The organism is Stenotrophomonas sp. GD04024 (assembly GCF_029837545.1).
In the GTDB taxonomy this organism is placed as follows: domain Bacteria; phylum Pseudomonadota; class Gammaproteobacteria; order Xanthomonadales; family Xanthomonadaceae; genus Stenotrophomonas; species Stenotrophomonas forensis.
The window spans coordinates 1-56,257 of the sequence record NZ_JAOEDV010000023.1; the positions used below are offsets into that span (position 1 = coordinate 1).

The window sequence follows — 56,257 nt, forward strand, 5'->3', positions numbered from 1 at the left end:
CGCAACCGGACCCACCCCGCCTTCGACAGATTTCCGCGATCTGTCGATAGGTCCACGCCATGTATGGATGAGCGAAAGAGTGTTCGGAATGATCTTCTGTAGAGCCGAGCCATGCTCGGCTCAGAGCGAAGCGACCCGCTTTTGCTTTTGATCTTTTGATTCTCTTCCGTGGCTGGCACGCGCAGGAAACTGTCAGGGGCCGGGCGGATAGGTGGCGCGGGGGTGTCCGCGGCATGGATGCCGCGGCCAAGCCCCCATGGATGGGTTTACGGCGTCCCCCGCGCCACCTATCCGCCCGGCCCAGCCGAGGAAAGCGCTGTTCGTGCCCCAGCCACGAGGGGCCCCCGCCGTTGGCTGGAACCCATCATTCCATGACGGAATTGGCGCGCCGGCCCCGCTGGGCCTACCATCGGCGGTCCCCACCCCCACCGCCCCTTCCATGTCCGCTCCCGCTTCCGCCGCACCGCGTCGCTGGTTCGTTGCCGGGGACTTCAACGGCTTCTTCGGCCTGGTCGTCGACAACCTCTCCATCCTAGGCTTCATTGCCATGGCCCTGGTCGGCATCTTCCAGTTCCCCGCCGACGTGGTGTTCGGCCGCATGTTCCCCGGTACCGCCTTCGGCGTGCTGGTCGGCAACCTGCTGTACACGCTGATGGCGCGCCGGCTGGCCGCGCGCACCGGCCGCGACGATGTCACCGCCATGCCGCTGGGCCTGGACGCGCCGACCAGCATCGGCATGGCCCTGCTGGTGCTCGGCCCGGCCTTCATCGCCTTCAAGCAGCAGGGCCTGGACCCGCATGCCGCCGGCATCGCCACCTGGCAGCTGGGCATGGCCGCGCTGGTCATCATGGGCGTGCTGAAGTTCGTGCTGTCGTTCTTCGGCGAAGCGGTCACCCGCGCACTGCCACGTGCTGCGCTGCTGGGATCCATCGCCGGCATCGCGCTGGTGCTGATGGGCCTGCTGCCGCTGCTGGAAACGCTGCGCTCACCGCTGGTCGGCTTCACCACGCTGGGCCTGCTGCTGTACGTGCTGATTGCCAAGGGCAAGCTGCCGGTGCGTGGCCCGGGCGTGCTGCTGGCCTTCGTGTTCGGCACCGTGCTGTATTACGGCCTGGGCCTGGCCGGGCTGGGCGCGCCGGGCTTCCATGTGCCGGCGTGGGTGCCGCCGCAGGTGGTGCTGCCGCTGCCGACGCTGGGTTTCCTCGAGGGCCTGCCCACCGCGATGACCTACCTGCCGCTGCTGCTGCCGTTCGGCCTGCTGATGGTGGTCGGTGGCATCAATGTGTCCGAAAGCGCACGCGCGGCCGGTGATGACTACCGCACCCGCGACATCCTGCTGGTGGAAGCGGTGGCCACGCTGGTGGCCGGTGTCTGCGGCGGCGTTGCGCAGACCACGCCGTACATCGGCCAGCCGGCCTACAAGCACATGGGCGCGCGCAGCGGCTATACGCTGCTGACCGGCCTGTTCGTCGGCATCGGCGGCATGCTCGGCATCATCTCCGGGCTGGTGCAGTGGCTGCCGCTGGCGGTGCTGGCACCGATCATCGTGTACGTGGCGATCGACATCACCACCCAGGCGTTCCAGGCCACGCCACGCCACCACACCGGTGCGATGGTGTTCGGCTTCCTGCCGTCGGTGGCGTACCTGCTGGCGATCAAGGCGCCGGGCTGGATCGCGCCGGACCAGCTGCCGCAGTTGCTGACCAAGCTGGACGGCCACGGCCTGCCGGAACTGGCGGTGATCTTCACCCTCGGCAACGGCTTCATCATCACCTCGATGCTGTGGATCTCGGCAGTGGCGGCGATGGTCGATGGTCGCCTGCGCCGCGCCTGCGGTTTCCTGCTGGTGGCAGCGCTGTTGACCCTGTTCGGCCTGATCCACTCGGTGGACCCGCGCGGTGGCATCTACCTGCCATGGGACCTGGACGGGCTGGCGCGCATCATCAGCTGGCAGTTCGCGGGCGCCTATGTGGCGCTGGCGCTGCTGCTGGGGTTGTTGTCGATGCAGAAGCAGGCGGTGAAGCCCCTGGACGGGGTCAGCTGACCCCACGGTAGTGCCGGCCGCTGGCCGGCATGCTCATGGACCTCGGGCGCATCGTGCGGTTGCCGGCCAGCGGCCGGCACTACCGCTCTGCGTCGAGTTCCGGATCAGCTGGCAGTTCGCGGGCGCCTATGTGGCGCTGGCGCTGCTGCTGGGGCTGTTGTCGATGAAGAAGCAGGCGGTGAAGCCGCTGGACGGGAAAAGCTGACACCACGGTAGTGCCGGCCGCTGGCCGGCATGTTCATGGACCGCGGGCGCATCGTGCGGTTGCCGGCCAGCGGCCGGCACTACCGTTCTGCATCGAGTTCCGGGTAATGGCGGAAGATGCCGTTGGTATTGAACGCCAGCCGCCGTTCCGAAGCCAGGTAGGCGGCGATGTTCGGGCGCTTCGCCACGCGCTCCTGCAGCGCACGCAGCAGGGGCAGGGTGGGGGCCAGGGCCCGCATCCGGCGTGGGAACATGTAGTCCAGCCCGCTCAGCAGCTGGAACAGCGACAGATCCACATAGGAATGCTCGCGCAGGGCATGGCGGCCGCCGTTGGCGGCCAGCACCTGTTCGAAATGGCCGAGGAACTTCGGCAGTCGTTCACCACGCAGTGAAGCCGCACGCGCCTTGGCCTCGGTCTTCTGCTCTTCGTAGTATTTCGACGCGGCGATCGGATGGTGGGTGTCATGCACCTCGGCCACCAGGTCGGCGATGGTCAGCTGCAACTGCAGCGCCTGCATCCGCCGCGAAGCCGCCTGTGGCACCAGGTCCAGGGTCGGACCGAGAAAATCCAGGATGGCCGCCACCTGCGCGATCACCTGGCGGCCCGCCTTCAGGAACGGCGGTGCGAAGGGCAGTGCTCCCTCGCTGTTTCCATCGAGGAACGGCTGCATCACCGCATCGCCATGCACCCGCGCCATGTCGATGTAGTCGGCGGCGGCATCTTCCAGCGCCAGTCGCACGAATTCACCCCGGCCCTGGATGCCGGTCCAGTAGTACAGCGCGTACTGCATGGCAGCGTCTCCGCACGACAAGACCCACAGCCTCGCGCAGGGTGTGCAAAGCAGGCGTGAGCGCGGCGCATGCGCAGGCCCCAACCCCAACGGCAGCGGAACAGGCAGGGAACCCATGGAAATCAACCGGGTCACACCTTGTCCATGCAGGTGAACAACGAGGGACTGCATCATGCAGAGTGGAAAGGCGGTATGGCCCTGGGTGCTGGGCGTGGTGGTGATCGGTGGCGCAGGGGGCTGGTTGTTCCGCGATCAGCTGAAAAGCCTGGCAGACGGTGTGGTGTCGGTACCGGTGGAGTCAGCTCCCGCCAGCAGCGGTGCACCGCCACAACCGAAGGCAGCCGCAGCGCCTGCGCCAGCACCCCCGCCGATCAAGCATCCGCTGGATACCGGGGACGCGGCCGACCCGGCGCTGCCGAGGCTGGCTGAAAGCGATGCCGCCGCCTGGGGCTCGCTGAGCCAGCTGTTTCAGGGCGAGGGGCCGTTGACCCTGCTGCTGCGCGATCATCTGATCCAGCGTCTGGTGACCCAGGTCGACAATCTCGATAAACCCAGCGTGCCGCCGACCGCACTGGCCGCGCGCCCGCTGCTCGGCAGCCTGCAGGTCGAGCCCGGTGAGGGCGGCGAACGCATCGCCGCCAGCAACGCAGCGCGCTATGCGCCCTACGTGCAGGCGTTCACTGCGCTGGACCCGGCGGCAACGGCGGCTGCCTACAAGCGCTTCTATCCGCTGATCCAGCAGGCCTACGTCGACCTGGGCCGGCCCGAAGGCTATTTCAACGACCGCCTGGTCGCGGTGATCGACCATCTGCTGGACACGCCGGAACTGGCCCAAGCGCCGCGGGTGGAACGCGATGAACGCGGCCGCTACCGCTTTGTCGATCCCACGTTGCAGTCGAGGTCGATCGGCCAGAAGGCGCTGCTGCGCATGGACCCGGCACAGGCACGGGCGATCAAGCGGCAGCTGCAGGCGATCCGCGGTGCCATCGCTCGCGGCTGAAAGCTGAAGACTGCAGGGGCAAGTGTCATCGCCAGCGTGATACGGTCGCGGTCAGGTAGACAGGAGTGACCTCGATGCATCGAATGTGGTTGGGCGTGAGTGCGTTGTTAGCCACGACGGTGGCCTCGGCTGCGGCCGTCGAGACGCGCGATGGCGAACTGGGCGATCCCTACGGCTACACCCGCAGCGTGCGCCTTGCAGAACTGTCCCGGCTGCAGACGCTGGGCAAGTCACCCGGTGTGAAGGGCAAGCTGGGCCAGGCGGGTTTCTACCGTGTGCGCGGCGAGCTGGACCGCTCCAGCCAGGCGGCCCAGGAGTGCCTGAAGGCCGTGGCCAGCGAGGCGGCCGACAGTGTGAAGGGAGTCGAGTACCTGTGTTCGGCCACCCTGGCCGGCAATCTGCTCCTGCAGGGCGATATCGCGGGTTGGGCGACGCAGATGCTCCAGGTTCGCACGCTGATGGAGCATGATATCCGGCCGATGCTGAGCCCCAAGCTGCGCGACATCCATCTTGCCGGCATCAGCGAGCCGCATTTCGAGCGGTTTACCGCATGGCCGCGCAACGCGATGGCAGCGCAGGCGCCTGCCAGCGACGCCAGTGTCCCCCTGCAGTTGGACAACGAACTGCCGACGCTCAGCCTGAAGCTTCGCACCGCAGCCGGTGAACGCGAGCTGCGCGTGCATCTGGACAGCGGCGCCGCACACTCGCGCATCGGCCGAGCGCTGGCGACCGAGCTGGGCTTGACGCTGACCGAGGGCTTCATGGCGGTCGATGGCAGCCCTGGCAAGTTGTATGCGCTGGCGGCCCCGGTCGAGTTGGACATCGGTGGTGTCGCCGTGCGCGATGTGTCCTTTGCGGTACTGGGCCAGGACGACCTGCCACGCATCGGCCTGGACGTGCTGCGCGCGTTGGGCCGGGTGCGGGTCAACAAGGATGCGCTGGTGATCCAGGCCACGGCCAGTCCGGTGCCGTGCACGCGGCGGATGGCCACGCTGTCCTCGCTATGGGCGGATGCGTACGACGTCCGCTATCCGATCCGCGCTGGCAAGCAGAACGTGCTGGTCAAGGTGGATACCGGCTTCAACGGCGCCTTCCAGGCCCGCGGAACGTTGCCGGCCACGCCACCCGCGTCGGCGATCCGGCGCAAGAACGTGATCACCACCGAAGGCAGCGAAGACATCCAGTTCGTGGAGGCGACCACGCCGGTCATGATCGGGGACGAAGTGCTGAACCTGCCGATGGACCTGGGGCTGTCGCCCGGGCCCAAGCCGCTGTTCAACCCGGACTGGCGCGTGGGCTTTGCCGCGACCCAGCGCTACAGCCTGTACATGGATGTTGAAGGCACCTATGGCTGCCCGGTGGCCGTTGCGGCGGCGCCACCGCTGTTGCCGCCCAAGCCGGCTCCCACGCCGCCTGCAGGCGGCTGATCCGCGGCTACAGGCTCTGCAGGAACGCCTCGATGTCCTGCAGATCCTGGCGGCCCAGCCCGCGCGGCCGCAGCAGTGGATCCGGCTCTGGGAACGGCGCCGCATCAGCCGGCAACGAGGCCGGTGCGCGCGGGCGCGCGCCGCCCACGTTGTAGAACGCCAGCACGCCCGACAGGCGCGGGATCAGGCCGTTGTGCATGTACGGTGCCGTGTTGGCCACGCCTCGCAGCGAGGGCGTGCGGAAGCGCCCGCTGTCGGCGGGATCGCCGGTCACTTCGTAGCGCCCCAGATCCTGCCGCGCGCGGCCGTGGAAATGCAGGCCCAGGTTGTGGAAGCCGTTGTCGGTGAGTGCTGCCCCGCTGTGGCAGTTCATGCAACCGGCCTGCGTGCGGAACAGGTGCAGGCCGCGCAGCTGGGCGTCGTCCAGTGCACGCGTATCACCACGCAGGAAGCGATCAAAGCGGCTGTTGCGCGGCGACAGGCTGCGCTCGAAGGCAGCGATGGCCTGGCCGAGCTGGCTGGCATCGATGCGCGGCTGCGCGAACACCGCGGCGAAGTCAGCACGATAGGACGCATCGCGGCGCAGGCGACGCACGGCGCCCTGCGTGGTGAACCCCATCTCGATGGGATCGGCGATGGGATGCAGCGCCTGCCCTTCCAGCGTGGCCGCGCGTCCATCCCAGAACAGCGGTGCCACGTGCGCGCTGGTGGCAACGCTGGGTGCATTGCGGCGGCCGGGCTGGCGTCCGTGCCCGAAGGACACGCGCCGACCATCGGCCCAGCCCAGGTCCGGATCGTGGCAGCTGGCACAGGCCAGTTGTCGCGATTTCGAAAGAACCGGATCGAAGAACAGCCGCCGTCCCAGCGCCACCTTGGCTGGCGTGGAAGGATTGTCCGGTGGATCTACGGGCGACAGCAGTGGGGCCAGCTCCTTCCACGCCACGCCGGGTTCGACCTCCGGCGCGGGCCAGCGCGTACTGGGGCTGCTGTAGAGCGCACGCAGGCAGGCGCCATCCCAGCGTTCCGCCTTGCCCGGAGCAGGCGCGCAGACCGGCTGGGAAGGACGTGGCTGTGCAGCGCTGGCCAGCACGGCGCTGACCAGCACTGCACTCCAGCCAAGCCTGCGGTGGCGCGCGGGCCTCAGAACCGGTAGCCCACTTCGAGCCAGAACGAGCGTCCCATTTCGTAGTACGGCGCGCGGCTGACGCTGCTGGATATGCCATTCACCGCGCGCCGATCCAGCACGTTGAACACATCCACGTTGGCGAACACCGCGCCCATCGTCGACAACGGCTGCTCCCAGCCAATGCGCATGTCCCAGATCAACGAAGGGGCAAACCGCCGCCTTTCCCAGACCGCAACACTCTGGCCGTCATGGACATCCTTCAGTCCGGTGTCCCGGATCGCGCGATACCCTGCCCGGTAGCGCAGCGTATTGCCCCAGGTCAGCCGAGCTGCCGGGATATGCGTGGTGGTGGCCAGTCGCGCGGTCCATGGGCGGTTGAAGTTGTCTGCCGGACGATCGCGGTAGCGGATGTAGCTGCCGTCGTAGCGGATGATCGGATTCTCGTAGTACGCGGTGCTGAAGTCGTCCTCGTAGTCGGGTGCAGAAGAGCGGCTGTCGGTCCAGTCCAGCGCCAGCAGGCCCGTGGTGCTGGTTCCGCCAAACTGCAGGCGGCGCAGGGGGCGCACGGTAAGGCTGATGATCTGCGTCTCGCTGCGGCCGTCGTTGCTCCAGGTTTCGTAGTGGGTGGCCAGCGAAGGGTCATCCGCGCGTTCGTCCTGTACCCGGCTGCTGGAACGCACGACCTGGTCACGCCCCTTGCGGTTGACGACCTTGCCGAGGAACTCCCAGCCCTTCCATTGCTGCTTGACGCCCAGCATCAGCTCATCGTCGTAGGCGATTCTCAGGCGATCGAAATGCAGCCCGTTGGCGGTCTGCGTACCTGCGGTCCACTCGCTGTCGAGCGTCGGGCGGCGCTGGTTCCTGTATTGCAGCCGATCAAGGCCATCGCGCAGCCGCCACGTGGCCGCGTTGCGGCCGTAATAGCGGTTGGCACCCGCGATCAGCTGGGTGTCGCCGGCGGCGTCGAGATCCAGTGACATCGCCAGGCGCGGTGCGACCGTGGTGTGCTGCATGTAGCTGTCATGGTCGATGCGCAGGCCGGGGCGCAACGACAGGCGCCCCGCGCGGATGCTGTCTTCGGCGTAGGCGCTCCAGCTGTCGATCTGGAAGTCCAGCCGGCCGCGCGTGTAATAGGTGCGGCTGGTGAAGAACTGTCCGGGCCAGTTGCTGGTGTTGGCGCGGCCGGTGCGGGTCAGGCCCATCCAGCAGGTCTGCGTGTCGGTGATGCCGGCCTTGTTGGTACAGCTGGTGGTGCGCGCCGGCGAGACATAGATGTAGGTGTCGTCCAGGCGCTCGTAGTCGACATCCTGGTGCTGGTACTGGACGCCTGCCGCGAAACGATGCTCCATGCCCAGCCAGCGCTGCGGTGCCAGTATCAGATCGGCACGGTACTGGAGCGTCTTCTGCGCCTGGTCAATATCGCCGAATTCACCTTCCAGCGAGCTGCCTAAGGTTCCCCAGTCCTTGCCCTCGGCCCAGTGCCAGCTCATGTAGTCCGCAGACTGTGGATGGCGGGACTGCTCGGTAGAACTCCATCCAACCTGCTGGGTCAGAGTGCCCCATTGCGGTGACCACGTCGCCTTGAGCATCGCCTGGCGGCCGCCGCCAATGATGTCGATGCCGGCACCGGGGACGTTGGAGCGGAAGTAGTGGGATTCCTCCGGCGCACGGGTAAAGCTTGCCTCGATGTCGAGCGTGTCGCTCGCTTCCCAGACCGCCTTGACGAACAGATTGTCGATGCTGCGCCGCTGGATCTGTTTCTCCGGATGCGCGTCGTCGACCAGGTGCGACTGCAGGTTGTAGGTGGGAATGGTCGAGCGTTTGCGGGTGAAACTGGCCAGGACGCCGATGCGGTCGGTCAGATAACCCTCCAGATCGGCGCGCGTGGTGGTCTTCTTGAATTCCGGCTGCCCGTCATTCGCGCCGGACGCCTTCTGGTAGCTGTCTGCGACGGTGGAGTCCAGGTGGTAGCGTGTCCACGAAGATCGCGAGGACTGGGTGGACAGGCGGCCGCTGAAGGTGCGTGATGGTCGCCGGGTGCTCGCTTCGACAACGCCGCCGTTGAATCCACCATAGGCGGCCGAAACGTTGCTGTCATGCACGGTGATGTCTTCCAGCAGGCTGCTGTCCAGTGCCAGCGCCTGCGAGCCACCTGGAACGGAGAACAGTCGGTACACCTCCGGATCCGCGCCCGGGTCGATGTCGTTGTTGAAGTTCATGCCATCGACGATGAACGCGTTCTGATAGAACTTCGCACCATTGATGCTGATTTCCGCAGGGCGGATCTCGCCGGGGCTGAAGCTGCCCTGGTCGGCATTGTCGAACTGCACGGCGGGATGGATGCGCAGCAGCCGGGTGATGTCACCGTTGCCCGCGGCCTGCGCCGCGACGTAGCTGCGGTCCAGTTGCAGGCTGCCTCCGAAGGTCGAACCAGTGTCCCGCCCCGGCACATGCAGGGTACTGGTGCGTCGTGCGCCTGCCGAGAGCTGCGCCCGCTGCAAGGTGTAGCTGCCATCGGCGCGCCGCACCGCGCGCAGCCCGCTGCCGTGCAGCAGTGCGTCGAACCCTGCGTCAACGTCCAGGCCTGTGGCAATCGATGGAGCCTGGCGGCCACGGGTCAGCGCGGGGTCGAAGGACAGGGCCACGCCATGCTCGGCGGCGAACGCGCCCAGTGCACTGCCCAGCGAGACAGTGCTGCGCTGGACGTGCAGGGATTCATCGGGCGGTGATTGAGCCAGCGCGGGTGTGGCGGCGAGCGCGGTGGCGAGGAGGCTCAGTCGAAGCCGGGGCAGGTTCACTGTCATGGGGAGGAAAATGAGGGGTTCATACCCTCTGCCACGCGACGCTCGGAAAAGTGTCAGCCGCGATGTCCCGCAGCAGACACGTGGATCCACAACCCCTGCTCGATCCGCAGCGCATGGGTGGCGGCAAGCATCGACAGGCTGCGTTGCAGGTCGTCCAGCGGGAATGCGCCGGACACCGGCATGCCGGCGACGCGCGGATCCACGCGCAGCCAGCGGTGCTGGTAGCGCCCCAGCTCCTGCAGAACCTGTTGCAGCGGCATTGCATCGGCGACCAGCATGCCCCGGACCCACGCGTCAGCGCCGGGTGGTGCAGGCTTGGGAGGTGGCAGCCGGGTCAGGTTCCAGCGCAGCTGCTGCCCGGCGTCGACCTGGCGCTGTTGACCCGGTGTGGAGATCCGCACCGCGCCGTGCTGGACGACCAGCAGGGCGTCCTCCCCGAACAGGCGCACGCTGAAACGGGTGCCAAGTGCCTGCAGCGTGCCGTAGGGGGTCGTGACCCGGAACGGCCTCGCCGGGCGTTGTGGATCAGCGGCTGTCTCCACCAGCATCTGCCCATGGCGCAGCCGCAGAAGGCGCGCATGCGCATCGAATGCGATGTCGACCGCAGTGCCGGTATCCAGGTGCAGCACGCTGCCATCGACCAGCACCTGCTGGGCGCGCTCGCCCACCGCCGTGCGCGCACTGGCATCCCACGCGGCGTCGTCCCACAACCGCCAGGCCAGCCATCCACCGAGTGGCGCCACCAGCAGAGCGGCGACGCTGCGCAGTACGGCGCGGCGCCCAGCAGACGCGGGCGGCTGCAGGGTGCGTTGGGCCAGCGCCGTAGGCACCTGAGCGGTCAGCGCCAACAGACGCTCCGCGCGCTGCCAGGCGCGGGCGTGTGCCGGATCGGCATCGTGCCAGTGTTGCCATTGCGCGCGTCGCGCCGCGCTGTCGTCCTCGTGCAGGCGCATCATCCAGTCGGCCGCCTGCTCCAGCACGCGCGGCGGAAGGGCCGATGCGGCGGAGGCCTCAGCCGGCATGCGCCAGGCAGCCCATCAGCGCTCGCTTCATGTGCCGCTTCACCGTCGACAACGACAGCCCCAGCTGTTCGCTGATGGCCTCATAGCGCAGCCCATCGAACTGCGCCAGCAGGAAGACGCGACGTGCCATCGCGGGCAGACCATCGAGCATCGCGTCGATCTGTTGCAGGGCCTCACGCACCAGCGCCTGTTCCTCCAGCGAGGGCAGCACCGGCTCTGGAAACTGCGCCAGGTACTCCAGGTAGGCGCGCTCCAGTGCCTGGCGCCGGAACCAGTTGGCGGCCAGCCCGCGCGCAACGGTGGTCAGGAAGGCACGCGGCTCGCGCAGCGCGGCCAGGTCGCGGCCCTGCAGCAGGCGGGCGAAGGTGTCCTGGGTGAGGTCATCGGCCACATCGCGATTACCTACGCGACCGCTCAGCCAGCCCTGCAGCCAGGCCCGGTGATCGCGGTACAGCACGCCCAGTTGTTCGTGGTGGGGAGGCATGGACGGGGTGCGCGGTCTTGATCGAAATGAGAATGATTCGCAAGTATCGCATCCGTGATGCGCCGATTCCAGTGCCCTATGCGCGCTGGCTTGCGCAGGATCAACGCGGCGGCAACATGCGGTGCGGCATGCTGGCCGCGGGCTGACTGGCCTCCGGATGCAGTCGCAGTCACCCTTGAAACGGGGTGGGGCAACCGCATCTTTCCAGCATCGCCGGCAGCGGCCGGCCCTGATCACCGATGAGGTTTCGCAATGCGGATGGACAAGCTCACCTCGCGTTTCCAGCAGGCGCTGGCAGACGCACAGTCGCTGGCCGTGGGCCGCGACAACAGCATCATCGAACCGGTTCACCTGTTCAGCGCGCTGCTGGACCAGCAGGGTGGCAGCACGCGCCCGCTGCTGGCCCAGGCCGGGGTGAATGTGCCGGTGCTGCGCGAGCGCCTGACCGAGGCGCTGGATGCGTTGCCCAAGGTGTCCGGCCAGGCCGGCAACGTCTCGATGGGCAACGACCTGGGGCGCCTGCTGAACCAGACCGACAAGCTGGCCCAGCAGCACGGTGATGCCTTCATTGCCAGCGAGTGGTTCGTGCTGGCCGCGCTGGAGGATGGCGGCACGCTGGGCATGGCGCTGCGCGCCGCCGGTGCCGACAAGACGCGCCTGCAGACTGCCATCGACAAGCTGCGTGGCGGCGAGAACGTTCAGTCGGAGAATGCCGAAGAGCAGCGGCAGGCGCTGGAAAAGTACACCATCGACCTGACCGCGCGCGCCGAGAGCGGCAAGCTGGATCCGGTGATCGGCCGTGACGAGGAAATCCGCCGTACCATCCAGGTGCTGCAGCGCCGGACCAAGAACAACCCGGTGCTGATCGGCGAACCCGGCGTAGGCAAGACTGCCATTGTCGAAGGCCTGGCCCAGCGCATCATCAATGACGAGGTGCCCGAGGGCCTGCGCGGCAAGCGCGTGCTGTCGCTGGATATGGGCGCGCTGATTGCCGGTGCCAAGTTCCGCGGTGAATTCGAGGAGCGCCTGAAGGGCGTGCTCAACGACCTGGCCAAGAGCGAAGGGCAGATCATCCTGTTCATCGATGAGCTGCACACCATGGTCGGCGCCGGCAAGGCCGATGGCGCGATGGACGCTGGTAACATGCTGAAGCCGGCGCTGGCACGCGGCGAACTGCATTGCGTCGGTGCCACCACGCTGGATGAGTACCGCAAGTACATCGAAAAGGACGCCGCGCTGGAGCGCCGCTTCCAGAAGGTATTCGTGGGCGAGCCGTCGGTGGAAGACACCATCGCCATCCTGCGCGGGCTGAAGGAGAAGTACGCCGTTCACCACGGCGTGGAAATCACCGATCCGGCCATTGTGGCGGCGGCCACGCTGTCCAACCGCTACATCACTGACCGCCAGCTGCCGGACAAGGCCATCGACCTGATGGACGAGGCGGCCTCGCGCCTGCGCATGGAGATCGACTCCAAGCCGGAGGAACTGGATCGCCTGGAACGTCGTGTGATCCAGCTGAAGATCCAGCGCGAGATGCTGAAGAAGGAAAAGGACGAGGCTTCGCGCCAGCGCCTGGCCGATCTGGAAAACGACATCGATGCGCTGGAGCGCGAGTTCTCCGACCTCAATGAAATCTGGAAGTCGGAGAAGGCCGCGCTGCAGGGTGCAACCAAGATCAAGGAGCAGGTCGAGCAGGCCAAGCTGGAGCTGGAATCGGCGCAGCGCCGCCAGGATTTCGCCAGGATGAGCGAGATCCAGTACGGCCTGCTGCCGCAGCTGGAAAAGCAGCTGGCCGCTGCGCAGGAGGCCGAACACAAGGACTTCAAGCTAGTGCAGGACCGGGTTACCGACGAGGAGATCGCCGAGGTCGTGTCGCGCTGGACCGGCATTCCGGTCAACAAGATGCTCGAAGGTGAGCGCGACAAGCTGCTGCGCATGGAAGAGGTGCTGCACAACCGCGTGGTCGGCCAGGAGGAAGCGATCAAGGTCGTCTCCGACGCCGTGCGCCGTTCGCGTGCGGGCCTGTCCGATCCGAACCGGCCGGCCGGCTCGTTCCTGTTCCTCGGCCCGACCGGCGTGGGCAAGACCGAGCTGTGCAAGTCGCTGGCCGAGTTCCTGTTCGACAGCGCCGACGCGATGATCCGCATCGACATGAGCGAGTTCATGGAGAAGCACAGCGTCGCCCGCCTGATCGGTGCCCCTCCGGGCTACGTGGGTTACGAAGAGGGGGGGTACCTGACCGAAGCGGTGCGCCGCCGTCCGTATTCGCTGATCCTGCTGGACGAAGTGGAGAAGGCGCATCCGGATGTGTTCAACATCCTGCTGCAGGTGCTGGACGATGGCCGCCTGACCGATGGCCAGGGCCGCACCGTGGACTTCCGCAACACCGTCATCGTGATGACCTCGAACCTGGGCTCGCACCAGATCCAGGACATGAGCAGTGATGACAGCCCGGAGGCCTACACGCAGATGAAGGCGGCGGTGATGGGCGTGGTGCAGGCGCACTTCCGCCCGGAGTTCATCAACCGCCTGGACGACATCGTGGTGTTCCACCCGCTGGACAAGCAGCAGATCAAGCAGATCGCGCGCATCCAGATGCGCGGCCTGGAAAAGCGCCTGGCCGAGCGCGGCTTGAAGCTGGCGGTGTCCGATGCAGCGTTCGACCTGCTGGGCAACGTCGGCTTCGATCCGGTGTATGGCGCGCGTCCGTTGAAGCGCGCGATCCAGGCACAGCTGGAAAATCCGCTGGCGCAGAAGATCCTTTCCGGCGCCTTCGTCAACGGTGACACCATTGAAGTCGGCAACGACGGCGGCCACCTGGTGTTCGCCAAGGCGTGAGTCCATCGGGGCGCTGCCTGAGCGCAGCGCCCCGTTTGCCGTGAGCAACGCCGGGCCGGGCCCGGCGCGCCCTCAGAAGCGGTGCGTGTACCCGCTCATCAGGCCGAACTGGTTCGGCTTCTGCACGATCGGGCTGTCGGCGGCGTCGCCGAGCAGGCGCGTGCCTTCGGCCGAGATGTACCAGTTGCCGTTGCGGCCCACGCGATGGCTCCACTTCAGGCCGAGGCCGGCGCTCACCAGGCCGGCCTTCGGCTTGTGCTGGGCAAAGCCGGTACGCGCGGCCTGCTCCGGGCTGACGCCGTACCAGGTCTGCATGTAGCCGCGGTTGCCATACTCGGTGGAGACACTGCCGCTGACCACGCCACCGGCCAGGTCGAACAGCGGCAGGTCCAGGCTCAGGTGCATCTGCTGGGTGGCCAGGCCGTTGTCGCCGCGGTCTTCGTCCTTGCGGGTGAATTGCCAGGTGCCGCTCAGCACGGCCTCTCCCAGCGTATAACCCGCCGAAAGGCCGACCAGGGGACGGCTACGGATATCACCCATGCCGCGCAGGAAGTCGGAACCGCCGAGGGCGGAGTCCTTGTCGCGGCGGCTGCCGCTGGCGCCGATGTAGGCGCGCACGTGGGCATGCTCGCCGATCGCCGTGCCCCAGCCGATGCCACTGGTGCCGAGAAACCAGCCACCGGGTGACAGGGCGTCGAAGGACACCATCGGTGACGCCTGGAAGTCCTTGCTGCCGCTGTAGCGCGGGGTCACGCCGGCACCGGCGGCGACTTCGAAGGTCCAGTGGTCATCCTTGGCATGGGCGATCGGCGCGGCGAACAGCGGCAGCAGGGCCAGGCAGAGCAGGGACGGGGTACGGTGACGCTGGGACATGGGCTCTCTCGACAATGGGAGGAATGCAGCACGCGCATCCGGCGCGCGCTGCAGGGTCGACAGCGTGGCGATTCGCCGGCGACTGATCCGTCCGCAGTTGTGCGGGAGTTGTAAGCAACTGTAATCACGCCCGTTGGCGTTCAGCTGCCAGCCAGCGGCCAGTGCATTTCCAGGCGTGCGCCGCCCAGCGTGGCGCGGCTGACATGCAGTTCGCCGCCGTGGCGCGCCGCGATGCGGTTGACGATGGCCAGGCCCAGGCCGAAACCACCGGTATCGCGGCTGCGACTGTCATCCAGCCGGGTGAATGGCCGCATCACTTTTTCGCGGTCGGCCTCGGCGATACCGGGGCCGTCGTCGTCCACGCGCAGGCAGGCGCGGCCGCCAACGCCCACCAGTGAGACTTCCACCTGCGAATGCGCATGGCGCAGGGCGTTGCCCACGAGGTTGCTCAGTGCCAGCTGCAGCAGGCGCGGCTCGGCATCCACCCGCGGCAGCGCGCTGGGCTGCACACGCAGTGCCAGGCCCGCACGTTCGGCGTCGCAGCGCGCATCGGCCAGGCAGGCCTGCAGCCAGTCGTTGGCCTCGATGCGCTGCAGCGGCTCTCCCTCATTGGGGTGTTCCAGGCGTTCATAGGCCAGCAGTTCGCTCACCAGCCGGTTGAGTTCGGCCAGATCGCCGTGCAGCCCCTGCGCCAGGCTCGCGCGACGTGCGCGATCGTCGCTGTCCTGCATCAGGTCCAGCCCGAACGCCACCCGTGCGATCGGCGTGCGCAGTTCATGCGAGATCGCGTGGGTCAGGTCGCGCTGGCGCTGCACCAGCTCGGCCACGCGCGCGGCCATGCGGTTGGAATGGTCGACGATGACCCGGATCTGCGAGCGTGGCGACACCTGCGCCCGTGCCTGCAGGTCGCCGGCACCGATGCGGTCGGCATGCAGGCGCAGCGCTTCCAGGTCGCGCCACAGCAGGCGGACCCAGGCATACAGGCTGGCCCCGACCAGCAGCAGGATGCTGAGGTAGGCGGCGATGGACATGTAGGTGGTCATCAACACCTCGCCGGGCAGGCGCAGGTGCAGCCAGCGGCCGCTTGCATCTTCGATGGGCAACAGGATCTGCTGGTAGTGATCGCGGACGATGAAGCCCTGTGGCTGCAGGTGGGCCTGCTCCTGCGCGTCGAGCACGGGAGGCGTCTCCAGCAGGGTCAGCGCGATGCCATAGTGGGGTTGCCACTGCTGCACGCGCACGCGCTGTTGTGCAGCGTCCAGGCCGGCCAGCCCGGTGCGCAGGGCATACACCTGCCCGCGCACCTGCTCGGCGAACACGCGATCCTGTACCGGCAGGTAGATGCCGTCCAGGATGTGGTTGAGGACGAACACCGACACCAGGAAACAGGCACTGGTGACGAACCACAACCACAGGAAAAGGCGCTTCATGCTGACCAGGCCGAGGGATTGAACTGGTAGCCGCGGCCCCACACGGTCTTGATCCGCCGGGGTTCGCGTGCGTCGTCGCCAAGCTTGCGGCGCAGCTTGCCGATGCTGACGTCGACGCTGCGGTCCAGCCCATCGAAACCGATGCCGCGCACCGCCTGCAGGATCTGGTCACGCGACATGATCTGCCCCGGCTGGCTGGCCAGCAGCCACAGGATCTCGAATTCACTCGTTCCCAGCTCCACCGGCAGCCCGTGCAGGTGTACTTCGCGCTGCATCCGGTCGATCAGCAGTTCGCCATGCATCAACCGGCACGGCGTGCCGGAGTTGCTGCTGCCATGACGGCGGCGCAGCAGGGCGCGCAGGCGGGCCAGCAGCAGGCGCGGCTCGACCGGCTTGTGCACGTAGTCGTCGGCGCCCGATTCCAGGCCCAGTACCTGCTCGATATCGTCTTCGCAGGCGGTCAGCATCAGGATAGGCACATCGGAAAAGCTGCGGATCTGCCGGCACACATCGATGCCGCCCAGGCCCGGCAGCATCAGGTCCAGCACCACCAGTTCCGGTGCATGCTGGCGGCACGCCGCGCCGGCCAGGTCGCCGCGGGCCACGTGCTGTACGGCGAAGCCATGTTCGTGCAGATAGTCGCTGACCAGCTCGGCCAGGCGGCGATCGTCTTCCACCAGCAGGACCGGGGTCGGCGCGCCGCTGGCGGCGGGTGTCCAGGGAGAGGGCTGCATGCGTATTGGGCCTCCGTGCCCGGGCAGGATCGCCCGGCGGCGAAGCCTAGCAACGGGCCATGACGGCTGCCTGAATCGCGGCCAACCTGATAACCGGCGGTATGGACGTCATCGCCAGCGGCTTTCAGCAGGTGGCCGCGCTTGGCCTATGTTGGCGGTTTCCCTGGATGGAGCCTGGTGCAATGAGCGACCCGCAGTGGCAACTGGAAACCCTGGCCGTGCACGGCGGCTACCGTCCCGACCCGACCACCCGCGCGGTAGCGGTGCCGGATCTACCAGACCGTGGCCTATGCCTTCGATGACACCCAGCATGGTGCCGACCTGTTCGACCTGAAGGTGCCCGGCAACATCTACACGCGCATCATGAACCCCACCACCGACGTGCTGGAGCAGCGCCTGGCCGCGCTGGAAGGCGGTATCGGCGCACTGGCACTGGCCTCGGGGCAGGCGGCGATCACCTACGCGATCCAGACCATCGCCGAGGCCGGTGACAACATCGTTGCGTCCAGTGCGCTGTATGGTGGCAGCCTCAACCTGCTTGCGCACACGCTGCCGCAGTACGGCATCCAGGCGCGCTTCGCCGATCCGGCCGATCCTGCTGCGTTTGCAGGGCTGATCGACGAGCGCACCAAGGCGGTGTTCGTCGAGTCGATCGGCAACCCGCGTGGCAACGTCACCGACATCGCGGCGATCGCCGAAGTCGCTCACGCGGCAGGCGTGCCGCTGATCGTCGACAACACCGTGGCCACCCCGTTCCTGCTGCGCCCGTTCGACCACGGTGCCGACATCGTGGTGCACTCGCTGACCAAGTACCTGGGCGGCCATGGCAACAGCCTCGGCGGCGCGATCATCGACTCCGGCCGCTTCGACTGGGCGGCGCAGCCAAAACGCTTCGCCCGCCTCAACCAGCCCGACCCGAGCTACCACGGCGTGGTCTACACCGAAGCGCTGGGGCCGGCCGCCTATATCGGCCGCGCGCGGGTGGTGCCGTTGCGCAACACCGGCGCGGCGCTGTCGCCGTTCAATGCATTCCTGATCCTGCAGGGTATCGAGACGCTCGCCCTGCGCATGGAGCGCATCAATGCCAACGCACTGGCCGTCGCGCAGTTCCTGAAGTCGCACGCCAAGGTGGCCTGGGTGCGCTATGCCGGGTTGGTCGACGACCCCGAGCACACTGCCGCGCAGCGCTATCTGCGCGGACACGGCTCGGGTGTGCTGACCTTCGGCCTGCCGGGCGGGCGCGAAGCTGGCGCGCGCTTCCTCGATGCGCTGAAGCTGTTCACCCGCCTGGTCAACCTGGGCGATGCGAAATCACTGGCCACCCATCCGGCCTCGACCACCCATCGCCAGCTGGACGCGGCCGAACTGGCCAAGGCCGGCGTCAGCGAAGACACCGTGCGGCTGTCGATCGGCATCGAGCACATCGGCGACCTGCGCGCGGACCTGGAGCAGGCCCTGGCCAACGCCTGATAGCCACGGGCTTGGTCGTCATCGCCACAGGCGATCACCACGGGCGCTGCGATGCGCTACGGTGGAACTGCCTCTCCAAGGCGTGGCAACGTGGCGATCCAGATCCCCGGTCGATGCGGGTCGACCGGGGATTTTTTTGTGCCGCCGTGTCGACCAAGGTCGACACCCACCAACAGCAACTGGACCCACCCCGCCATCCCACGGAATGTCAGCTTCTGCTTTTGTCGTTGCCGTTGCTGTTGCCGTTGCTTCGGCAGGTGCAGGGCTGCAAGCCCTGCACACGCTGCCCCTCACACCACCGGAATGCTGTGCTGCCCCAGGTTCCGGTACGGCGGCGTCGACATGATCATCTCCGCCAGCGAATAGGCCAGCTCGCGCTCGGCCATCACCGTGCCATCGGCACCGTGCTCCAGCAGATGCTTCACTTCGGCATCGCTGTGCGCACGCGCCAGCAGGGTCAGGTCGGGATTGATCGCGCGCAGCTTGGCCAGCGCCTCGCCGGCTTCCAGCGGTTGCGGAATCGCCAGCACCGCGATCTTCGCGCGTTCGGGGTGCGCCTCGGCCAGCACCCGGTCGGCGGCGGCACTGCCACGGATCGCCGCCAGGCCCTTGGCGTGGGCCTGCTCGACGTGCTCCTTGTTGTCATCGATCACCAGCACCGGCACGCCACGGTCGCGCAGCACCTGCGCCAGTTCGCTGCCAACGCGGCCATAACCGATCACGATGGCGTGGTCATGCAGGTCCCGGGACGGGCCGGTGGCTTCTTCCGGCTCGGGCGGCTGTGGCAACTGCTCCTGCTTGGCCTGCCAGCGGTCCAGCAGGCCGAACACCAGCGGGTTGAGCATGATCGAGACCAGCGCGCCGGCCAGGACCAGCGACTGGCCTTCCTTCGGCAGGATCTGCAGCGCCACGCCGAGGCCGGCGATGATGAAGGCGAATTCGCCGATCTGCGCCAGGCTGGCCGAGATGGTCAGCGCGGTGCTGGTGGGGTGGCCGAAGGCACGCACGATGAAGAACGCGGCGGCCGACTTGCCGAACATGATGATCAGCACCGTGGCCAGCACCTGCCATGGATGCTGCACGAGGATGTTGGGGTCGAACAGCATGCCGACCGAGACGAAGAACAGCACCGCGAACGCATCGCGCAGCGGCAGCGAATCATGCGCGGCCTTGTGGCTCAGTTCCGATTCGTTGAGCAGCATGCCGGCGAAGAACGCGCCCAGCGCGAACGAAACGCCGAACAGCATCGCCGAGCCGAACGCCACGCCCAGCGCGATCGCCAGCACCGACAGCGTGAACAGTTCGCGCGAACCGGTACCGGCAATGCGTTCGAGGATCCACGGAATGACCCGGCGGCCGACCACCAGCATCACCGCCACGAACAGGCCCAGCTGCACGAAGGTCCAGCCGATGTCGGCCAGCACGCTGCCGATGCTGTGGGTTTCCTTGGAGGCCTCGGGGCCGAATACACCGGCCAGCACCGGCATCATCACCAGCGCCAGCACACAGGCCAGGTCTTCCACGATCAGCCAGCCGACCGCGATCTTGCCGCGCATGGTTTCCAGCAGGCGGCGTTCCTCCATGGCCCGAAGCAGCACCACGGTGCTGGCGGTGGCCAGCGAGAAACCGAAGATGACACCGTGCAGGGCCGGCCAGCCCATCAACCAGGCCACGCCCCAGCCGAGCAGGGTGGCCACCGCGATCTGGCCGATGGCGCCGGGAATGGCGATCGCCTTGACCGCCATCAGGTCCTTCAGCGAGAAGTGCAGGCCAACGCCGAACATCAGCAGCATCACGCCCAGTTCGGCCAACTGGTTGGCCAGCGCCTGGTCGGCGACGAAGCCGGGGGTGAACGGGCCTACACAGATGCCAGCAACCAGATAACCGACCAGCGGAGACAAGCGCAGCTTGTTGGCCAGCGCGCCGAAGATGAAGGCGAGCCCCAGGCCAACGGCCACGATGTTGATCAGGTCGGTGTCATGGTGCATCGGCTCTCGCAGAAATCGGGGGGATGTCCCGATTTTCACCGATGAGGCCAGATACGGCAAACCCGCCGGTCACACGCCGTGGCCGGCGGGTTTGCCCATGCATTTCTCCTCTACCCCCGCCTTCGGCGCGCTCCTTCAACACGAAGGGGCTTTGCTCCAGATGCGGCGAGGGGTTGCCGGCCAGCGGCCGGCACTACCGCTTACCAGGTGTACTTGATGCGGCCGTACACATACGCGCCGTTGAAGCCGAACGGCGAGTAGTTGCTGTAGGGCAGCATGCCGAAGGTGGAGTTCTGCAGGTCTTCGGTGCGGTCCGGGTACTTGTCCAGCAGGTTGTCCGCGCCCACGGTCAGGGTCCAGTTGCTGCTCGGCTTGTAGCTGGCCGAGGCATCCACCACCCAGGCGTCGCCATAGGTCTGGTCGCGCAGCGCGGTGGCCGAATTGCGCACCGTGAATTTGCCGTAGCGGGTGGCGGCCAGGCCCAGTTCCCAGTGGTCCGAACGCCAGGTGCCGCTCAGGATCGCCTTGTCGCGCGGGTAGCTGTCCTCGATGCGGCCGATTTCATCGCGGCCGATCAGCGACTGGGTCAGGCCCAGCGTACCGAACACCGCCGGAGTGCCGCCGACGCGACGCACTTCGGTGTCGTTGTAGCTGTAGGCCGCGGTCAGTTCCAGGCTGCTGGCCGCGAACGGGACGGTGTAGCTGGACACGAAGTCGACACCCCGGGTGCGCGTATCCAGGCCGTTGGTGAAGTACGAGAACGCGGTCACCTGCGGCAGGCCGAGGCTGGTCAGCAGCGCGCTGCTGGCGGCGTTGGTGGTGATGCTGGACGACAGCGCGATGCGGTCATCGATGTCGATCTGGTATGCGTCGACGGTGATGTACAGGCGGTCGACCGGCTGCAGCACCAGGCCCAGGCTGTAGGAGGTGGAGGTCTCGGCCTTCAGCGGCGAGGCGCCCAGTGCCTGTGCAGCCGCGCTGGTGGTCGGGAAGGTGCCGCGCTCGACGAACACGCCGTTGGTGAACTGGCTGGTCACTGCCTGGTAGCCCTGCTGCGCCAGCGACGGTGCACGGAAGCCGCTGGAGGCGGTTGCCCGCAGCGCGACCTTGTCGGTGAACGCATAGCGTGCCGACAGCTTGCCGGAGAAACGGTCGCCGAAGTCCGAGTAGTCCTCGTAACGGCCGGTGATGCCGGCCGAGAACTTCTCGGTCAGGTCCGCTTCCAGGCCGGCGTAGACCGCGTAGTTGTGGCGGTCGGCATGCACTTCGTTGGTCGGGGTGAAACCGCCGAAGCCCTGCGCGCCACTGCCGGTGTACGAATTCAGCTCACCGGGGTTCTGGTCCCACTTCTCCTTGCGGTATTCACCGCCGAAGGACAGCGTGACCGGATAGGCCAGGCCCCAGTCCAGCGACTTGGTCAGGTCGGCGTTGAAGATGTCCTGCTGGTACTTGAGCGTGCCGTCGTAGAACGAGCGCGGGCTGGTGGCGCCCAGGCTGTAGTTGATGCTGTTGCGGGTGTGGAAGTCCAGGGTGTTCTCGCCATGGTTCAGGCTCAGGTCCCAGGTCCAGCCGTTGTCGGTGTTGCCCTTGACCCCGGCCACCAGCGAGCGGTCCTTGGAGTACTGGTTGATCTCCGGCACGAAGCCGTCCGGGTAGGTCTGCGCCAGCAGCGCGCTCTGCCCGTTGTGGTTGCGCGAGCGGTAGAACGCGAACGAGGTGATGTCGCGGTTGCTCAGCAGCGCGCTGGCGTAGCCGGTCACATGGTCGCTGAAGTCGAAGCTGGCGTTGGCCGAGGCGGCGGTGGCATCCACGCGCGGGTCGCCGACGATGAAGGTGGTCTGGCCGATGCTGGGGAAATTGCCGGTGTTCGGGGTGGTGCCGCGGTAAGGGCCGGCGCGGTTGCTCTCGTCCTGCTGGCTGATCTGGCCGGCCACGTGCACGCGGCCACGGCCGTTGCCGAACTCGACGCCGGTATCACCGGACAGCTGGTACTTGTTGCCGTCGCCGGCCGAATACTGGCCATAGTCCACCGCCAGGCTGCCGCCGCGGCCGCTGCCCTTGAGCACGATGTTGATGACGCCGGCGATGGCATCCGAGCCGTACTGTGCCGAAGCGCCGTCGCGCAGCACTTCCACGCGCTCGATGGCGGCGATCGGGATCGCGTTGATGTCCACCGCCGACGAACCACGGCCGATGCTGCCGTTGACGTTGATCATCGCCGAGGTATGGCGGCGCTTGCCGTTGACCAGCACCAGCACCTGGTCCGGCGACAGGCCGCGCAGCTGCGCCGGGCGCACGCCGCTGGTGCCGTCGGTCAGGGCCGGGCGCGGGAAGTTCAGCGAGGGCAGGGCGCGCGACAGCGCGGTGGCCAGTTCACCGGTGCCGGTGGACTGCAGGATTTCCGGGGTGATGATGTCGATCGGCGACTGTGATTCGGCGACCGTGCGGTCGGCCACGCGGGTGCCGGTGACGATCACCGTGTCCAGGGTGTTGGCGGCGGTGCCGGCCTGCTGGGCAGCGGCGACGAACGGAGAGCCACCGAGTGCGACAGCGACGGCGGCGGCGATCAGGCTGGTCTTGCGGGTCATCGGGATGGGGCTCCGGTTGGCGGGGGTGGCACCGGAATCGACATCACGGGGGTGAGGCGGACGGCGGTTGTTGCGGTGCGCAAGGCAGGAATTAACGGGATATTCAGTGGCTGTCAAATGCCGGTCATCGAAAAAAACGTTGCAGCAGCAACCATTTAGCTCGCACAGGCACAGGCGGGGAGGGGGAGCCCGGGAGGCGCGCGGCGAGGACGTGGGAGAGAGGAACGTCGGCCGCCGCGCATCCCGGGACGCGTCAAGTATTCGTTAACGCTAGAATTGCGTCGCAGGAACAGTGCTCACCAGCACATTCCATCCGGTTATATGGACCCCTCCCCCGATGATTTCCCTTCGTAATTTCGCCTTGCGCCGCGGCGAGCGGCTGCTGTTGTCCAATGTCGACCTGACCCTGCACGCCGGTTACCGGGTGGGTGTGGTCGGCCGCAACGGTGCTGGCAAGTCCAGCCTGTTCGCGGCGGTGAAGGGCGAGCTGGAGGCGGACAAGGGCGACGTCGACCTGCCCGGCAAGGTGCGCATCGCCAGCGTGGCCCAGGAAACCCCGTCGCTGCCCGACCCGGCGCTGAGCTTCGTGCTGGGCGGCGATATCGAGGTGGCCGCGGTGCTGGCCGCCGAAGCCGACGCCACCGCCCGCGAGGACTGGGAAGCGGTCGCTGAGGCGCATACGAAGATGGCCGAGCTCAACGCCTACGACGCCGAAGCGCGCGCCGGCAAGCTGCTGCACGGCCTCGGCTTCCCGGCCGAGACCCACCACCGCGCGGTGTCCTCGTTCTCCGGCGGCTGGCGCGTGCGCCTGAACCTGGCCCGCGCGCTGATGATGCCCAGCGACCTGCTGCTGCTGGACGAACCGACCAACCACCTCGATCTGGACGCGGTGTACTGGCTGGAACAGTGGCTGCTGAAGTACCCGGGTACGCTGCTGCTGATCTCGCATGACCGCGAGTTCCTCGACAACGTGGCCACCCACACCCTGCACCTGCACGGTGGCGGTGCCAAGCTCTACCCGGGCGGCTACACCGATTTCGAGCGCCAGCGCGCCGAACAGTTGCGCCAGCAGCAGATCGCGCACGAGAAGGAACAGGCCGAACGCGCCCACCTGCAGAGCTTCATCGACCGCTTCAAGGCGCAGGCCAGCAAGGCCGCGCAGGCACAGAGCCGCATGAAGCGCCTGGCCAAGCTGGCCGGTACCGAAGCGGTGCGTGCCGAGCGCGAGTTCCGCATCGAGTTCGCGCCGCCGGCCAAGCTGCCGTTCTCGCTGATCCGCCTGAATCACGTTGAGGCCGGCTATGGAAAGGACGCGGTGATCCTGCACAACGTCGGTTTCGGCCTGGAAGCGGGCCAGCGCATCGGTCTGCTCGGCCCGAACGGTGCCGGTAAGACCACCTTGGTCAAAACCCTGGTGGGCGAACTGGCGCCGATCGTCGGCGAGCGCATGGCGCACCCGGACCTGAAGATCGGCTACTTCGCCCAGCACACGGTGGAGTCGCTGCACGAAGGCCAGTCGCCGATGGAGCACTTCCGCGAGATCGCGCCGGATGCACCGAACCAGTCGTTCCGCGACTTCCTCGGCAAGTGGAACTTCCCCGGCGACCGCGCGTTCGAGCCGGTTGATGGCTTCTCCGGTGGCGAGCGCGCGCGCCTGGCACTGGCACTGATCGCCTGGCAGCAGCCGAACGTGCTGCTGCTGGACGAACCGACCAACCACCTTGACCTGGAAATGCGCGAAGCGCTGGCCGAAGCACTGGCGACCTTCGAGGGCGCGATCGTGATGGTCTCGCATGATCGCCACCTGATCGGCCTGGTCTGCGATACCTATTGGCGCGTGGCCGATGGCGTGGTCGAGCCGTTCGACGGCGACCTCGATGCGTATGCCGCGTGGCTGCGCACCCGTCCGCAGGCGCAGGGCACCAAGGCACGCATGGAGCAGGTGGAGGAGCCGGTGGTGGTCAAGACCGCACCGGTGGCGCAGGTGGTGCAGAAGAAGCCGGTGAACCCGCACAAGCTGGCCGCTGCCGAAGCCAAGGTGGCCGAACTGGAAGGTGCACTGGCCGAGCTGGACCGCCAGCTGGCCGACCCGGCCAACTACGCTGATGCCACCCGCATGGCGGTGATCGGCCGCGACCGCGAAACCGCGGCCGCGCAGCTGGAAAAGGCCGAAGCGGCGTGGATGGAGCTGCTGGAGTCCTGACCGGTAGTGCCGGCCGCTGGCCGGCAGCGCGGGGCGCCCCCAACGATCAAGGAGTTGCCGGCCGGCGGCCGGCACTACCTACGCGCCCTGCGCCTGCAGCCATTCACGGAACCGCTTCGCCGGCTCACGCTCGGCACGCGAGCGCAGCCGGGTCAGCCAGTAGCGGCCCAGCTCCAGCGTGGTGGCGAACGGCTGCAGCAGCCGGCCTTCGGCCAGTTCCTGCTCGAACATGCGCAGCGGCAGCAGGGCCACGCCCGCGCCCCCGGCGGCAGCCATCGCCACGGTCAGTGACGAATCGAACACCGGCCCGCGTGCTTCCACGCCACTGACCCCGGCCGCCTGCAGCCAGCGCGGCCACTCGTCGCTGCGGTAAGAGCGCAGCAACGGCAGCGTGGCGAGGTCGCGCGGTTGCTTCAGCCGTCGTGCCAGGGCCGGCGCACACAGCGGCGCGAAGGGTGCATCGAGAATCGCCGTGCAGGCCTGGCCCTGCCAGTCGCCGTCACCGAAGCGGATCGCCAGGTCCAGCCCTTCGCCGGCCAGGTCGATGCGGTTGTTGTGGGTCTGCAGGCGCAGCTCGATGTCCGGATGCGCAGCCTCGAATGCGGCCAGCCGTGGCAGCAGCCAGCCGGTGGCGAAGGTGCCGACCACGCCCAACGTCAGCACCTCACGCGCGGGCCCACCGGTGTAACGCGCGATGCTGGCCGAGATGCGCTCGAACGATTCGTTGAGCACGGGATACAGCGCCGCCCCCTCATCGGTCAGTGCGACGCCACGCGGCAGGCGATGGAACAGCCGGATGCCGAGCCGATCCTCCAGGCCACGGATCTGATGGCTCAACGCCGCCTGGCTGACGCACAGCTCCAGTGCGGCACGGGTGAAGTTCTGGTGGCGGGCGGCGGCTTCGAAGGCGCGCAGCGCATTCAGCGGCAGGGTGGGGTGCAGCATTGCGAAGTCGTGAGCTGGAGTGATGGCTGATCCTAACGCCTCACGGGCTTATTTCGTGAAATTAAGGGGTTGAATGCTGGCGGCATGAGTTAAGTTCATGCCTAGTGCTGATTCTTTGCGCTGGTCGGCCCCGCAGGCGGCGTCAATAATCGAGCGGTCACCAGGAGAACCCCTATGCTCGCCCGTCGCCGATTCCTGCAGTTCAGTGGTGCTGCCGTTGCTTCCTCGCTGCTTGCCCCTGCGCTGGCGCGGGCCGTTGTACCTGCGTCCGGCACATCCGCTGCGAACGCCGCCATTGCCGGCGCCGCCGATTTCGCCGCGCTGGAAAAAGCCAGTGGTGGCCGCCTGGGCGTGGCCGTGCTGGACACCGGTAGTGGCCGTCGCATCGGCGGGCATCGGCAGGACGAACGCTTCCCGATGTGCAGCACGTTCAAATCGATGCTGGTGGCCCATGTGCTGAGCCTGGCGGATGCAGGCCGCGTTTCGCTCGACACCCGTGTGCCCATCGCTGAGCAGGATCTGCTGTCCTACGCTCCGGTGGCGCGCCGCCATGTGGGCAAGGACCTGACGGTGCGCGACCTGTGCCGGGGCACGCTGACCACCAGCGACAACACCGCGGCCAACCTGCTGCTGGACGTGGTAGGCGGGCCGTCGGCGCTGACGGCATTCCTGCGCGGGCAGGGCGACAGCGTTACCCGCAATGACCGCAACGAGCCGGACATGAATCTGTTCGCGAAGGGAGACCCGCGCGATACCACCAGCCCGGCCGCGATGGCCACCAGCCTGGCCCGCTTCGCGGTGGGCAATGGCCTGCAGCCGGCATCGCGCCAGCAGTTCGCCGATTGGCTGATCGACAACCAGACCGGCGATGCCTGCCTGCGCGCCGGGCTGGGCAAGCGCTGGCGGGTGGGCGACAAGACCGGCAGCAACGGTGATGACACGCGCAACGACATCGCCGTGCTGTGGCCGCATGCGGGCGGCCCAGCGTGGGTGGTCACCGCCTATCTGCAAGGCGCGTCGGTCGACGACGACCAGCGTGCAGCCGTGCTCGCACGGGTGGGTGCGCTGGCCGATGCGATGATCGGATGAGGTAACCGGGGTCATTCGAAAATGGCTTGCCGGATCGGTCCGGCACGCGCATCCTGCGCGCGTTCGAACCCCACGGAAGACCCTGATGAGCCATGAGTTGATCTACCTGCTGCTGATCTTCGCGCTGCTGGTGATCCCCCGCGCGCTGCAGCGATTCAGCCTGCCGGCGCCGCTGACCTGCCTGCTGTTCGGCATCATCGGCATGCTGTGGCTGGGTGACCAGGCGCACGATGCGGTGATCGGCCTGCTGGCCACACTGGGCATTTCCTCGCTGTTCCTGTTCGCCGGCCTGGAAGTGGATCTGCAGGCCCTGCGCCGTGGCATGTGGCCGCTGCTGGCGCACCTGGTGATCCGCACCGGCACGCTGTTCGGCGTGGGCTGGCTGGCCTGGCGCTACGCGGAGCTGCCGTGGCAGGCCGCGGGCCTGCTGGCGCTGGCGCTGCTGACGCCCTCCACCGGCTTCATCATGGATTCGCTGTCGCGGCTGGGCCTGAGCGAAGACGAGCGGTTCTGGGTGACCAGCAAGGCCATTGCCGGCGAACTGCTGGCGCTGGCGGCGTTGTTCATCGTGCTGCAGGCCGGTGACCCGGGCCATATGGCGCTGTCCAGCCTGGCCCTGCAGGTAATGATGATCGGCCTGCCGCTGCTGTTCATCGCGCTGGGACGCTGGGTGGCACCGCACGCGCCCGGCTCGGAGTTCTCGCTGCTGGTGATGGTCGGCATGGTCGCGGCCTACATCACCTATCTGCTGGGCGTGTACTACCTGGTGGGCGCGTTCATCGCCGGCCTGGTCGCGCGCCTGCTGCACCAGCGGATGCCGCTGCTGGCCTCGCACGAGAACCTGCACGCGCTGCGCCTGTTCGCCTCGTTCTTCGTGCCGTTCTATTTCTTCAACGCCGGCACCAAGGTGCCCAGCGAAGCGCTCAGCTTCGAGGCGCTGGGGCTGGGCATCGTGATCACCCTGGTGGTGCTGCCGCTGCGCATCGGCGTGGTCTGGCTGCAGCGGCGGGTGATGTTCGGCGAGAGTTTCCGCAGCAGCCTGCGCGTCTCGCTGGCGCTGGCGCCGACGCTGATCTTCACCCTGGTGCTGGCGGCGATCATGCGCGAGCGCTTCCAGATTCCGGCGGTGCTGTTCGGCGCGCTGCTGCTGTACGCAGCACTGACCACGCTGCTGCCGTCGCTGGTGTTCCGCACGCCGTTCGATGTCGATCCGGTGGAACAGGAGCCGGCAGGCGAGGGCGAGTCCGCGCCGGTGGCAGCCACCGAGACGCTGCCGGAGGCGCAGCCCGCGCCACGCTGAGCGGGCACCTGCACGGTTTGCGCCCATCGGCGCAGGCCGTTAGGGTTGGGGCATGAAACTGCCTGCCGTTGTCACCGCTTCCGCCCTCCTGCTCGGCCTCGCGGCCTGTTCGCAGCGCTCCGATACGGTCGCCCATGATCTGGCGACCGCACCGGCCGATGCCTTCATGGCGGCCATTGCCGCGCACTGCGGCCAGGCTTACGCCGGCAAGGTGGTGGAGGACACGCCGGCACCTGCCGGCAAGGACCCGTTCGCGGGCCAGCGCCTGGTCATGCACGTGCGTGGCTGTGCCGACCCGGCACACGAGCTGCGCATCCCGTTCCATGTCGGCGATGACCATTCGCGCACCTGGGTGCTGACCCGTACGCCGAACGGCCTCCGCCTGAAGCACGATCATCGCCACCAGGACGGCAGCCCGGATGCGATCACCCTGTACGGCGGCGACAGCACGCCGCCGGGAACCGCCGAGCGCCAGCAGTTCCCGGCCGATGCCGATTCAGTGGCGATGTTCCGTCGGGCCGACATGCTGGCCTCGACGTTCAATACCTGGGCGATGGAAATCGACCCCGACCAGACGTTCGTCTACGAACTGACCCGTCCCGACGGGCGCCGTTTCCGCGTGCAGTTCGACCTGAGCCAGCCGGTCGACCTGCCGCCAGCGCCCTGGGGTGACGAGAAGGCACCCCAGTAGATCACGCGATGCGCGGGTGAATGCCTGGCCAGGGTCGGAGCCCAGGCAGGGATCCGACCCCGGGGGTTCAGCGCGTACCAAAGCGCGCGCGGCAGCCGTTGCTCACCCACACCTGCCCGCGCGCATAGCCCCAGCTGCGGCCTTCCTGGCAGGCACTGCCGGACAGCTGCTGCTGCAGCACCGGCCGGCCCTGGCGGTCATCCCAGTCGCAGGTCTGCGAGCGGTTGTTGTTGCTGCTGCAGGTGACCGAGTAGTTGCTGTTGCCACCGCCCCAGCCGCCGCCGCCGCCCCAGCCGCGGGCTTCGGCGAATTCGGCGCGGCAGCCATTGCTGACCCAGACCGCGCCATTGCGCACGCCCCAGGTGCGGCCCTCGTCGCAGGGGCTGCCGGACAGCTGGCGCACCAGGCGGGCATTGCGCCAGCCGACCGGGCAGCTGCGCTCGCGGTTGTTCTGGCTTTCGCAGCGGATGGTGTCGCCCGGGCGGCCGTTGTTGCCGCCCCAGCCACCGCCGTTGCCGCCGCCCCAGCCGCCACGGGACTCGACGAATTCGGCGCGGCAGCCGCTGGTGACCCAGATGCTGCCGTTGCGGCTGCCCCAGGTGCGGCCTTCCTCGCACGGGCTGCCGGACAACTGGCGGACCAGCTGCGCGTTGCGCCAGCCGGTGTTGCAGACCCGTTCGCGGTTGCTCTGGCTTTCGCAGCGGATCACCCCGTTCTGCGCAGTGGCGGAAGGGACGGGCAGGGCGAGGGTGCCCAGCGCACCCAGGCTGAGGGTCACGGCCAGGCTGGCCAGGGACAGCGGTTTCATGGCGGCATCCCATACGGTGGCAGGTGCCCGACTATAGGGAGGGGGGCGATCAAGCCGGTGTGACTGGCCGGATTTGCCCCGGCCGGGGCCTCGGCCGCAGAATACGAGGCTTTCCGGCCCCCATCCGGTGCCGGCGTTCTCCAGCGGAGCTTCCCCCATGCGTACCCACTTCTGCGGCCTGGTCGACGAGACCCTGATTGGCCAGACTGTCACCCTCGCCGGTTGGACCGACGTGGCCCGTAACCAGGGCGGCGTCTGCTTCATCGATCTTCGAGATCATGAAGGCATCGTGCAGGTGACGGTGGAGGTGGACAACGCCGAAGTGTTCGCCGTGGCCGCGTCGCTGGGCTACGAGGACGTGCTGCAGGTGGAAGGCGTGGTGCGTGCCCGCCATGCGGTGAACGACAAGATGCGCACCGGCAAGGTGGAAGTGATCGCCACTGCCATCACCGTGCTGAACAAGGCCGCGCCGCTGCCGTTCCACGCCCATGAGAACCCGGGCGAGGAAACCCGCCTGAAGTACCGCTACCTGGACCTGCGCCGACCGGAAATGCAGCGCATGCAGCGCACCCGCATCAAGCTGGTGCAGGCGCTGCGCCGCCACCTGGACGAAAAGGGCTTCCAGGACATCGAGACCCCGATCCTGACCAAGGCCACCCCGGAAGGCGCGCGCGACTTCCTGGTGCCGGCGCGAATGCACCCGGGCGAGTTCTACGCCCTGCCGCAGAGCCCGCAGCTGTTCAAGCAGATCCTGATGGTGGCCGGCTTCGACCGCTACTACCAGATCGCGCGCTGCTTCCGCGACGAAGCCCTGCGTGCCGACCGCCAGCTGGAATTCACCCAGCTGGACATGGAGTTCGCCTTCGTCCGCGAACGCGACGTGCAGGATTTCGTCGAGAACATGATCCGCGCCATCTTCAAGGAAGTGGTCGACGTCGAGCTGGATGCCAGCTTCCCGCGCATGACTTGGGCCGAAGCCATGCGCCGCTACGGCTCGGACAAGCCGGACCTGCGCATCGCGCTGGAACTGGTGGACGTGGCCGAGCTGGTCAAGGACAGCGAATTCGCCGTGTTCACCGGCCCGGCTAATGATGCCGAGGGTCGCGTCGCCGCGCTGCGCATCCCGGGCGGCGCCTCGCTGTCGCGCAAGCAGATCGACGAGTACGCCGCGCACGCCGCCAAGTACGGCGCCAAGGGCCTGGCCTACATCAAGATCGCCGAGAACGGCGAAGTCAGCTCGCCGATCCAGAAGTTCTTCAGCGAGGCATCCTTCGCCGCCCTGGTCGCCCACGTCGGCGCCGGCAACGGCGACATCGTGTTCTTCGGTGCCGGTGGCTACAACAAGGTGTCCGACTTCATGGGCGCCCTGCGCCTGAAGGCCGGCAAGGACTTCGGCCTGGTCGCCGACGGCTGGGCCCCGCTGTGGGTCACCGACTTCCCGATGTTCGAGTGGGACGAGGAAGAACAGCGCTACGTCGCCCTGCATCACCCCTTCACCGCACCGGCCGTGGATGACATCGCCGACCTGCGCGCCAACGCCCGTACCGCCGTCTCGCGCGGCTACGACATGGTGCTCAACGGCAATGAAATCGGCGGCGGTTCGATCCGTATCCACCGTCCGGACATGCAGAGCGCAGTGTTCGAACTGCTCGGCATCGGCGCCGAAGAAGCCCGCGCCAAGTTCGGCTTCCTGCTCGACGCGCTGAACTACGGCGCGCCGCCGCACGGTGGCATCGCCTTCGGCATCGACCGCATCGCCGCGCTGATGGCCGGCACCGAATCGATCCGCGACGTCATCCCGTTCCCGAAGACCACCGGTGCACAGGATCTGATGACCGACGCGCCGTCGCCGATCGTCGACGCGCAGCTGGCCGAAGTGCACATCCAGGTTCGCCCCAAGACCAACTGATCAGGAGATCCAGGCAATGACCGAGTTTGCGTTTTCGCTGGAGTGGGAAAAGCTGGGCAATGAAGGCTCCGAGGCCAACCTGGTCACCGAGCGTGCGCGCGTGTTCGGGGGTTGGCTGGTCCGCGTCGGTACCAATCCGGCGGCGATGGCCCTGACCTTCGTCGCCGACGGCGAAGGCCGTTGGGATGGTGAAGACTTCGGCGTCGAGGATTACGAGGACGACGAAGAGGAAGAGTACGACGAGGACGAGGAAGGCGAGGAAGAAGAGGACGAGGACGAAGAGGAATACGAGGAAGAGGACGAGGAAGACGAAGCCGCGGAAGCGCCGGAAAAGGCTTGACCCGCGCGTCGCCCTGACGTCAACTTCCTGCATGTATTCCATCCGCCGCGCCACCGTGGACGACGCGCCGACCCTGTCGGCGCTGGCCGCCCGCACGTTCACCGAAACCTTCGGCCATCTGTACCCGCCGCAGGACCTGCAGGCCTTCCTCGAGGAGGCCTACTCGGTCGAGCGCCAGTGCGTGATCCTGGCCCACCCGGACTACGCGGTGTGGCTGCTGGAGCTGGACGGGGAGGCGGTCGGCCATGCCGCCGCCGGCCCCTGTGGCCTGCCGCATCCGGAGGTGAAGCCCGGTGACGGCGAACTCAAGCGCCTGTATCTCATCAAGACCCAGCAGAGTTGTGGCTGGGGCAGCCGCCTGCTGGAAACCGCACTGGCCTGGCTGGAGCATGAAGGCCCGCGCACGCTGTGGCTGGGCGTGTGGTCGGAGAATTTCGGCGCGCAGCGCTTCTACGCCCGCTACGGGTTCGAGAAAGCCGGCGAGTACCTGTTCCCGGTCGGTGACACCCACGATCTCGAATTCATCCTGCGCCGCGCACCGCGCGTGGCCTGACGTTCACCGCCGCTTGCTGCGCGCGCGTGTTCAATCACCGTACGTTCCTGCCCCGCTGACCGCCAGGCTGTTTGCATGACTCCCCCCGTATTGCTGCTGCATGGCATCTGGAATGCCCGTGCCTGGGTCGGGCCGCTGGCCTGGCGCCTGCGCGCGCGTGGTTTCCAGGTGCACGCCTTCGGTTATTCCTCGGTGTTCGGTGGCCCCGACGTGGCCGTGCCGCAGCTGTTGGAGCGCCTGACCGACGCCGGGCCGTTGTCGCTGGTCGGCCACAGCCTGGGTGGGTTGCTGGCGCTGGAGGCCCTGCGCCGCCAGCCGCAGCTGGATGTTCAGCGCGTGGTCTGCCTGGGCTCGCCGCTGCGTGGCAGCGGCACCGCGCGGTCGCTGTCCGACCATGGCTGGGGCCTGGCGCTGGGGCGCAGCAGCGAGCTGCTGCTGGATGGCCTGCCGGACTGGCAGGGCAAGGCCGAGGTCGGCCTGATCGCCGGCTCGGTGCCGCATGGGCTGGGCAGCCTGCTGGGCGCGATGGACGACGCCTCCGATGGCACGGTGGCGCTGGCCGAGACGCGCCTGCCGGGCCTTTCCGACCATTGCGTGGTGCGCACCAGCCACAGCGGCCTGGTGGTATCGCCCGATGCCGCACGGCAGACCGCGTATTTCCTGCGCCACGGCCAGTTCGACCACAGCCGCGACGCCGCTGCCGCGTAGGTGGGTGGGTGCGGCCGGCCTGCTTTGGTGGGTGCGAACCGTTGGTTCGCACGCTCTCCGCCGGGCATGACCTGCCGGCATCCCTCCGCCCTAGACACGGTTGCAGCGCGCGATCAGGTAGAATCCGCGCCTTGATCCTGAAGCAGCCAGACGGTAGCACCCATGGGTAGAGGCCCCTCCATCGAAGCCCGCAAGAACGCGTCCGACGCGAAGCGCGGCAAGATTTTCACCAAGATCATCCGCGAGATCGGCGTAGCCGCGCGCGGCGGTGGAGGCGACCCCAACAACAACCCGCGCCTGCGCGTGGCGATGGACAAGGGCCTGGCCGTGAACATGTCCAAGGACGTGATCGAGCGCGCCATCAAGAAGGCCACCGGTGAGCTGGAAGGCGTCGACTACGAGGAAATCCGCTACGAGGGCTATGCCCCGGGCGGCGTGGCCGTCATCGTCGACTGCCTGACCGACAACCGCGTGCGCACCGTGGCCGATGTCCGCCATGCGTTCAGCAAGTGCGGCGGCAACATGGGCACCGAAGGCTCGGTGGCGTTCATGTTCAAGCGCCTGGGCGTGCTCAGCTTCGCCCCGGGGGCCGATGAAGAGGCGATCACCGAGGCGGCCATCGAGGCCGGCGCCGATGACATCGTGGTCTACCCGGACGACGGTGCGATCGATGTGGTCACCAGTCCTGACGCGTTCAACGCGGTCAAGGACGCGATGGCTGCGGCCGGCCATGTCGCCGGCCACGCCGAGATCACCTTCCGCGCGGACAACGACATCAAGGTCGAGGGCGAGGTCGCCCTGCAGGTCAAGAAGCTGCTGGACATGCTCGAAGACCTGGACGACGTGCAGGACGTGTACTCCAACGCCGAACTCGGCGCCGACGCCTACGCCTGAGCCGTCCTGACGGCCTGGGCGCGGGCCGTTGAACGGTCACCGCGGACAGACATGAGCCCATACGCCTGCCAGCGCTTCCCGTTCCGTCCCGCCAGGAGTGCGGCATGACCCGCATCCTCGGCATCGACCCCGGTTCGCAGCGGACCGGGGTCGGCATCATCGATGTCGACGCCGCCGGCCGCGTCAGCCACGTGCACCACCAGCCGCTGGTGCTGCTGGGCGCCGACGATTTCCCGCAGCGCATGAAGCTGCTGGTGCTGGGCCTGGCCGACCTGTGCCGGGAATACCAGCCCAACGAAGTGGCCATCGAAAAGGTCTTCATGGCCCGCAACCCCGATTCGGCGCTGAAGCTGGGCCAGGCCCGTGGCGCGGCGATTTCCGCCGTGGTGCTGCGTGACCTGCCGGTGCACGAATATGCTGCCAGCGAGATCAAGCTGGCGGTGGTCGGTCGCGGTGGCGCCGAAAAGCAACAGGTTCAACACATGGTCGGGCTCATGCTCAACCTGAAAACCAAGCTGCAGGCCGACGCGGCCGACGCGTTGGCGGTGGCGATCACCCATGCCCACGTGAGGGCAACGGCCAACCGCCTGGGGCTCAGCGCCCGCCAGGCGTGGGGCCGCAAATGAGGAGCTGCACGCAATGATCGGTCGACTGCGCGGCATCGTCGCCTACAAGGCGCCGCCGTGGCTGGTGGTGGACGTGAACGGGGTGGGCTACGAGCTGGAGGCGCCGATGAGCACCTTCTACGACCTGCCCGAGCTCGGCCGCGAGGTCACCCTGTATACCCATTATTCGCAGAAGGAAGACAGCGTCTCGCTGTACGGCTTCCTGCGCGAGGGCGAGCGGCGCCTGTTCCGCGACGTGCAGAAGGTCAGCGGCATCGGCGCGAAGATCGCGCTGGCCGTGCTGTCCGGGGTGACCGTCGAGGAGTTCGCGCGCATGGTCCAGGCCGGTGACATCACCGCGCTGACCCGCATTCCGGGCATCGGCAAGAAGACCGCCGAGCGCATGGTGCTGGAACTGCGCGACCGCGCCGCCCAGTTCGGCGCGGGCGGCGCGTTGCCCACCGGCAGTGGCCCGGCCCCGGCCGATCCGTTGTCCGACGCCACCGTGGCCCTGCAGCAGCTGGGCTACAAGCCGGCCGAAGCGGCGCGCATGGCGCGTGATGCCTTCAATGAAGGCGACGAAGTGGCCACCGTGATCCGCAAGGCGCTGCAGTCGGCGCTGCGCTGAGCCGCCTTCCTTTCCCCCAACGAACCGCCTGAGCCCCGCCAGGAGTCCCATGTCCAGCAGTCAAACCCCGCACGCAGCCGCCCCCGGTGGCCACGGTCACGCCCCTCCCGCGGGAGGCATGGCGCTGATCATCGGTGCGATCGGCGTGGTCTTCGGCGATATCGGTACCAGCCCGCTGTACACCCTGAAGGAGGCGTTCTCACCGCACTACGGGCTCAACAGCGACCATGACACCGTGCTGGGCGTGCTGTCGCTGGCGTTCTGGGCGCTGAACATCGTGGTCACGCTGAAGTACGTGACCATCATCATGCGCGCCGACAACGACGGCGAGGGCGGCATCATGGCGCTGATGGCGCTGACCCAGCGCACATTGCGCAACGGGTCGCGCTCGGCCTATGTGGTCGGCATCCTCGGTATCTTCGGCGCCTCGCTGTTCTTCGGCGACGGTGTGATCACCCCGGCGATCTCGGTGCTGGGTGCGGTTGAAGGCCTGGAGGTGGCCGCGCCCGGGCTGCATGCCTTCATTGTGCCGATCACGGTGGTGGTGCTGCTGATGGTGTTCGCCGCGCAGCGCTTTGGCACCGAGAAGATCGGCAAGGCGTTCGGCCCGATCACCTCGGTCTGGTTCATTTCGCTGGCCGCGATCGGCATCTACAACATCGTAGACGCACCGGAAGTGCTCAAGGCCTTCAACCCGTGGTGGGCGATCCGCTTCTTCATGGAGCACAGCTGGCACGGCATCTTCATCCTGGGCGCGGTGGTGCTGGCGGTGACCGGTGGCGAGGCGCTGTACGCCGACATGGGCCACTTCGGCGCCAAGCCGATCCGCCACGCCTGGTATTTCTTCGTGCTGCCGTGCCTGGTGCTGAACTACCTGGGGCAGGGCGCACTGGTGCTCAACCACCCCGAGGCGCTGAAAAACCCGTTCTTCGAGGCAGTACCGCCGTGGGCGCTGTACCCGATGATCATCCTGGCCACGATGGCGGCGGTGATCGCCTCGCAGTCGGTCATCACCGGTGCGTTCTCGGTCTCGCGCCAGGCCATGCAGCTGGGTTACATCCCGCGTATGCGCATCAAGCACACCTCGCACGACACCATCGGCCAGATCTACATCCCGGGCATCAACTGGGGCATCGCGGTGATGGTGATCGGCCTGGTGCTGGCCTTCCGCAGCTCGTCGAACCTGGCCGTGGCCTACGGCATCTCGGTATCGGCCACCATGCTGATCGATACCCTGCTGCTGGCGCTGGTGGCGCGTTCGCTGTGGCCGAAGGCGCGCAACTGGATCCTGCCGCTGTGCGTGGTGTTCTTCATCATCGACCTCGGCTTCGTCATCGCCAACGGCGCCAAGCTGCTGCAGGGCGCCTGGTTCCCGGTGGTGCTGGGCATCTTCCTGTTCACCATGATGCGCACCTGGCGCCGTGGCCGCGAGCTGCTGCGCGATGAAATCCGCAAGGACGGCATCCGCCTGGATACCTTCCTGCCGGGCCTGATGCTGGCGCCGCCGGTGCGCGTGCCGGGCACCGCGGTGTTCCTCACCGCCGACCCGACCGTGGCTCCGCACGCGCTGATGCACAACCTCAAGCACAACAAGGTGCTGCACGAGCGCAACGTGTTCCTGCACGTGGAAACCCTGCCGATCCCGTATGCGATGGAAGGGCAGCGGCTGAAGATCGAATCGGTGGGCGACGAGTTCTACCGGGTCTACGTGCGCTTCGGCTTCATGGAAACCCCGGACGTGCCGCTGGCGCTGATGCGCTCGTGCGACCACGGTGGCATCTACTTCGACCCGATGGACACCACCTTCTTCGCCAGCCGCGAGACCATCGTCGCCACCGCCAACCGTGGCATGCCGATCTGGCGCGACAAGCTGTTCGCGTTGATGCATCGCAACGCCGCGCCGGCGACGGGGTTCTTCCGGATTCCGGGCAACAGATTGGTGGAATTGGGCGCCCAAGTGGAGATCTAGGGCCGCTTCCTTCCTCGATACCGCCATGCTTCCATCCACGCATGGCGTGGATCTACTGTGTCGACCAAGGTCGACACCCACCAGGAGCAGCCATGTCATTCCGACAGATCGCAGGAATCTGTCGAAGGCGGGGTGGGTCCGGTTGCGGGGGTGTGAGCGGCATGGATGCCGCGACCAAGCCCCCATGGATGGGTTTACGGCGTCCCCCGCAACCGGACCCACCCCGCCATCCCGCAGGAAACCGGCTTTTGAAGTTGACGTTGCCGTTAGCGGGTGCCGGGCGCAGCCCGGCCGAAACCCGTACTTTTGCCGCATAATCAGCACATGACCGACGACCGCATCATCGGCGCCGGCGCCACCCGCGAGGATGACGCCGCCGACGCCAGCATCCGCCCCAAGCGGCTAGCCGACTACCTCGGCCAGGTGCCGGTGCGCGAGCAGATGGAAATCTACATCCAGGCGGCCAAGGGTCGTGGCGACGCGCTGGACCACGTGCTGATCTTCGGGCCGCCCGGCCTGGGCAAGACTACCCTCAGCCACGTCATCGCCAACGAGCTGGGCGTGGCCCTGCGGGTCACCTCCGGCCCGGTGATCGAGAAGGCCGGTGACCTGGCCGCGCTGCTGACCAACCTGCAGCCGCACGATGTGCTGTTCATCGACGAGATCCATCGCCTGTCGCCGGTGGTCGAGGAAGTGCTGTACCCGGCCATGGAAGATTTCCAGATCGACATCATGATCGGCGAGGGCCCTGCGGCCCGTTCGATCAAGATCGACCTGCCGCCGTTCACCCTGATCGGCGCCACCACCCGCGCCGGCCTGCTGACCGCGCCGCTGCGCGACCGCTTCGGCATCGTCCAGCGCCTGGAGTTCTACAGCGTCGAAGAGCTGACCCGGATCGTGCGCCGCTCGGCCAGCATCCTCGGCATCGACTGCACCGCCGATGGCGCTGGCGAGATCGCGCGCCGCGCGCGTGGCACGCCGCGTATCGCCAACCGCCTGCTGCGCCGCGTGCGCGACTATGCCCAGGTCAAGGCCGGTGGCCACATCGACGAGGCTGTCGCGCAGGCCGCGATGCAGATGCTGAAGGTTGACCCGGAGGGCTTCGACGAGCTCGATCGGCGCCTGCTGAAGACCATGGTCGATTACTTCGATGGTGGCCCGGTGGGCATCGAATCGCTGGCCGCGGCGCTGTCCGAGGAACGTGGCACGCTGGAAGACGTGGTCGAACCGTACCTGATCCAGCAGGGCTTCCTGGTGCGCACCGCGCGCGGCCGCATGGCCACACACAAGGCCTACCGGCACATGGGCCTGAAGCCGAAGAACCCGCCGCAGGACCTGTTCGCGGAGGTTCCCGATGTCGGTTGAGCCGCGATTCAGTTGGCCGACACGCATTTACTGGGAAGATACGGACGCTGGCGGGGTGGTCTACCACGCCCGCTACGTGGCCTTCATGGAACGGGCCCGGACCGAATGGATGCGTGCGCTGGGCTACGGCCAGGAGCGCATGCGCGCCGAGCACGGCATGGTCTTCGCGGTGCGCTCGATGCAGATGGATTTCATCAGGCCAGCACGGCTGGATGACACCCTGCAGGTGAGCGCCACGCTGGTCCAGCTGAAGAAGGCCAGCATGGTCTTCGACCAGCAGATCCTGCGCGACGGCGAGCTGCTGCTGTCGGCCCAGGTCCGCATCGCCGCACTGGAAGCGGCCAGTTTCCGCCCGCGCGGCATGGACGAATCCGTCCTTGCGGTGCTGCAACCCCACCTCCACCCCGAATCCGAACACTGAGGAACAACGGATGATCGCAACGCTCCTGGCCCTGCAGGCCACGGTCACCGAGGCACTGCCGGCCGACGTCAGCAACGCCGCGACACAGACCCTTGCCCAGGCCACCACCGGCGGCGGCATCAACTACCTCGAACTGATGGCCAAGGCCAGCCTGCCGGTGAAGATCATCGTGCTGCTGCTGCTGGTCGGCTCGTTCGTCAGCTGGGTGATCATTTTCCGCAAGGCCCGCGTGTTCAAGCAGGCCACCCGCGAAGCCGACGAGTTCGAGAACCGCTTCTGGTCCGGCGCCGACCTGGGCAAGCTGTACAGCTCGGCCACTGATCGCAGCCGCAACGTCGGCGGCCTGGAGGCGATCTTCGAAGCCGGCTTCCGCGAGTACACCCGCCTGCGCGACAAGCGCCGGCTGGATGGCCGTGCGCAGCTGGAAGGCGCACAGCGCGCCATGCGCACCACCTACACCCGCGAAGTGGACCAGCTCGAGCGCAACCTGGAACTGCTGGCCAACATCGGTTCGACCGCCCCGTACGTGGGCCTGGTCGGTACCGTGTTCGGCATCATGGTGACCATGCACGACATGATCAGCAGCGGCGCGCAGGCCGGCATCGCCGCCGTTGCGCCGGGTATTTCCGAAGCACTCTTTGCCACCGCCATCGGCCTGTTCGTGGCGATTCCGGCGGTGTGGGCCTACAACCGCTTCACCACCCGCGTGGAGCGCATGTCGGTGCGGTTCGAGACCTTCGCCGAAGAGTTCAGCTCCATCCTGCAGCGCCAGAGCGCTGGCGACGAGTAAGCGCCTGACCCGGGAGTCCAAGCCATGTCCGCTGCCATCGGTCGCCGCAAGCGCCGCAAGCTGAAATCGGAAATCAACGTCGTTCCCTACATCGACGTCATGCTGGTGCTGCTGATCATCTTCATGGTCACCGCGCCGCTGCTCACCCTGAGCTTCGACGTCGACCTGCCGCAGTCCAACGCCAAGGCGCTGGAAAGCAAGCAGGACCCGGTGATCGTCTCGGTACGCCAGGACGGCCAGCTCAGCCTTAAGCTGCCCGACGCCAAGGAACCGGCCGCCGTGTCGGCCGAGGAACTGGAAGGCCGCCTGGCCGGCATCGCCGCCCAGGACAAGGGCGTGCGCGTGATCGTCGCCGCCGACCGTGCCGTGGCCTATGAAAAGGTCATCGCCGCGATGGATGTGATCAAGCGCGCCAAGGTAGACAAGGTAGGCCTGGCCACCGATGCACGCTGACGCCCTGCCACCTCCGCATCAGCGCGAACCCGGCTGGGGCCTGCCCCTGGCGCTGGCGGTGCTGGTGCATCTGCTGGTCGCGCTGATCTTCATCGGCGCCTGGCTGTGGTCGCCCGAGCGCAACACCGATGCCGCTGCCGGCGACCCGTCGGTCGAGGCCAGCCTGGCGCTGTCCGCGTCCGAAGCGTCCGCCGCGCGCCAGGCGCTGCGCCAGTCGGAGAAGCTGGAAGACCTGCCGCCGCCGGTCGCCGAACCGATCCCGGTGCCGGAAGACACCGTGCCGCCCCCGCAGCCGATTCCCGAGCCGCGCCCGCAGGACGCGCCGACACCGCAGCAGCAACAGGCGCAGGAGCGTGTCGCGCAGCCGGATACCAAGGACCAGGAAGCGGCCAACGCGCTGGCCATCTCGCAGGAGAAGGCCAAGCAGGAGCAGGAAGCCAAGCGCCGCCAGGAGCAGATCGACCTGACCGAACGCAAGCGCCAGGAAGAAGCGGAGCAGAAGCTGCGCCTGGCCAAGCAGCAGGAAGAAGACGCCAAGAAGAAGCTGGCCGACCAGGCGCGTCAGGCTGCGGACAAGGCCGAGGCCGAGAAGCAGAAGAAGATCGCCGAGATCCGTGCCAAGCGTGAGCAGGCCGAGAAGGAAGCCAAGCTGGCCGAGCAGAAACTGCGCCAGGTGGCTGCCGCGCGCAATGCTGCCGGTACGGCCGCTGCCGGCGCCAGTGGTGCCGCGCAGCCGGCGGCCGGTGGCGGTGGCAACAGTGATGACCTGACCGCCAAGTACGCTGCGGCCATCCAGGCCAAGGTGCGCGACACCTGGACGCGTCCGGACAGCGTGCCGCTGGGGCAGAAGTGCCAGGTGACGATCACCCAGATTCCGGGTGGCCAGGTGCTGCAGGCCAAGGTTGGCGCCAACTGCCCCTATGACGAGGCCGGCAAGCGCTCGATCGAGGCCGCCGTGCTCAATGCCCAGCCGCTGCCGTACCGGGGCTTCGAGTCGGTGTTCAACCGCACGCTCAACCTGACCTTCACTGCGCAGGATTGATCGAGCGGGGCAGGGCGGCCGTCCGGTCGCCGCTGGCCCCGGCCACCATCAAGGTGGCCGCGACGTTAACGGTGCGTGAGAGCACGGGCTGGAACTGACCCGGAATTCACGTACCCTTGGTTCATGATTGCGAAGCGGTTCACTTCCGCTTTGCTATCCCTCGTTCCGGTTTCCCCCTATTGAGCGCTCCATGAAAAAGATGCCTCGCTGGCTTGCCGTGTTTGCGGCCCTGTTGCTGCCTTTCGCTGCCGTCGCGCAGCAGAAGGGGCTGGATATCGACATCATCGGCGGCAATGCCTCCGCGCTGCCGATCACCATCGTGCCGATGCCCTACCAGGGTTCGGCGGCTGCACCGCAGACCGACGTCGCCGGCGTGGTCCGCGCCGACCTCGAGCGTTCGGGCCAGTTCCGCACGCTGCCGGAAGCGCAGATCGTCGAAAAGCCGGTGCGCGGCGGCGACATCCAGTTCGCCACCTGGCGCGCGCTGAAGCAGAACTACATCGTGGTCGGCCGCGTGCTCGACGCCGGTGCAGGCGCCTACCGCGTCGAATACGAACTGTTCGACGTGCCCAAGGGCGAGCGCCTGCTGGGCCTGGCGATGACCGCCCGTGGCAATGCCATGCGTGACGTCGCCCACCAGATGGCCGATGCCATCTACGAGAAGATCACCGGTGTGCGCGGCGCCTTCTGGACCCGCATCGCCTACGTGACCGCCAGCGGCAAGGGCGACGCCATGCGCTATGCGCTGATGGTGGCCGACTCCGATGGCTACAACCCGCAGACCATCGTGCGTTCGGCCGAGCCGCTGCTGTCGCCGTCGTGGAGCCCGGATGGCGGCAAGCTGGCCTACGTCAGCTTCGAGCGTGGCAACTCGGCGATCTACATCCAGAACATCGCCACCGGCGCACGCGAGCTGGTCACCAGCTTCCGCGGCATCAACAGCGCCCCGGCGTTCTCGCCGGACGGCCGCAAGCTGGCCCTGACCCTGTCGCGTTCGGGTAATCCGGAAATCTACGTGATGGACCTGGGCAGCAAGCAGCTGACCCAGCTGACCAACCACTTCGCCATCGACACCGAGCCGACCTGGGCACCGGATGGCAGCGCGGTGTACTTCACCTCCGACCGCGGCGGCCGTCCGCAGGTCTACAAGGTTGGTGCGGGCGGCGGCAGCGCCGAGCGCGTGACCTTCCAGGGCAACTACAACGCCAAGCCCACCGTGTCCTACGATGGCAAGAAGATCGCCGTCGCCCAGGGTTCGGGCAACAGCTACAAGATCGCGATGATGGACAGCTCGCTGGGTTCGCCCCGCTGGAGCACGCTGTCCCCGGGTTCGCTGGATGAATCGCCGAGCTTCGCGCCCAACGCAAGCATGGTGTTGTACGCCGCCCGCGAAGGTGGCCGTGGTGTGTTGTATGCCGTTTCGGCCGATGCGCGGGTCCGCCAGCGCCTGGTCCTGGCCGATGGTGATGTGCGCGAACCGGCATGGTCCCCATACCGTACCCAGCGCTAAAAGAGTGTTAATATTTTCGCTGTCTTGAACCCCTCATCGGCCTAGGAGCCACAAAGGTATCGCCATGAACAAGTCCACCCGCGTTCTGCTTGTTTCCCTGCTGTCTGTGGCCGTCCTGGCCGGTTGCTCGAAGAAGGTGAAGGAAGAGCCGGCAGCCCCGGTTGACACCGGCACCTCGACCACCACCCCGACCGGCCCGTCGACCTCCGGCCTGTACGGCCCGGGCGACCTGGACACCGACGCTTGCCTGCGCCAGCGCGTTGTCTACTTCGACCTGGACAAGGAAGACGTGAAGCCGGAATTCCAGGCCATCATGGCGTGCCACGCCAAGTACCTGCGTGACCGTCCGTCCTCGCGCATCACCCTGCAGGGCCACACCGACGAGCGCGGTTCGCGCGCGTACAACCAGGCCCTGGGCGAGCGTCGTGGCAACGGCGTCAACTCGGCCCTGCAGGCCAACGGTGGTTCGGCTTCGCAGCTGACCGTCGTGTCCTACGGTGAAGAGCGTCCGGTCTGCACCGAGTCGAACGAGTCCTGCTGGTCGCAGAACCGTCGCGTCGAAATCGTCTACACCGCGCAGTAATCCATGCGCATTGGCATCAAACTGATGCTGGTCGTTGCGGCAGCCCTCGTGGCTGCCGTACCGGCGCATGCACAGCGACAGAGCCTGGCCGACCGTGTCGGCGCGCTCGAGCAGCAGATGTACAACAACAGTGCCAACCAGGACCTGTTGAACCAGATCAATCAGCTGCGGCAGCAGGTCACCAGCCTGCAGGCCTCGATCGAGCAGTTGCAGCACGACAACGCCCAGCTCAAGCAGTCCGCCCAGGACCAGTACCTGGATCTGGACAGCCGCCTGAACCGGTTGGAAGGGGGCAACGCCGCCCCGGCCCTGCCGCCTGTTCCGGCGACTGCGCCGAAGGCCGCTCCGGCCCCGGCAACCCCAGCAGCGGCGGCCACTTCCGAGCGGCCGCCTTCCGTCCATGGTGATGCCGGCAGCCTTGCCGCTACCGGCGACGAGCGCACCTCGTACAACGTGGCCTTCGAATCGCTGAAGGCCGGCAAGTACGACGATTCGGCGCAGCTGTTCCTGAGCTTCCTGCAGCTGTACCCGAACGGCGTCTACGCGCCGAACGCGCTGTACTGGCTGGGCGAGAGCTATTACGCCACCCGCAATTTCCCGATGGCCGAGACCCAGTTCCGTGAACTGCTCTCGCGCTATCCGACCCACGACAAGGCCGCTGGCGGCCTGCTCAAGGTCGGCCTCTCGCAGTATGGCGAGGGCAAGGTCGACCAGGCCCAGCAGACGCTGGAGACCGTCGTGGCGCAATACCCCGGCTCGGACGCCGCGCGCACCGCGCAGGACCGCCTGCAGTCGATCCGGCTGGGCAAGCAGATCCGCTGATCCGGCGTACAATACGTTCCCTGTAGAGCCGAGCCCCCGCTCGGCTGTTTGCGTTTCCGGCTGCCGTAACGCCGGCCGGGCTGCGTTGTCCCGGCCGGGCCATGCCGCCCGGTCGCTGCTGTAGAGCCGGGCCATGCTCGGCTGCTTTCGTTACCGGCCACGGTAGCCCCCCGCCACGTGCCCCACCAAGACGTACCCGCCATGACCGCCGTTATCCCGTCCAATGCCGTCGCCACCCCCAGCGACATCGTGCAGTCGCCGCTGCCACGCCTGAAGATCACCGAGATCTTCACCTCGCTGCAGGGCGAAGCCGATACCGCCGGCTGGCCGACCGTGTTCGTGCGCCTGACCGGCTGCCCACTGCGTTGCCAGTATTGCGACACCGCCTATGCCTTCCACGGCGGCACGTGGTGGGACATCGACGACATCGTGGCCGAGGTGCTGGCCCAGGGCGTGCGCCATGTCTGCGTGACCGGTGGCGAGCCGCTGGCGCAGAAGCGCTGCCTGGTACTGCTGCAGAAGCTGTGCGATGCCGGCATGGACGTCTCGCTGGAAACCTCCGGCGCGCTGGACGTCAGTGCAGTGGATCCGCGCGTATCGCGCGTGGTCGACATCAAGACCCCGGGTTCGGCCGAAGTGGCGCGCAACCGCTGGGACAACCTGCCGCTGCTGACTGCGCGCGACCAGATCAAGTTCGTCATCTGCAGCCGTGAGGATTACGACTGGGCCAAGGCCCTGCTGGCCGAGCACGAGCTGGTGAAGCGTTGCACCGTGTTCTTCTCGCCCAGCAAGGGCGAGATCAGCGCGCGCCAGCTGGCCGACTGGATCGTCGAAGACCGGCTGCCGGTGCGCTTCCAGATGCAGTTGCATAAAATCCTGTGGAACGACGAGCCGGGCCGGTGAGCCTGGGCGGCGTCCCCTGATGTAGTTCCGGCGCGGGACAGCGTGCTGGCTTTCCCCTCCCAACCGGATGTTTTACCCATGAAGAAGGCAGTCGTGCTTCTCTCCGGCGGCATGGATTCAGCCGCCGTCATCGCCATGGCCCAGGAACAGGGCTTCGCCGTGCATGCCCTGAGCGTGCGCTATGGCCAGCGCCACACCTCCGAACTGGATGCGGCCGCGCGCGTGGCCAAGGCGCAGGGCGTGGTCGCGCACAAGACCGTGGACGTGGACCTGCGCAGCATCGGCGGCTCGGCGCTGACCGACGACATCGACGTGCCCGAGGCCGGCGGTGCCGGCATCCCGGTCACCTACGTGCCGGCGCGCAACACCATCATGCTGTCGCTGGCCCTGGGCTGGGCCGAAGTGCTCGGCGCCAACGACATCTTCTGCGGCGTCAACGCCGTGGACTACTCCGGCTACCCGGACTGTCGCCCCGAGTTCGTGGCCGCGTTCCAGGCACTGGCCAACCTGGCCACCAAGTCGGGCGTGGAAGGCGCGGGCATCAAGGTGCACGCACCGCTGCAGTTCCTCAGCAAGGGCCAGATCGTCAGCGAAGGCGTGCGCCTGGGCGTGGACTTCGGTTTGACCGTGTCCTGCTACAACGCCGATGCCAACGGCGCCGCCTGTGGCCACTGCGACGCCTGCCGCCTGCGCGCGCAGGGCTTCGCCGAAGCCGGCGTGGCCGACCCGACGCTGTACGCCTGACCGCCTCTGGTAGTGCCGGCCGCTGGCCGGCTTCCCCGATGCATGTGAAATCCCGGATGGTGGATGCGAACCGCTCCCTCGGTGGGTGCGAACCGTTGGTTCGCACTCCCTGACCCGCCGGGCACAGCCCAGCGTTACCGCTGCCGCAACCACCCCGACGCTTCAATAAACGCCCGCACCGCCCCCGCATCGGCGTAGTCCAACTCGATCATCCGCGCGATCGCCGCCTTCTCATCCGCCTGCTGCTGCATGTACTCCTGCGCGATGCGATACCCGGCGTAATAGCCCACATCACTCACCCCGAACGGGTTGCGGGCGCTGTTGTGCAGCCAGTTATCCAAGGCATCGCCGTCCATCTCGGCGATGAAGCGCGTGCGGATCCCGGTCTCGCATCGCGCTGATGCGCCCGGCACGAACCGCACAACCGACGGGGCAGAGCCAGGCGATGTTGTCGGCGGCGAGCTGGGATGCGGTGGACGCTGTGTGGATCCAGCACGGGCAGGCCGGACGGAGCGTGCCGGCCCCTGGCCGGCGACCGCGGCACCCCCAGGCTTCGCGCGGCCCCTCAAAGTAGGGTAGAATGCCCACCCCGCCGAAAGGCTGGGGCAATGCAATGGGCCGTTAGCTCAGTCGGTAGAGCAGAAGACTTTTAATCTTTTGGTCGAAGGTTCGAATCCTTCACGGCCCACCAATTGCATCAATGATTTAGGCGCCCTTGCGGCGCCTTTTTCATATTTCCGGAAAAATTAAGTGGTTCCACGCTCGAGCACGTGCGGCTTATGAGGCAGTTGAACCACCGGCAGTTCGTGGTCGTATCGCTATCGCATCTCTTCGGTGACGTGACCATATGCGTTCTTGCGGTGCCTTCGGTGAGGCCCCGATGTTGTAGCCCACACAAGGCCAAACGCTTGGCGTCGGATGTGACCGACGCGAATACCTCGGTGATGACGCGATGGAGCGTCCCCCCAGTGGGTGAAGCTACCTGCCTGCGCCGCTGCTGGCCCATATCTTCATTTCCCGTCTGACGAATCAAAATTCTGCCGACATTGGCGGAATTCCTCCGCATGAGCCACTACCCATGTCCACATGGGAATCATCAGTACAAGAAGGTCCTTGCCCAGCGCTGTGATGCTGTACTCCACATGTGGCGGTACTTCGCGGAAATCCTGCCGGCTGATCAACCCGTCACGTTCCAATTGCCGGAGGGTGCGCGTAAGCATGCGCTGGGTGATCCCCTTCATCCGTCGCGCGACCTCGGCATGACGCAGCGTTCCATACACGCCAAGCGCATGGATGATACCCAGGGACCAGCGGCTACCAGCGTGCGCCAGAACCTCCCGGCGCAGTCCATCTTCGTCCTCGCTCATCCCGTCGCATATGGCTTGAGAGTGCCTTAGGAGTTCTTCCGGACTCATGAACGGTGCGGTCGGTATCATCGATGTGCCTTCTTACGTGTGGGCCATTAGGCGAGCAGAATCGCCGCCATCGTACACACACAAGGCGATTTCCATGTCATCTATCAGCACTACCCCCTCTCGGTCGATCCTGGTGCTCGGCGCAGGCGAGCTTGGAATGCCTGTCATCCGGAACCTTGCACGTTTGGCCGTAAGTCATCCAGGCACACGGATCAGTGTGATGCTACGGGTGACGTCGATCGACTCAGAACGGCCGGAGAAGCAGCGGGTGGTTGATGAAATCCGCGCCTTGGGGGTGAATATCGTTGCTGGCGATCTGGTAACTGAATCAGTAGAAGCGTTGGCGGCCACCTTCGCGCAGTTCGACACAGTGATTGGATGCACCGGCTATGCCGCAGGCCGCGATACGCCAATGAAGGTCGCGCGTGCGGCGGTGAAGTCTGGTATTCCCCGCTACTTCCCTTGGCAGTTCGGTGTCGATTTCGATGCCATTGGGCGCGGTGGCCCCCAGGATCTGTTCGACGCCCAGCTGGACGTGCGCGAGTATCTGCGTTCGCAGACTGCGATGGATTGGGTGATCATCTCCACTGGGATGTTCACCAGCTACCTCTTCGAGCCCGACTTCGGCGTGGTCGACCTGATTGGGCATAAAGTGAACGCCCTGGGTTCGGCGAGCAACGCGGTCACCTTGACCACGCCGGATGATATCGGCGCAATGACAGCGCGCATCGTGTTCCACACACCTGCGATCCGCAACGAGATCGTGTATCTGGCAGGTGACACCATCCGCTACGGCGACCTTCCGGATATTCTGCAGAAGGCGTTCGGCGAACCTTTCGAGCTGACGATCTGGGGTGTACCCCAGCTCATGCAGGAACTGGCTAACGACCCGGGCAACATGATAAAGAAGTATCGCGCGGCCTTTGCCCAAGGGAGGGGCGTTGCGTGGGATGTGGAGCGAACCTTCAATGCGAAGATCGGGGCCGAGCTGCAGGGCGTGCAGGCGTGGCTGGATTCCAACGTGCAGCGCTCCTGATTTGCCACTGGATTGTGAGGAGGCGCCTGGGCGCCTTTCTCATTGCCGTTCCCGACCGCACACTCACGATGGTTGTACGTCGCGGCACACCAGTTCGCCAACGACTCGGCAACCGGCGTCAAACGGTGGAGTCTTGGTCGTGGATCCCGTGCGTATCGCTTGAGACGCCGGAAAAATTGTCGAGTGAGCTTAGGACCTGCAATGGTTCCACGCTCGATGGGCGGAAAAATAGAGCGGCGCAACCGGTTGTTCTCAAAGGAAGCGCCAGCCTTCTTTTAATCTTTTGGTCGAAGGTTCGAATCCTTCACGGCCCACCATTGCACCAATGACCCAGGTCATTCGAAAAGGCACCGCCAAGCGGTGCCTTTTTTGTGCCGCTCGTCCAGGGCAATTACTTCGTCCGCGCAGTCTTCGCCTTAGCCGCCGCCGCGTCGGCAGCCTCCTGAGCGGCCGTTGCTGCCGCATTCGCAGAGCGTGCCGCCTCCGCTTGAGCCGCGTCGAAGTCGGCCTGCCGCTGTGCACGGGTTCTGCGTTCCCGTTCCATCGCTGCGGCAAAGCTCTCCGGATGCTTTGCAGCACAGGCCTCCTGCACCAGTTGCACGGCACGATCGGACAGCCCGGGCTGGATGTTGCCGAGCAGGCAGTCGGCGTACGGTACGGGCGCGGTCGGGCTGGCGGCCAGCGCGGCGATGAGCACGGCATTCAACATGTAAACCTCCTTGTAGGTTTCGAAGGGACTGGCGACCCGTCCGGCCCAAGTATGGACCGGTTATGGGTGCAACGGCGGCTACGCCGGGCGGATATCCCGGCATACCAGTTCCGCCAGCCCGCGGCAGGCGAAGAACAACCCATCGATTACCCCTTCATCCAGATGGCGGTCGGACGTGGCCATCGACCGGCAGCGTTCGGCGGCGTGCAGCATTTCCGCCACGGTCAGCATGCCGACGGCGGCACGTTCCGCGCGTGCCATTGCCTGATCACGATCCGGCGGCAGATCGGTTTCCGGCCAGGGCAGGCCGTCGGCGCCGTCGCCATCGCGGATGCGCTTGAGGCACCCCCAGAACGTGCTGAGATCCGGCGCGGGGTTGTCGTCGTCATTGACGCTGTCGGGGGGCAGTAGGGCGCTTGGGGCGGACGTCGGGTCATCTCGGATTCCTCGGCTCTTGGGCAGTAGCGCCACCGTGCAGGACGGGTGGCGGACGGTGCATGGCTGCAAGCCCGGAGACATCACGCAGTAACCGGCGGGTCCGAAAACCCCCACGCACCGCCCGCCATGAAGGCCGACGGATCGCGAACGCGACATATCCGTGCAGGCTCCCTGTAGAGCCGTGCCATGCTCGGCTGCGCCTCGCGTGGGGTGCTTAGCCGAGCGTGGGCTCGGCTCTACAGTGATCCATCCACGCAGGGTGCGGATCTACGCATCTGGCAGGGGTGTTGAGCGTGCCGAAGCCTCCAATGCCTACCGCTGGGCGCTATGCTCGGCCTCTTTCCCAGGATGGGTTTTCCCCATGCGTCTCATCGTGCTGCCGCTGTTGTTGTCCGCCATCTCCGCCGCACCCTTGATGGCGGCCGAGCCAGCGCTGGCCGCACAATCAGCCACCGCAACTCCACTGGTCATTGGCGAGACCTTCACCGTACAGTCGAAGGCGCTGGGCGAAACCCGCCGCATCAACGTCTACCGCCCGCAGCCGTGGGGCCTGGACCCGAAGACGCCGCTGCCGGTGCTCTACATGCCCGACGGTGGTATCGGCGAGGACTTCCTGCATGTGGCCGGGCTGGTGCAGGTACTGAGCGCCAACGGCAGCATGCGTCCGTTCCTGCTGGTCGGCATCGAGAACACCGAACGCCGCCGCGACATGACCGGCCCCAGCAAGGATCCGCAGGACCAGAAGATCGCGCCGCGCATCGGTGGCTCGGCGGCTTACCGCACGTTCCTGCGCGATGAACTGATGCCGCAGGTGCGCCAGCGCTACCCGACCACCGACGAGCGCGCGCTGATCGGCGAGTCGCTGGCTGGCCTGTTCGTGGTCGAGACGCTGCTGCAGGAACCGACGCTGTTCAACAGCTACATCGCGCTGGACCCCAGCCTGTGGTGGAACCGGGGAACGATGCTGGCGGGTGCAGCCAAGCAGCTGCCGGCAGTGACGCGTGCGCAGCCGAGCGTGTTCCTGGCCAGCAGCGGGCAGCCGGAGCTGGCAGCCTCTGCCGCGCAGCTGGCAACGCTGCTGGAGCAGCCCTCGCCGTCGCCGCTGGTGAAGTACCTGCCACTGCCGGAGGAAACCCACGCCACGATCTATCATCCGGCCGCATTGCAGGCGCTGCGCACGCTGTTCCCGGCACCGCCGCCGGCCTCGCCCTGACCGCACTGGCACCGCGTTGCGCGCCATGCAAGGATGCGGCAGCGGCGCCATCCGGTGCGCCGACCGCAACGGGAGCGTGTGGATGCAGCGTGTGCGTGGATGGAGTGTGGCGGCCTGCCTGGCCGTGAGTGGTTGTGCGATGTCGGTGGCACCGCCGGCAACGCAGAGTGAAGCGAAGGAAAGCGCGGCCACCGCTGCGCCGGGCGTGGTGCTGCCGGATACCGAAGCGCTGCGCGTGCACGATCCGGTCGGCCGCGATTATCCGGTCTGGGTGGCGTTGCCGGCCGACTACGCCGCACATCCGGAGAAGCACTACCCGGTGCTGTACGTGACAGACGCGCTGTACAGCTTCCCGCTGGTGCGCAGCGTGCGCAGCATGGTGGGGCAGAAGGGCGTCAACCTGGAGGATTTCATCCTGGTCGGGCTGCCTCCGCAGGAAGGCCTGACCTCGAAGCAGAGCCGCTCGCGGGACTACACGCCCAGCGACCCGGCGCGCACCGATCCGCGTGACTACAGTGATGACGTCAGCTATGGCGGCGCCGCGCATTACCGCGATTTCCTCGCCGAGCGCGTGCTGCCGATGATCGATGCGCGCTACCGCACCGATCCGGCACGGCGCGCCTATGCTGGCCATTCCTACGGCGGCCTGTTCGGCGCCTACGTGCTGACCACGCGTCCGGACATGTTCCGTACCTACATCCTGTCCAGCCCGTCGCTGTGGTTCGACAACCACCTTGTGCCGCGCCTGCAGGCCGAGGCCAGGGCGCCGACGCAGCCGACCACGGTGGTGCTGTCGGTGGGCAGCTTTGAAACGGTCAAGCCGGAACCGCGTTATTTCACCCGCAACGATATGCTGCGCCATAACGCCGAATTCGCAGAGCAGCTGCGCAACAGCGGGCGATCGTTGAAGGTGGAGAACATGGTGATCGACGACGAGGACCACTTCACGGTCTACCCGGACATGATCACCCGCGCGTTGTTGAAGGTGTTTCCGGGTACCGGGCCGTACAGCAGCGGTTGATCGGCGGTTGCAGCCACGCCGATGAGACGCGGATTCAGTAGATCCACGCCATGCGTGGATGAATGCCTCAGGCCGCCTGTGCGTCCGGTCCGGTCAGCACGCCCACGTCCGCGTGCCGGAAGCACAGGCGGATGGCATCCAGCAGTTCGCTCATGTTGTAGGGCTTGGGCAGGAAATGGATGCCGTCGCGCAGCTGTGGCAGCACGCGGTGCTGATCCATGCCCGAAGTGACCAGGATCGGCAGGTACGGATAAAGGTCGCGTACCTGGTTGGCGGCTTCAATCCCGCTCACCCGGCCCAGGTTGACGTCGGTGAACAGCAGGTCGAAGCGCTCACCGGCGGCCAGCAGGCCCAACGCGGCTTCGGCCGAGCTGACGCCCACCACGTGGCAGGCCTGGCTTTCCAGCGCCAGCCGGCTCAGTTCGCGGGTTTCCTCCGCGTCCTCGATCAGCAGGACGCGGGGTTCAACGTGGCGCTTGGACAGCAACATGACGCGACAACTCCGGACAGCAACGGTGAAAAGGCGCGCAAGTATGCGCAAGCCGGTAGTGATACCGGCGTGCACGGCAGGCTAAGTGGGCGTTACAGGCGTGTCGGGCGGCGACGACGCCTGTGCCAGGCCAGCGCGGCCACCGCCAGCAGGGCCGTGCCGATGCGCAGGCTGGTGGCCTGCCAGCCCAATGCGGTGGCGTCATCGAGGCTGAACACATTCCAGGCCAGGTTCATCGAAACGTGCAGCACCAGGCCGCACCACAGGGTGTCGCCGTCGAGGTGGTCGAGCCAGGCGAAGATGAAGCCACCGAAGGCGATCACCGCGCCGATGAACAGCGCGGTGCCACCGCCCTCGAAACCGCCGAAACCGAGCCAGTGCACCCAGCCGAACAGCAACGCCTGCGGCAGTGCGAGCAGGGGCCACGGGCCGCGCACGATCTTCACCAGCAGGATGAAACCCAGGCCGCGGAACAGCATCTCTTCGGCCACGGGGAACAGTACCGCGAGCATCGCTGCGTCCAGGACGGTCAGTGCGGTGTTAGGTGTGCCCAGCAGGGCCAGGCCGAGCCAGCAGGGCAGGCTGGCCAGCAGCACGCACAGCGGTCCGCTCCAGCCGCTGCCGTGCAGCCCGAGACTGGCGAACAGGCCCACGCCGCGGGGGCGCAGCAGCGCGGCCAGCAACAGCGCCAGCAGTACGGCCAGTGCATTGTCGAGCAGGCTACCGCCATAGGGGATGGGCAGCGCAGGAATCGGTGCACCGATGGCCGCGGCGATATCGCGCAGGTTCAGGCCAAGGCCAACGGCCAGCAGCACCAGCAACAGGCGCACCGGATTGGGCAGGCGGGACAGCATGGTCATGCGCGCACTCCCTGCGGGACAAGGCCGCAGTGTCGGGCCGGCCGCTTCCGCCGGCACGCGCCGGAAGTCCCTGTGCCATCGGTCATGTGTTGCCGCACAGTCATCGCAGGGCAGGTACAGTCGATGCCAGACCGACAGGAGCAATGCCCATGCTGTGCCCCGTATGCACGACCCAGACCCTGCAGATGGCCGAACGCCATGGCATCGAGATCGACTACTGCCCGGGTTGCCGTGGCGTGTGGCTGGACCGTGGCGAGCTGGACAAGATCATCGAGCGCGCCGGAGCGGCGGTGCCGCCACCTGCGCCTGTGCAGCAGCAGCGGGCTTCCACGCCGCCGCCGGTGATGCACCGTGACACGCGTCATCTCGGCCAGCGCTACGAAGACAACCGCGGCCAGCAGCATGGGCACGGCTACAAGAAAAAGAAGAAGGACAGCTTCCTGTCCGAACTGTTCGATTTCTGAGCGGTTCGCTCTTCGTAGAGTCGAGCTTGCTCGACTGCTCCGCTCTTCGTAGAGTCGAGCTTGCTCGACTGGCTGTTCCGACAGTAGTCGAGCAAGCTCGACTCTACGGGGCCGTGATCACGGCCGGCGCAGGATGAACTCGCGGTCGTGGGTCTCGCCGACGATGAATTCATACTCGCCCACCTTGCTGCAGCCATAGCGTGCGTAGAAGCGCTGCGCACCGAAGTTCTCTTCCCACACGCCCACCCACAGGGTGCGGCGCTGCGGGTGGTCCAGCCACGCCATGAACGCGTCCATCAGGCGCGCGCCATGACCGCCGTTCTGGTAGTCGGCCAGGATGTAGAAACGCTTCAGTTCAATGTCGCCCTCGCGTGCCTCGGCATGCGGCAGGGTGTTGGCACCGGCGGCCATGTAGCCGACCACGTTGCCGCCATCCATCAGCAGCCAGACCGCACTGCGTGGGTCGGACAGCTCGGCGCGCTGCGGTTCGCTGCTGTAGTGCGCCTGCAGGAAATCGCGCAGTTCCTGCGGCGGGTACGAGTCACCCCAGGTCTCGTTGTAGGTGGTGATGGCGATGGCCGACAGCGCTTCGACATCGGACAGGGTGGCGCGGCGGATCTGCAACGACATGGTGGGGCCTGCATTGGAACGTGGCGCAGTGTAGCCGGCCCCGGCGCCTGCCGGGGCTGGCGGTTGCTCACACTCCGCTGCTCAGAACCACATGCGCACGCCGGCCACCCAGCGCGTGTCGCGCGCGTGGTCACCGGCGTAATCGGCGGTGTCGCCAAACGTGCGTTCGTGGCTGATGCCGATGTACGGCGCGAAGCGGCGGCTGAACTCGTAGCGCAGGCGCAGGCCGGCTTCCACCTTGTTCAGGCCGCGGCCGATGCCGTACTCCGGTTCGTCCCTGGCCGCCACGGTGGCTTCCAGCAACGGCTGCAGGATCAGGCGATTGGTCAGCAGCACGTCGTACTCGACTTCGGCCTTGGCCAGTACCTGGCCGCCGGAGCCCATGTAGAGCGTGGCCGAGCTCTCGAACTTGTACGGCGCCAGGCCCTGGATGCCGAGCGCGGCCCAGGTGCGCGAGTCAGCCGGCCGGAAGTCCTGGCGCACGCCGATCAGCACGTCCCACCAGGGCGACACACTGCGGCCGTATAGGGCTTCCAGCGATGACGACTCGGTGCGGCCACGGCTGCGTTCGCCATCGGTGCGCAGCCACAGGCGATTGATGTTGCCGCCGATCCAGCCGGTCGCTTCCCAGGCCTGGCCGTTGCCGCTCTTGCCGTCCCAGTGTTCGAGGCGGTCGATCAGCAGCAGGCTGTTGATCTCCGGCGCATGTTCCATCGCGCCGTGTGCGATCGGTGGAAAGGCGGCGGCGCGGTCGGCGTCGGTCGGGATCGGGATCGGCTCGCGTGGCTCGGTCGGTGCAGGCGATCCGTGGCCCATCGCGGCGTGGTCCATCGTTGAATGATCCATCGAGGAATGATCCATCGTCGCCGGCTGCGTCGTACCGTGATCCATCTTCGAGTGATCCATCTTCGAATGATCAACCGGTTCGACCGGCGTCTTCGTGGCTTTCGCAGGCGCATCCATCGCGGCCATGTCATGGCCGGCATGCGACTGCGCGAATACCGGAAGTGCAGTCGCCAGGCCCAGGGCCAGCAGGCTGGGGGAAAGCAGTGTGCGGCTCATTCTTCGATCCTCACTTCGCGCATCATGCCTGCTTCCATGTGGTACAGCAGGTGGCAGTGGTAAGCCCAGCGACCGAGTGCGTCGGCGCGCACGCGATAGCTGCGGCGGGTGCCCGGCGGCATGTCGATGGTGTGCTTGCGCACCTGGAATTGGCCCTGTGCGTCTTCCAGGTCGCTCCACACGCCGTGCAGGTGGATCGGGTGCTGCATCATGGTGTCGTTGACCAGCACGATGCGCATGCGTTCGCCGTAGTTCAGCCGCAGCGGCTCGGCGCTGGCGAACGGGATGCCATCGAACGACCAGGAGAATTTCTCCATGTGGCCGGTCAGGTGCAGCTCGATCTCGCGGCCCGGTTCACGCCCATCCGGGTCCTCGAACAGGCTGCGCATCGCGCCGTAGGTCAGCACCTGGCGGCCGTTGTCGCGCAGGCCGATGCCCGGATCGTCCAGTCTGGGTTCGGTGGCTGAGCTCTGCATGTCCACCAGCGGGTTGTTGCGCTCGCTGGCCGGGTGCTTCGGTGCCTTGCTGGCGGTATCGCTGCCACCGCCATGTGCGCCGTGGCCCATGCTGGCACCGCAGCCGCCTTCCATGCTTTTCATCGCGGCCATGTCGTGGCCAGCGTGGCCGCCCATGTCATGCCCTGCCATGTCGTGCCCCATGTCCGACATCGTCAGCAACGGGCGCGGATCACGCGCCGGAATCGGTGCCTGCAGGCCATGGCGCACCGCCAGCGTGCCGGCGGCAAAGCCGGTGCGGCCCATGTCCTGGCAGAAAAGGGTGAACGCATCCTGGCCAGTGGGCTCCACCAGTACGTCATAGGT

General features: G+C 67.0%; 51 protein-coding genes, 1 tRNA gene and 2 pseudogenes (1 of these 54 cut by a window edge). 33 read left to right on the top strand and 21 right to left on the bottom strand.

Going from position 1 to position 56,257, the window contains the following annotated elements; genetic code table 11:
* The first annotated feature begins 439 nt into the window (after positions 1–439).
* Both N7590_RS09830 and N7590_RS09835 read left to right on the top strand, forming a co-directional pair.
* Complete coding sequence (locus tag N7590_RS09830; protein WP_164243001.1) at positions 440–2,044, top strand: hypothetical protein; 1,605 nt, start codon at positions 440–442, stop codon at positions 2,042–2,044.
* Between the two features lie 10 nt (positions 2,045–2,054).
* Entirely contained in the window at positions 2,055–2,249 is a 195-nt protein-coding gene (locus N7590_RS09835; RefSeq protein ID WP_279935418.1) for a hypothetical protein, read from the top strand.
* Between the two features lie 79 nt (positions 2,250–2,328).
* Here the strand turns inward: N7590_RS09835 and N7590_RS09840 are convergent, their stop codons facing one another.
* Complete coding sequence (locus N7590_RS09840; RefSeq protein ID WP_164242226.1) at positions 2,329–3,039, bottom strand: glutathione S-transferase; 711 nt, start codon at positions 3,037–3,039, stop codon at positions 2,329–2,331.
* Between the two features lie 172 nt (positions 3,040–3,211).
* On the opposite strand from N7590_RS09840, the gene N7590_RS09845 reads away from it, so the two are divergent.
* Both N7590_RS09845 and N7590_RS09850 read left to right on the top strand, forming a co-directional pair.
* Positions 3,212–4,039 (top strand): DUF3014 domain-containing protein, encoded by an 828-nt coding sequence (locus N7590_RS09845; RefSeq protein WP_279935421.1) that lies wholly within the window; start codon positions 3,212–3,214, stop codon positions 4,037–4,039.
* Positions 4,040–4,134: 95 nt separating this feature from the next.
* Positions 4,135–5,466, top strand: coding sequence for an aspartyl protease family protein (locus N7590_RS09850; RefSeq protein ID WP_239544418.1), 1,332 nt, complete (start codon positions 4,135–4,137; stop codon positions 5,464–5,466).
* Between the two features lie 7 nt (positions 5,467–5,473).
* Here the strand turns inward: N7590_RS09850 and N7590_RS09855 are convergent, their stop codons facing one another.
* The 4 genes from N7590_RS09855 to N7590_RS09870 are packed head-to-tail and all read right to left on the bottom strand — an operon-like array spanning position 5,474 to position 10,902.
* Positions 5,474–6,571, bottom strand: a complete 1,098-nt coding sequence (locus tag N7590_RS09855) for a cytochrome c peroxidase (RefSeq protein ID WP_279935423.1) — start codon at positions 6,569–6,571, stop codon at positions 5,474–5,476.
* A gap of 35 nt (positions 6,572–6,606) precedes the next feature.
* The gene (locus N7590_RS09860) at positions 6,607–9,396 is read right to left on the bottom strand and encodes a secretin and TonB N-terminal domain-containing protein (protein ID WP_164242230.1); all 2,790 of its coding nucleotides are present in this window, start codon (positions 9,394–9,396) and stop codon (positions 6,607–6,609) included.
* A gap of 53 nt (positions 9,397–9,449) precedes the next feature.
* The gene (locus N7590_RS09865; protein ID WP_053510259.1) at positions 9,450–10,418 is read right to left on the bottom strand and encodes a FecR domain-containing protein; all 969 of its coding nucleotides are present in this window, start codon (positions 10,416–10,418) and stop codon (positions 9,450–9,452) included.
* Positions 10,408–10,902, bottom strand: a complete 495-nt coding sequence (locus N7590_RS09870) for a sigma-70 family RNA polymerase sigma factor (RefSeq protein ID WP_049456800.1) — start codon at positions 10,900–10,902, stop codon at positions 10,408–10,410. The genes N7590_RS09865 and N7590_RS09870 overlap by 11 nt, the downstream gene beginning before the upstream one ends.
* Before the next feature lie 252 nt (positions 10,903–11,154).
* Here N7590_RS09870 and clpB point away from each other — a divergent pair, with 252 nt between their 5' ends.
* On the top strand, positions 11,155–13,740 hold the full coding sequence (clpB, locus tag N7590_RS09875; RefSeq protein ID WP_164242232.1) for an ATP-dependent chaperone ClpB: 2,586 nt from the start codon (positions 11,155–11,157) through the stop codon (positions 13,738–13,740).
* Positions 13,741–13,812: 72 nt separating this feature from the next.
* On the opposite strand, the gene N7590_RS09880 is transcribed toward clpB, so the two are convergent.
* The 3 genes from N7590_RS09880 to N7590_RS09890 form a co-directional block, all read right to left on the bottom strand.
* Entirely contained in the window at positions 13,813–14,613 is an 801-nt protein-coding gene (locus N7590_RS09880; protein ID WP_053450591.1) for a MipA/OmpV family protein, read from the bottom strand.
* 140 nt (positions 14,614–14,753) lie between these two features.
* Positions 14,754–16,043, bottom strand: a complete 1,290-nt coding sequence (locus tag N7590_RS09885) for an ATP-binding protein (RefSeq protein WP_164242234.1) — start codon at positions 16,041–16,043, stop codon at positions 14,754–14,756.
* Entirely contained in the window at positions 16,040–16,777 is a 738-nt protein-coding gene (locus tag N7590_RS09890) for a response regulator transcription factor (RefSeq protein WP_164242236.1), read from the bottom strand. The genes N7590_RS09885 and N7590_RS09890 overlap by 4 nt, the downstream gene beginning before the upstream one ends.
* Before the next feature lie 182 nt (positions 16,778–16,959).
* Between N7590_RS09890 and N7590_RS09895 the strand changes: the two are divergent.
* Positions 16,960–18,247, top strand: a pseudogene (locus tag N7590_RS09895) (aminotransferase class V-fold PLP-dependent enzyme).
* Positions 18,248–18,537: 290 nt separating this feature from the next.
* On the opposite strand, the gene ybaL reads toward N7590_RS09895, so the two are convergent.
* Positions 18,538–20,235, bottom strand: coding sequence for a YbaL family putative K(+) efflux transporter (gene ybaL / locus N7590_RS09900; RefSeq protein ID WP_164242238.1), 1,698 nt, complete (start codon positions 20,233–20,235; stop codon positions 18,538–18,540).
* A gap of 200 nt (positions 20,236–20,435) precedes the next feature.
* Positions 20,436–22,823: a TonB-dependent receptor gene (locus N7590_RS09905; protein ID WP_164242240.1), complete on the bottom strand. Its 2,388-nt coding sequence runs from the start codon at positions 22,821–22,823 to the stop codon at positions 20,436–20,438.
* Positions 22,824–23,160: 337 nt separating this feature from the next.
* Between N7590_RS09905 and N7590_RS09910 the strand changes: the two genes are divergently transcribed.
* Positions 23,161–25,026, top strand: a complete 1,866-nt coding sequence (locus N7590_RS09910) for an ABC-F family ATP-binding cassette domain-containing protein (protein ID WP_006438468.1) — start codon at positions 23,161–23,163, stop codon at positions 25,024–25,026.
* Between the two features lie 78 nt (positions 25,027–25,104).
* Here N7590_RS09910 and ampR read toward each other — a convergent pair whose 3' ends face one another.
* Complete coding sequence (gene ampR, locus N7590_RS09915; protein WP_164242242.1) at positions 25,105–25,971, bottom strand: LysR family transcriptional regulator AmpR; 867 nt, start codon at positions 25,969–25,971, stop codon at positions 25,105–25,107.
* Between the two features lie 174 nt (positions 25,972–26,145).
* On the opposite strand from ampR, the gene blaL2 reads away from it, so the two are divergent.
* The 3 genes from blaL2 (at position 26,146) to N7590_RS09930 (ending at position 29,051) form a co-directional block, all read left to right on the top strand.
* On the top strand, positions 26,146–27,060 hold the full coding sequence (gene blaL2, locus N7590_RS09920) for a L2 family extended-spectrum class A beta-lactamase (RefSeq protein ID WP_053510274.1): 915 nt from the start codon (positions 26,146–26,148) through the stop codon (positions 27,058–27,060).
* An 85-nt stretch (positions 27,061–27,145) separates the two neighbouring features.
* Positions 27,146–28,360 carry a cation:proton antiporter gene (locus tag N7590_RS09925; RefSeq protein ID WP_279935437.1) on the top strand — a complete coding sequence of 405 codons (1,215 nt, stop codon included), beginning with the start codon at positions 27,146–27,148 and terminating at the stop codon, positions 28,358–28,360.
* Between the two features lie 52 nt (positions 28,361–28,412).
* Positions 28,413–29,051, top strand: coding sequence for a hypothetical protein (locus N7590_RS09930; protein ID WP_053510278.1), 639 nt, complete (start codon positions 28,413–28,415; stop codon positions 29,049–29,051).
* A gap of 67 nt (positions 29,052–29,118) precedes the next feature.
* On the opposite strand, the gene N7590_RS09935 is transcribed toward N7590_RS09930, so the two are convergent.
* Positions 29,119–29,859 carry a DUF3011 domain-containing protein gene (locus N7590_RS09935; protein ID WP_164242244.1) on the bottom strand — a complete coding sequence of 247 codons (741 nt, stop codon included), beginning with the start codon at positions 29,857–29,859 and terminating at the stop codon, positions 29,119–29,121.
* A 157-nt stretch (positions 29,860–30,016) separates the two neighbouring features.
* On the opposite strand from N7590_RS09935, the gene aspS reads away from it, so the two are divergent.
* The 18 genes from aspS to queC all read left to right on the top strand — a co-directional run bounded on the left by aspS (position 30,017) and on the right by queC (position 46,098).
* A complete protein-coding gene (gene aspS / locus N7590_RS09940) occupies positions 30,017–31,768 on the top strand; it encodes an aspartate--tRNA ligase (protein WP_164242246.1) in 1,752 nt (583 codons plus the stop codon).
* A 16-nt stretch (positions 31,769–31,784) separates the two neighbouring features.
* On the top strand, positions 31,785–32,108 hold the full coding sequence (locus tag N7590_RS09945) for a hypothetical protein (RefSeq protein WP_006438575.1): 324 nt from the start codon (positions 31,785–31,787) through the stop codon (positions 32,106–32,108).
* Positions 32,109–32,139: 31 nt separating this feature from the next.
* Complete coding sequence (locus N7590_RS09950) at positions 32,140–32,661, top strand: GNAT family N-acetyltransferase (RefSeq protein WP_164242248.1); 522 nt, start codon at positions 32,140–32,142, stop codon at positions 32,659–32,661.
* Between the two features lie 75 nt (positions 32,662–32,736).
* Positions 32,737–33,369 (top strand): alpha/beta fold hydrolase, encoded by a 633-nt coding sequence (locus N7590_RS09955; RefSeq protein ID WP_053450578.1) that lies wholly within the window; start codon positions 32,737–32,739, stop codon positions 33,367–33,369.
* Positions 33,370–33,531: 162 nt separating this feature from the next.
* Positions 33,532–34,263 carry a YebC/PmpR family DNA-binding transcriptional regulator gene (locus tag N7590_RS09960; RefSeq protein WP_053510284.1) on the top strand — a complete coding sequence of 244 codons (732 nt, stop codon included), beginning with the start codon at positions 33,532–33,534 and terminating at the stop codon, positions 34,261–34,263.
* A gap of 104 nt (positions 34,264–34,367) precedes the next feature.
* Positions 34,368–34,889 (top strand): crossover junction endodeoxyribonuclease RuvC, encoded by a 522-nt coding sequence (gene ruvC / locus N7590_RS09965; protein WP_008268142.1) that lies wholly within the window; start codon positions 34,368–34,370, stop codon positions 34,887–34,889.
* A gap of 13 nt (positions 34,890–34,902) precedes the next feature.
* The gene (gene ruvA / locus N7590_RS09970; protein WP_005410756.1) at positions 34,903–35,496 is read left to right on the top strand and encodes a Holliday junction branch migration protein RuvA; all 594 of its coding nucleotides are present in this window, start codon (positions 34,903–34,905) and stop codon (positions 35,494–35,496) included.
* Between the two features lie 118 nt (positions 35,497–35,614).
* Positions 35,615–37,465 (top strand): potassium transporter Kup, encoded by a 1,851-nt coding sequence (locus N7590_RS09975; protein WP_168356094.1) that lies wholly within the window; start codon positions 35,615–35,617, stop codon positions 37,463–37,465.
* A 324-nt stretch (positions 37,466–37,789) separates the two neighbouring features.
* A complete protein-coding gene (gene ruvB, locus N7590_RS09980) occupies positions 37,790–38,830 on the top strand; it encodes a Holliday junction branch migration DNA helicase RuvB (RefSeq protein ID WP_008264609.1) in 1,041 nt (346 codons plus the stop codon).
* Complete coding sequence (ybgC, locus tag N7590_RS09985) at positions 38,820–39,251, top strand: tol-pal system-associated acyl-CoA thioesterase (protein WP_006438800.1); 432 nt, start codon at positions 38,820–38,822, stop codon at positions 39,249–39,251. Before ruvB ends, ybgC begins: the two co-directional genes overlap by 11 nt.
* A 10-nt stretch (positions 39,252–39,261) precedes the next feature.
* Entirely contained in the window at positions 39,262–40,041 is a 780-nt protein-coding gene (gene tolQ, locus N7590_RS09990) for a protein TolQ (protein ID WP_006438802.1), read from the top strand.
* A gap of 24 nt (positions 40,042–40,065) precedes the next feature.
* Positions 40,066–40,494: a protein TolR gene (tolR, locus tag N7590_RS09995; RefSeq protein WP_006438804.1), complete on the top strand. Its 429-nt coding sequence runs from the start codon at positions 40,066–40,068 to the stop codon at positions 40,492–40,494.
* Positions 40,484–41,536, top strand: a complete 1,053-nt coding sequence (tolA, locus tag N7590_RS10000; RefSeq protein ID WP_053511480.1) for a cell envelope integrity protein TolA — start codon at positions 40,484–40,486, stop codon at positions 41,534–41,536. Before tolR ends, tolA begins: the two co-directional genes overlap by 11 nt.
* Positions 41,537–41,726: 190 nt before the next feature.
* Positions 41,727–43,046 carry a Tol-Pal system beta propeller repeat protein TolB gene (gene tolB / locus N7590_RS10005; RefSeq protein WP_006438808.1) on the top strand — a complete coding sequence of 440 codons (1,320 nt, stop codon included), beginning with the start codon at positions 41,727–41,729 and terminating at the stop codon, positions 43,044–43,046.
* A gap of 64 nt (positions 43,047–43,110) precedes the next feature.
* Positions 43,111–43,629, top strand: coding sequence for a peptidoglycan-associated lipoprotein Pal (gene pal, locus N7590_RS10010; RefSeq protein ID WP_005410748.1), 519 nt, complete (start codon positions 43,111–43,113; stop codon positions 43,627–43,629).
* A gap of 3 nt (positions 43,630–43,632) precedes the next feature.
* A complete protein-coding gene (gene ybgF / locus N7590_RS10015; RefSeq protein WP_279935438.1) occupies positions 43,633–44,451 on the top strand; it encodes a tol-pal system protein YbgF in 819 nt (272 codons plus the stop codon).
* 201 nt (positions 44,452–44,652) lie between these two features.
* On the top strand, positions 44,653–45,354 hold the full coding sequence (queE, locus tag N7590_RS10020; protein ID WP_164242869.1) for a 7-carboxy-7-deazaguanine synthase QueE: 702 nt from the start codon (positions 44,653–44,655) through the stop codon (positions 45,352–45,354).
* A gap of 78 nt (positions 45,355–45,432) precedes the next feature.
* The gene (queC, locus tag N7590_RS10025; RefSeq protein WP_014038216.1) at positions 45,433–46,098 is read left to right on the top strand and encodes a 7-cyano-7-deazaguanine synthase QueC; all 666 of its coding nucleotides are present in this window, start codon (positions 45,433–45,435) and stop codon (positions 46,096–46,098) included.
* Positions 46,099–46,232: 134 nt separating this feature from the next.
* Here queC and N7590_RS10030 read toward each other — a convergent pair.
* Positions 46,233–46,478: pseudogene (locus N7590_RS10030) on the bottom strand (hypothetical protein); the annotation flags it as partial.
* A gap of 235 nt (positions 46,479–46,713) precedes the next feature.
* On the opposite strand from N7590_RS10030, the gene N7590_RS10035 reads away from it, so the two are divergent.
* Positions 46,714–46,789: transfer RNA gene (locus tag N7590_RS10035), tRNA-Lys, on the top strand.
* Between the two features lie 319 nt (positions 46,790–47,108).
* On the opposite strand, the gene N7590_RS10040 is transcribed toward N7590_RS10035, so the two are convergent.
* Positions 47,109–47,465 (bottom strand): helix-turn-helix domain-containing protein, encoded by a 357-nt coding sequence (locus tag N7590_RS10040; protein ID WP_233614865.1) that lies wholly within the window; start codon positions 47,463–47,465, stop codon positions 47,109–47,111.
* Positions 47,466–47,607: 142 nt separating this feature from the next.
* On the opposite strand from N7590_RS10040, the gene N7590_RS10045 reads away from it, so the two are divergent.
* Complete coding sequence (locus N7590_RS10045) at positions 47,608–48,549, top strand: aromatic alcohol reductase (protein ID WP_164241911.1); 942 nt, start codon at positions 47,608–47,610, stop codon at positions 48,547–48,549.
* 391 nt (positions 48,550–48,940) lie between these two features.
* Here N7590_RS10045 and N7590_RS10050 read toward each other — a convergent pair whose 3' ends face one another.
* Complete coding sequence (locus N7590_RS10050) at positions 48,941–49,258, bottom strand: hypothetical protein (protein WP_053511475.1); 318 nt, start codon at positions 49,256–49,258, stop codon at positions 48,941–48,943.
* A gap of 78 nt (positions 49,259–49,336) precedes the next feature.
* Complete coding sequence (locus N7590_RS10055) at positions 49,337–49,777, bottom strand: hypothetical protein (protein WP_230078976.1); 441 nt, start codon at positions 49,775–49,777, stop codon at positions 49,337–49,339.
* Between the two features lie 280 nt (positions 49,778–50,057).
* Between N7590_RS10055 and N7590_RS10060 the strand changes: the two genes are divergently transcribed.
* Both N7590_RS10060 and N7590_RS10065 read left to right on the top strand, forming a co-directional pair.
* Positions 50,058–50,909: an alpha/beta hydrolase-fold protein gene (locus N7590_RS10060; protein WP_164242912.1), complete on the top strand. Its 852-nt coding sequence runs from the start codon at positions 50,058–50,060 to the stop codon at positions 50,907–50,909.
* Positions 50,910–50,991: 82 nt separating this feature from the next.
* Positions 50,992–51,930, top strand: a complete 939-nt coding sequence (locus N7590_RS10065) for an alpha/beta hydrolase-fold protein (RefSeq protein ID WP_164242911.1) — start codon at positions 50,992–50,994, stop codon at positions 51,928–51,930.
* Between the two features lie 67 nt (positions 51,931–51,997).
* Here the strand turns inward: N7590_RS10065 and N7590_RS10070 are convergent, their stop codons facing one another.
* Positions 51,998–52,420, bottom strand: a complete 423-nt coding sequence (locus tag N7590_RS10070) for a response regulator (protein ID WP_006438906.1) — start codon at positions 52,418–52,420, stop codon at positions 51,998–52,000.
* Between the two features lie 92 nt (positions 52,421–52,512).
* On the bottom strand, positions 52,513–53,280 hold the full coding sequence (locus tag N7590_RS10075) for a CPBP family glutamic-type intramembrane protease (RefSeq protein WP_279935440.1): 768 nt from the start codon (positions 53,278–53,280) through the stop codon (positions 52,513–52,515).
* Between the two features lie 149 nt (positions 53,281–53,429).
* Here N7590_RS10075 and N7590_RS10080 point away from each other — a divergent pair, with 149 nt between their 5' ends.
* Positions 53,430–53,744, top strand: coding sequence for a zf-TFIIB domain-containing protein (locus N7590_RS10080; protein WP_164242909.1), 315 nt, complete (start codon positions 53,430–53,432; stop codon positions 53,742–53,744).
* A gap of 117 nt (positions 53,745–53,861) precedes the next feature.
* On the opposite strand, the gene N7590_RS10085 is transcribed toward N7590_RS10080, so the two are convergent.
* The 3 genes from N7590_RS10085 to N7590_RS10095 all read right to left on the bottom strand — a co-directional run.
* Entirely contained in the window at positions 53,862–54,374 is a 513-nt protein-coding gene (locus tag N7590_RS10085; protein ID WP_053511471.1) for a GNAT family N-acetyltransferase, read from the bottom strand.
* An 81-nt stretch (positions 54,375–54,455) separates the two neighbouring features.
* Positions 54,456–55,436 carry a copper resistance protein B gene (locus tag N7590_RS10090; RefSeq protein WP_164242908.1) on the bottom strand — a complete coding sequence of 327 codons (981 nt, stop codon included), beginning with the start codon at positions 55,434–55,436 and terminating at the stop codon, positions 54,456–54,458.
* Positions 55,433–56,257 carry the end of a copper resistance system multicopper oxidase gene (locus N7590_RS10095; RefSeq protein WP_164242907.1) on the bottom strand. The gene runs 999 nt beyond the window's last position, so 825 of the gene's 1,824 nt are visible here — the last part of the coding sequence; the start codon falls outside the window, past its right edge — the gene reads right to left on this strand; the stop codon is at positions 55,433–55,435. The genes N7590_RS10090 and N7590_RS10095 overlap by 4 nt, the downstream gene beginning before the upstream one ends.

Bases quoted from the DNA above. Each gene is read 5' to 3' on its own strand.
- N7590_RS10075 (WP_279935440.1), bottom strand. From the start codon at position 53,280: ATGACCATGCTGTCCCGCCTGCCCAATCCGGTGCGCCTGTTGCTGGTG.
- ruvB (WP_008264609.1), top strand. From the start codon at position 37,790: ATGACCGACGACCGCATCATCGGCGCCGGCGCCACCCGCGAGGATGAC.
- N7590_RS09890 (WP_164242236.1), bottom strand. From the start codon at position 16,777: ATGCAGCCCTCTCCCTGGACACCCGCCGCCAGCGGCGCGCCGACCCCG.
- tolR (WP_006438804.1), top strand. From the start codon at position 40,066: ATGTCCGCTGCCATCGGTCGCCGCAAGCGCCGCAAGCTGAAATCGGAA.
- N7590_RS10040 (WP_233614865.1), bottom strand. From the start codon at position 47,465: ATGAGCGAGGACGAAGATGGACTGCGCCGGGAGGTTCTGGCGCACGCT.
- N7590_RS09865 (WP_053510259.1), bottom strand. From the start codon at position 10,418: ATGCCGGCTGAGGCCTCCGCCGCATCGGCCCTTCCGCCGCGCGTGCTG.
- N7590_RS10085 (WP_053511471.1), bottom strand. From the start codon at position 54,374: ATGTCGTTGCAGATCCGCCGCGCCACCCTGTCCGATGTCGAAGCGCTG.
- N7590_RS09960 (WP_053510284.1), top strand. From the start codon at position 33,532: ATGGGTAGAGGCCCCTCCATCGAAGCCCGCAAGAACGCGTCCGACGCG.
- N7590_RS09930 (WP_053510278.1), top strand. From the start codon at position 28,413: ATGAAACTGCCTGCCGTTGTCACCGCTTCCGCCCTCCTGCTCGGCCTC.
- N7590_RS09925 (WP_279935437.1), top strand. From the start codon at position 27,146: ATGAGCCATGAGTTGATCTACCTGCTGCTGATCTTCGCGCTGCTGGTG.
- N7590_RS09845 (WP_279935421.1), top strand. From the start codon at position 3,212: ATGCAGAGTGGAAAGGCGGTATGGCCCTGGGTGCTGGGCGTGGTGGTG.
- N7590_RS09885 (WP_164242234.1), bottom strand. From the start codon at position 16,043: ATGAAGCGCCTTTTCCTGTGGTTGTGGTTCGTCACCAGTGCCTGTTTC.
- N7590_RS09955 (WP_053450578.1), top strand. From the start codon at position 32,737: ATGACTCCCCCCGTATTGCTGCTGCATGGCATCTGGAATGCCCGTGCC.
- ybaL (WP_164242238.1), bottom strand. From the start codon at position 20,235: ATGCACCATGACACCGACCTGATCAACATCGTGGCCGTTGGCCTGGGG.
- tolA (WP_053511480.1), top strand. From the start codon at position 40,484: ATGCACGCTGACGCCCTGCCACCTCCGCATCAGCGCGAACCCGGCTGG.
- N7590_RS09910 (WP_006438468.1), top strand. From the start codon at position 23,161: ATGATTTCCCTTCGTAATTTCGCCTTGCGCCGCGGCGAGCGGCTGCTG.
- N7590_RS09935 (WP_164242244.1), bottom strand. From the start codon at position 29,859: ATGAAACCGCTGTCCCTGGCCAGCCTGGCCGTGACCCTCAGCCTGGGT.
- ybgF (WP_279935438.1), top strand. From the start codon at position 43,633: ATGCGCATTGGCATCAAACTGATGCTGGTCGTTGCGGCAGCCCTCGTG.
- ybgC (WP_006438800.1), top strand. From the start codon at position 38,820: ATGTCGGTTGAGCCGCGATTCAGTTGGCCGACACGCATTTACTGGGAA.
- N7590_RS09905 (WP_164242240.1), bottom strand. From the start codon at position 22,823: ATGACCCGCAAGACCAGCCTGATCGCCGCCGCCGTCGCTGTCGCACTC.
- tolB (WP_006438808.1), top strand. From the start codon at position 41,727: ATGAAAAAGATGCCTCGCTGGCTTGCCGTGTTTGCGGCCCTGTTGCTG.
- N7590_RS09945 (WP_006438575.1), top strand. From the start codon at position 31,785: ATGACCGAGTTTGCGTTTTCGCTGGAGTGGGAAAAGCTGGGCAATGAA.
- blaL2 (WP_053510274.1), top strand. From the start codon at position 26,146: ATGCTCGCCCGTCGCCGATTCCTGCAGTTCAGTGGTGCTGCCGTTGCT.
- N7590_RS10065 (WP_164242911.1), top strand. From the start codon at position 50,992: ATGCAGCGTGTGCGTGGATGGAGTGTGGCGGCCTGCCTGGCCGTGAGT.
- N7590_RS09975 (WP_168356094.1), top strand. From the start codon at position 35,615: ATGGCGCTGATCATCGGTGCGATCGGCGTGGTCTTCGGCGATATCGGT.
- N7590_RS09870 (WP_049456800.1), bottom strand. From the start codon at position 10,902: ATGCCTCCCCACCACGAACAACTGGGCGTGCTGTACCGCGATCACCGG.
- queE (WP_164242869.1), top strand. From the start codon at position 44,653: ATGACCGCCGTTATCCCGTCCAATGCCGTCGCCACCCCCAGCGACATC.
- N7590_RS09830 (WP_164243001.1), top strand. From the start codon at position 440: ATGTCCGCTCCCGCTTCCGCCGCACCGCGTCGCTGGTTCGTTGCCGGG.
- N7590_RS10080 (WP_164242909.1), top strand. From the start codon at position 53,430: ATGCTGTGCCCCGTATGCACGACCCAGACCCTGCAGATGGCCGAACGC.
- N7590_RS10060 (WP_164242912.1), top strand. From the start codon at position 50,058: ATGCGTCTCATCGTGCTGCCGCTGTTGTTGTCCGCCATCTCCGCCGCA.
- N7590_RS09860 (WP_164242230.1), bottom strand. From the start codon at position 9,396: ATGACAGTGAACCTGCCCCGGCTTCGACTGAGCCTCCTCGCCACCGCG.
- tolQ (WP_006438802.1), top strand. From the start codon at position 39,262: ATGATCGCAACGCTCCTGGCCCTGCAGGCCACGGTCACCGAGGCACTG.
- N7590_RS10090 (WP_164242908.1), bottom strand. From the start codon at position 55,436: ATGAGCCGCACACTGCTTTCCCCCAGCCTGCTGGCCCTGGGCCTGGCG.
- clpB (WP_164242232.1), top strand. From the start codon at position 11,155: ATGCGGATGGACAAGCTCACCTCGCGTTTCCAGCAGGCGCTGGCAGAC.
- N7590_RS10055 (WP_230078976.1), bottom strand. From the start codon at position 49,777: ATGTCTCCGGGCTTGCAGCCATGCACCGTCCGCCACCCGTCCTGCACG.
- aspS (WP_164242246.1), top strand. From the start codon at position 30,017: ATGCGTACCCACTTCTGCGGCCTGGTCGACGAGACCCTGATTGGCCAG.
- N7590_RS09840 (WP_164242226.1), bottom strand. From the start codon at position 3,039: ATGCAGTACGCGCTGTACTACTGGACCGGCATCCAGGGCCGGGGTGAA.
- ruvA (WP_005410756.1), top strand. From the start codon at position 34,903: ATGATCGGTCGACTGCGCGGCATCGTCGCCTACAAGGCGCCGCCGTGG.
- N7590_RS10045 (WP_164241911.1), top strand. From the start codon at position 47,608: ATGTCATCTATCAGCACTACCCCCTCTCGGTCGATCCTGGTGCTCGGC.
- N7590_RS10050 (WP_053511475.1), bottom strand. From the start codon at position 49,258: ATGTTGAATGCCGTGCTCATCGCCGCGCTGGCCGCCAGCCCGACCGCG.
- N7590_RS10070 (WP_006438906.1), bottom strand. From the start codon at position 52,420: ATGTTGCTGTCCAAGCGCCACGTTGAACCCCGCGTCCTGCTGATCGAG.
- ruvC (WP_008268142.1), top strand. From the start codon at position 34,368: ATGACCCGCATCCTCGGCATCGACCCCGGTTCGCAGCGGACCGGGGTC.
- pal (WP_005410748.1), top strand. From the start codon at position 43,111: ATGAACAAGTCCACCCGCGTTCTGCTTGTTTCCCTGCTGTCTGTGGCC.
- queC (WP_014038216.1), top strand. From the start codon at position 45,433: ATGAAGAAGGCAGTCGTGCTTCTCTCCGGCGGCATGGATTCAGCCGCC.
- N7590_RS09880 (WP_053450591.1), bottom strand. From the start codon at position 14,613: ATGTCCCAGCGTCACCGTACCCCGTCCCTGCTCTGCCTGGCCCTGCTG.
- ampR (WP_164242242.1), bottom strand. From the start codon at position 25,971: ATGCTGCACCCCACCCTGCCGCTGAATGCGCTGCGCGCCTTCGAAGCC.
- N7590_RS09950 (WP_164242248.1), top strand. From the start codon at position 32,140: ATGTATTCCATCCGCCGCGCCACCGTGGACGACGCGCCGACCCTGTCG.